The organism is Prevotella jejuni (genome assembly GCF_900187995.1).
Classification (GTDB): domain Bacteria; phylum Bacteroidota; class Bacteroidia; order Bacteroidales; family Bacteroidaceae; genus Prevotella; species Prevotella jejuni.
Genome location: NZ_FZNZ01000012.1, coordinates 1 through 57,671, shown reverse-complemented (window position 1 = coordinate 57,671; position 57,671 = coordinate 1). Strand labels below are relative to the sequence as shown.

Genomic DNA, 57,671 nt, shown 5'->3' with positions numbered 1-57,671 from the left:
TCTTTGAAAATATTATCTTGCTTAAAACAAGACGAATCTGATCCAAAGATATAGCCATTATAAACACAACAAAGATTAAAAACGAGGTTCTCATAACAAAGCTTGTCGTTGTCTCACAACTGTACCACTGAGCAATCCACTTACCATAATAAGGACGTAAGATAAGTTCGTTTCCATGCAATAAATAAATTGCTAAACATGAGAAAGCAATTCGATTTATGATAGAACTTTTAAATTTAATTTTGCTAAATAATAAAACTAAAACAATAGATTCTAATATAACAAGCGGATTTGTATAAGTAAACAAACGCCCTTCTATTGGGATTCCTAAATATGTAACCGTATACGCTAAAAAGGTTAGAAGAAAAACAATACTTGAAAATAATAGCAATAGATTTCCTTTTGAGAGGGAACAAATTCTAAAATATCTTCCTACATTAATAGTATCGCCATATTTTTTTAAATATCTACCTAAAAGATAAAGACAAATAAAAGAAAAAGCAGAGTATCCACCTGCTATCCATGCTGCTCCATCAATACTGAACCATCCATAAATAGTTTGGAAAATATAAAGTAGTATCAAAATATCACGATAATACTTTTGATCCACTTTTTCCACAAAGACATTTAAAATAGGCGATAAAAAATAAAGACCCAAATAAGCTTTGATAAACCAATAGTCACTACCATTTAGCATTAAGACCGTTGTTAAGCTCTGCAAATTCATATACTTACTAGGTTCAATAAAAACAAGTACTCCCCAAATTACAATTGCAAAGAAAAAAACTTGAAACAAAAGTATACTTAGTCTTTGCAGTCTTAAATTTATACCGAACCATCCGGAAATAAGAATAAAGACATTAACACAAATTATAGAAATTGCATCTGTAAAATAGAAACTTATTGCTTTAAAAGGTTCAGCTATAACAAAAGCAGTCGTAGGGCGAGGTAGACATATAAGTACATGAACTATTAGAACCAAAATCATCGCAACAATTCTAAGCAATTCAAAGTTTGAATATCTCTCCTTTATTTTGTCCATAAATTATATTACAAATTTGGTAAAAAACGAAAAGCCTTACGACAAAATTTATCATTATCGTATTCATGATTGTATTCATAATTTTCCCAACTATAATCTCCAACTCTAACACCATTTGTAAAGAATGTTTTATAAGGATATAAATTAAGATAAACCTGCCATCCTGTATAAATTCGTATATAAAGAAATAGACTCAGCCCTATAAGAAAAATAGGAATCTTATTCTGTATATTTGTTTTATAAGTACAAATAGATGTTATCGTTGCGATTATACCGATCATATAATACCAACTCAAACGACCACCATTCTCAGAACGTACAAAAAGTAATAAAATACCACAGAAAACAAGTGCCATATTCAACAAAACAACATGTTGCTTATCATTAGGAATATTTTTGTAGTTCTTCAATATAAGATATAAAAAGAAGAATGCTTCTAAAATATATGCAACTCTTAAGCCTCCACTTGCATTATACTCTGCATGCCGTTCAACAATAGAACTACTCTCGTATACTTCAAAAAGTGAGTTAGGTAAAGGAGATAGTCCTAACAATAGTAAAAACAGCATAACTCCTACTATTAATTTTGGTGAGAATTTTTTTAATGGTATAAAATACAGAGGAAAGAAAATAATAGCAGAATTATGCATAGAGAATCCTATAAGAAAGACTACCAAGAATTTCCAAAACTTACGTTCAACAACATACTGAATACTTAACCATACAATTGTTGCAGCAAGCACTTGTCTCAAATAGGTAAATGTAAAGAAAAACCATAAGCCCATAAATAAGACTACGGCCAATGGATAATTCTCCGTATACTTTCTTAGAGATATAAATAAGCATGTATAAATAATCAATGTGACTATTAAGATAAAAATGTATCGATTTTCAGTAAAAAAAGATATTAATACATTTAGAAAAGTATAACCAACCTCACTACTATAAGAATAATAATAAAGTGAATCTGAGTAATCTCCTTTTATAGTTGTTACATCAGCAATATTATCAAAAATTTCCCCATAAATATATCTGTCATAACCGCCAAACATATCTGAAAAGCCCACGAAAAGAGATAAGCCTAAAAGAAACAGGAACAAAAATGAACTATGTTGATTCCTTCCTGGGTTAGTAGATAGGAAGAAAAAAACTGGTATAAAGAAAATTAGAAGATACAACCACATAAATTATTTTTTTATTTATAATTCCCAAAAAGATTTCTTGCTATAGCCATTGTATTATGCTCTAACAGGACTTTCTCTTGCCCTTTTTTAGCAATACTCTCATAAAGAGATATATTTGCTTTTATTACATAAAGAGATTGAATGAATTCAATACCATTAGAAACCATAACACACGAATCTCCATTCTTTACAGATATATTTTCTAATGCGTATGGTGTACCGATGATTAACAAACCATTTGCTATCCCGTCTAATACCTTACCTTTCGTACCAGTACCTACATCTATAGCATTAACTTGTATATCGTGATTTTGTAATTCTGCTATATAATCTGGTGCAAAAGAAATGTGCTGAGACTGAAATCCTACTTTATGAAGTTTTTCATTCCACTTCTCCCATCCTTTTCCTAAAAAAGTTATTTCGAAATAAGAAGATAAACCATTACGATTTTTCTCAAGTTCTGATAAAAAATCGTCACTTCCATGCTGACAATAAAAATCGTATCTACCTGTAAATAATAATTTTATCTTTGGTTGATGAAACTTTATAGTCTTTTCGCTATTATAGGCATATAAAGGATGGCGCATAAATAAAGAATTAGCTTGACCGTTCATCAATTTAAAAAAATCCGCATCCTCCTTACCAACAAAATGATATATTACATCTTTCTCACAGAAAAGCCTCTCTAAACTCTTGTACTGCCAGTATGCAAATGCATACTTCAATATCTGCAATAACCTCATAGTTGCCCAAGGCTGCCGAAGCATCCTATAATAATAAAGAGATTCACAATCAGGCATAGTTACTATACATTTTGAACCTTCAAAATATTTAGAATGATTAGCTAACTCTTCACCATAAATCCAAATAACATCAGAGTGTGTACTTTTAATAGCATCAATATGTTTTTGGGGTAAACTACAATAACTATACAGTGGATATTTCAAAAAAACTCGAAGAAAGACTAAATGTAACATCATCATCAATTTTAACCACTTGGGTTTATCCAACAGATGAATTGTTATATTCAATTCTTTTTCTACTTGCTCAATCTGGTTTGTATCTAATTCATTAATATTATAGCTATAAACATCAACAGACGCAGAAAAAGACTTCTTTACTGAAGATATCAAATGATAAGGTAAAGCACTCGCTGCACGACAATTATTAAATGTAGGAGTGGATAAGGATATTAAAGTTAATCTCATAAAAATACAATTAGTTATTAAGCCCTAAACGATATCTAATGAAATTCTTTACCATAATCATGAAAGCACAAAGCTTTAATATTTTTTTTGTGCGAATATGTACCATTAGCCATTGTTGAAGATTTAGCTTATATTGATATCTTTTTATATCACTCTTAAGCTGGACAAGATAAGGATGTTTCCATTCAACAATAAATTCTGGATTATTAAATGCAATACCAACAAGGCCATTCAATCTACTCCACAAAATCTCTGACATATAACAAGAGATTACATCAGAAGGAATAGATATAGCCCTTATCTTATCAAAAATCTCCTCATGTTCTAAAGAAGCTTTTTTTGTATGGGATACACTAGCTGTATTACGCCGGAAATTATACACCTTTTTAAAACATATATGTGGTGCACGGGTAATCTTGAACATTAAACGAATATTCATTATCATATCTTCTTCTCCGTCTATTTCCCGAGGAAAATCAAAAATATCATCTGTCAATAATGAACGACGATACAATTTCGCCCAAGGTGATGGCGGGAGAAGTTTTGCAGTAATCATATTGCGACGACAATCATCAAGTGATAATTCTCTTTGATAATTAGGCGTATCAGGAAAGCCTATTACAATATCTGTATTCTCTGTAAGACGATATAAATTTTCTAATGCATCCTGAGGTAAAGAATCATCATTATCACAGAAATTAATCCATGTGCCATTAGCTTCACGAACTCCACGTCTTCGAGTAGCGTTTATACCTTCATTTTGTTTATGTATAACCCGTACCCTTTGGTCTTTCTTTGCGTAATCATCGCATATATGGGCAGAGCCATCTTTACTGCCATCATCAACTAATATTAACTCAAAGTCTGTAAAACTTTGATTAAGAATACTATCTATACACTCATGGAGATAACGCTCCCCATTATATACCGGAACAATAATAGATATTTGTGGATTCATTCTTTATTATATTTGTTCCATTCACAATTCCAAACTTTGTTTCTTAAATCTGAATGGTCTTTGTAAGAAATAATTCTTGCAGGATTACCTGCAACTGTTGCATTATTTGGAATATCTTTTACAACAACAGCTCCAGCCCCTATAGTAACATTGTCCCCAATATGAACATTCTCAATAATACAAACGTTAGGCCCAATATAGACATTGTTGCCAATTATTGCAGCATTGAGATTTTTAGAACCTATATTTAATCCTTTATTTATATAACAATTATCACCTATAACTGCCGAAGCATTGATTGTAATAGCAAAAGGGTGTGAAAGATATAAGCCATATCCTATTTGAGTAGAATAAATTACCTCACATCCATATCTTATTTTATTTTTATAATGCTTCCAACGCCCGATTATTCCCAATATTCCTTTTGCATTTGCCATTCTGAACCAGAAACTATATGTAAAGCCAGGTACACGTCCAAAGAGCGCAAATAATAATATCCTAAGATGGAAAAATTTCCCTTCACCTTTATTTCTTAAAATTCCTGTCCAACGATAATAATCACTTTCTATATATAGCCAAACTCTTTGTCTCATCTGGAAATTAAATTATAAGCGTAAATTCTTACTTTATCAATAACGATAAACACCATAAATAATAAAACAAGTCCCAAAATTATCATAGGATAAAAAATGTATATAGGTACCGACGAATAGAAAAGTCCTATAGAATTATAAAATATTGCTTTTGCATCAAATTGTTGATGTAAAATATATACAGCAAATGCAGAAGATGCACAGTAATTTATAAACTTGCTTTTTAAATTAAACTTCGTAAATGCTAAAAAGAAAAATACAGAGGAAACAAGAGTTGTAGGCGAAATATAATTCCCACATTTTTGAGATATCAATTCTGGACTATTGGATACATTTTTCATTACTACTATAAGAAGGAATGAAGTAAAAGCACTTATAAAATAAATACCAATATCTTTTTTCCAAGAGTACGTAGACCATTTAGGAGTATATATTTTAATATAACGACCTAATAAGTATAACCCTATAAAAGCCAAAGTGTGAAAACCTTTATAAAAAACAATATCAACCTTTAATGTACAATATACATATAACGCAAATATATAGTATGACATGAGAAAAGTAGACATCTCCTTTTTTGTAGAATTTTCAACAAAAATATTCAAAATTGGAGCAAATATATACAAGAGAATATATGCCCAAACAAACCAATACATACTAAATATTCCAAATGTACAATGCCAAATATCCTTTATATTAAAAGTAGCATATCCTATAATGCATAAGATACCATAAATTAATAATGAAAGGAAAAATATTTGAAAGAAAAGTTTAATAACCCCTTTCATCTTGAAAGTTATACCGAAGTACCCTGAGATTAGAATAAAGATATCCACACAAATAATTGATAAGCTACTAAAAGTAGCAAGCATGATATCATCAATGCTATTCTCCGCAATATTATTTTTCTGTGAAATTGCATCTGTTACATGAAAGAACATAACAAGAAACATGGATACGAGCCTAAGCAATTCAATGTTTGATAGTCGGTTATTGTTCTGCATAACTGTTATAGAGAATTAAATATTTGTTTAAAATTTCGATATTGCTTTTGAGGAGAATAAATTTCTCTATATTTATAAGCTATATCATCTAACTTTTTCTTTGATGGAGGATTATTTATAACATAGCATATTTGCTTACTAAGTTCCCCAGCATCTTGCGCAGGTTCATAATAAAATAATAAATCCTTTGTAGTATCTAATAATGCTTCACACTTCGAAGATATGACAGGACATCCACACATAGCAGCTTCAATAGGAGTATATCCAAATCCTTCTTTTAAAGATGTTGTTACGAAAAGAGAAGCATCTTGATAAAGTTTTACAAGTTCTGCATTAGAAATATTTTCCAGATGAACAACTCTATGTAATAACCCTTTTTGTTCTAAAAATGGTATGACTTCATTAGTCCAATACTCTGTTGTTTTTCCTACAATTATAATATTCTGCTTTATTTTATCTTTTATCAGATAGAAAGCATTCAAAAAAGTCATTATATTTTTATAGGGTAGTAGCGTATTTACAAATAAAATATAGTTTTTATAAGAGTCTTTCCAATTCTCATTTTTTTTAGCTGATATTTCAACACTATTGTAGATAACTTGGAGCTTATCTAAATTTGTTCTTGGGAAAAATTTTAAAATATCATCCCGTGTAAATTTAGAAATTGATATTATTTTATCAGAGTTAGACAAGAGCTGATGGTAATATATCCAATTTATAATAAAACCAATAGAAAACCTTGTCCTATTATTAATGGACTTCATATCATGTATCACTGTAACCTTTTTTAAGGTTGTTTTTATGGAACTGAATGTTACTAAATCATTTGGTATAAAAAGTATTTGACACCCACTGCATTCTACTGTTCTTTTATATAAACGACAACGTTGAATAAACCTAATAATTCTATTCGAAGACATTTTAGATGTATACGGATTGTATACAATATATTCGAACATAGAATACCTTTGTCTCATATATTCAAAAACTTCATCTAAAACTAAAATATTATATCTACCATATTCCTCTTCTTCTATTGAATCAAGATATCTGAAAATATAAATCGGCAGGCTCTTATATATGTCATTCAAGCGAATAATCGTTGCATCAATTAGTATTCTTTCCATAATTAATTCTAAAGTTGTTATATTTGCAACATTGCCTTTATCAGTATTTCATTATTAAAGATAGGTAATAACAGAGAAGATTTCCATGACAAAGTCCCCCCCTTAATAGGATATATCTTTTTTTCTTTTATCATTTCAAAAATATCCCTTTTAGTATTTTTTGATAATGAATATGGATTGCCAATAAGTAATTTAAGTAGTCCTATTACCATAGAATTGGAACGTTGTATATAATTATTTCTTAAGAATGGAGATTTTAATAACGATGCAACTTGTTTAGTACTATTAGCTATGTAAACTAAACTCTCTATTTTCTTTAATACTTTCTTATAGTCTTTACTTTTGGTTGCAGATGTTACATTATCAAAATAATAGTAACTTATAATATCAGTAAAAATAACACGCTTTGCCAAAGGGTATACTCTCATATTAAATTCAGAATCTTGGCTAATAATTCCGTTTGTAAACCTAATATTATGCTGATTTAAGAAATCTAAAGAAAAAATAGAGGAACATACAGACCAGAAATTAACACCTTTCACTATAGCATCCTCACCTGTCATAACTTTCAATTTAGGCAAATTTTGTTCACTACCCAATTTGTCTCCTACAGGGGTCTGAACAATTAGCTTAAATGAACATATATCTATTAGATTTTTTTCAGCAATTTCCAAAACATTCTTAAGAGTATAAGGAATCAAAAAATCATCACTATCAATAAAAGATACGAATTTCCCATTAGCATTATTTAATGCAATATTTCTAGCCACAGAAGATCCTTGATTTTCTTGTGTAAAGAGTTTTATATTTTTATGTTCATTTGCTATTTTTTGAGCAATGGTAAAACTATTATCCGTAGAGCCATCATTAACCATAATAACTTCAAAATCCTCCTCATATATATCTTGCATATACAGTGTCTGAATGCAACGTTCTAAATATGCTTCTGCATTATAAACAGGAATTATAAAAGACAACTTTATCACGTTAGAATCTATTTTTTATTTAACAAATATTAATAGTTGATTATTATAATCTCGCATCTATTATATCAGGAGAGAGCATTCCTTTTACATCATAAATAACCCCATTCTCATTCAATTTCTTTCTCCAGTTTGTATCAGCAAACTGTTTATGAGATACGGCGAGAATAATTGCATCATATTTCTTATCTTTTGGTAAGACCTCAACAGCTTCAATTCCATATTCCTTCTTCACCCTATCAACATTAGCCCATGGGTCGTAAACAGTAATATTTGAGGTATATTCTGATAGTGTAGAATAGATGTCTACAACTTTCGTATTACGAATATCTGGACAATTTTCTTTAAAGGTGATTCCAAGTATTAAGATATTAGAATCTTTGACGAGTGCACCCTTCTTATTCATCATTTTGATAGTCTGATTTGCAACGTAATCTCCCATACCATCATTCAATCTACGTGCAGCAGACATAATACGTGGCAAAACTCCATAGACCTGTGCCTTTTGAATGAGATAATAAGGGTCTACACTGATACAATGACCACCAACTAAACCTGGATTCAACTTAATGAAATTCCACTTTGAAGCAGCAGCGTCTATCACATCTCTTGTGTCGATACCCATTGCATTAAAGATCTTAGCTAACTCATTCATAAACGCAATATTAACGTCACGTTGAGAGTTTTCAATAATCTTTGAAGCTTCAGCTACTTTTATAGAAGGTGCTTTATGTGTTCCGTTAATAAGAACTGCATTATACACATTATCTACCAAAGCTGCAATTTCAGGAGTAGAACCCGATGTTACCTTTTTAATTTTCTCTACAGTATGCTCCTTATCGCCTGGGTTTATACGCTCAGGAGAATAACCAGCAAAGAAGTCTTTGTTAAATGTTAAGCCAGAAACTTTCTCGACAACTGGTAAACATTCTTCTTCAGTTACACCAGGATACACTGTTGACTCATAAACAACAATATCGCCCTTAGAAATAACTTTACCTACAGTTTCGCTTGCACCCCAGAGAGGCTTCAAGTCTGGACGATTATTTACGTCAACAGGCGTTGGTACAGCTACAACATAAAAATTACAGTCTTTAATATCCTCCAGATTAGTTGTACAGACAAATCCATTTTTCAAAGCAGACTGTAATAACTCATCTGATACTTCTAATGTAGCATCATGACCTGCCATTAACGCATCTACTCGACTCTGATTCATATCAAAACCAACAGTCTTAAACTTGGTTGAGAATAATCTTGCCAAAGGCAAACCAACATAACCTAAGCCAATAACAGCTATTTTAATCTTTTCTATCATATTTTTATTTTTTAATTTAATGCATTATCCAAATATTCTTTAGAATATTGAACCTCCTTTTCTAATTTGTCATTAACGCTAAGAAAATCAATATTATCAAAAGCTGGTTCTTCGTCTGGCTCTAAAAAACGATTATTAAGTCCTAGCTTATTTAGTAAAGATAACAATCGTAAATCGGCATTAGTATTTTGTTTTAAGCAGTAAAACTGTTTATTATACATAAGCGAGAATGCTAAACCATGAAAGGATGTTGTAACTACAAAAGAGGCATTCTTAAAATACCCTATAAACTCACATGGAGACGCCGTTTGAATTCGACCTTTTCTAGGCATCATAGGGTGTGATACTATCTCTATAACTTCTAAATCTAATTTTCTAGCAATTTTAGCAGTAAACGCATTTAATTTGTCCCACTGACCGATTTGATATAAAAGGAGATATTTCTTTTCTTTAGGAGAAATTGCTATTTTGTCAAATATATCTTTCCCTGCCAAAAGAGTTGGATCAACAACCGTAAATACTTTTTTGTTAATTATAGGCTGCAATAAATTTGCTAGAGAACTTTCTCTTACACTAACTTGCTTTAACTTAGGAAGCGCATTCGAAAAAAACTCTTTTTGTTCTTCCGTTAAACTATCAAATCTACTGCTTGCAGCATAAGAAATAATGTCACACTTAGCATTTCCACCAAAATAAACTTTATCAAAATTTCCACCTGTTAAACCAGGATTCCAAATCTGATCACTCCCTAATACCAATGCTTGAAAAGCAGAATAATCATCATCTTTATCATACGGACACAAATCCAAATATTTATTCATAAAATGCTCAAAACCATACCATCGTTTAATTCTTGTCGGTTTAACAATAATCTCTGTAAAAAAACGAATAATACATTTATATGGATTTTTTGACAACCAATTTCTTGGATTAAACTTACGATATGAATTAATTTTATATGGTGGTCTATAATTAATTATATTCACAGAGTTACCTGATGATTTTAGAACTTCTTTTAGGCCAAAAGCTTGTAAAACTGCTCCATAATTATGTGCACATTGAAAAGTAATAATTCCTATTTTCATAATTATTGTTTAAACATTGAAAAAATCTTTGCAATGAAGATTTTTGTTTTATAAATAAATCCCATATCTCCATATTTATAAGCTACATATTTAAATCCTTTTTTATTATAGTCTTTTAGAAAAACATTACGCTTAATATTTGGCTCTACGCTTTTCCTTAAAACATTTTGCATACACTCTTCGGTATTACTTGGTATTATTTCTAAAGAACCTGATACTTCCTCAAATATTTCTTTTCCTATTGACGAGTTAATTAAAACCAAAGAAATTCCTTTATTATCCCTAAATTCTTGATGTGATGTTTTCTCCCAATGCCAGAAATCTCCTAATGAAATATCCCCTACACGTTTTAAATTTGTATAGGGACAATTAAAACAACTCTCTCTTTGGATGTAATGCGAAAAATAGAGATAAAGGTAAGACTCTGTTATAATCCTCTTTTTATTTTTAAAGGTATATGTTTCTATTCCACCTTTCCAGCCTAAGAGCTTATTTCTCATATTTACATTTTGTAAAGAGGAAGAATACTTAATTTCAAGATAATGTAAATAATCCTCCCACACCTTTGGAGCCCCAACGCCATGGCACAATATATCAATAGTTATCAATTTCCCTCTTTTAAGTCTTTCTGTTTGCTTCCTTAAGTTTTCAACTTGGCAAGGTACTCCTGAAAATAAAACAAGCTTATCATTTTTTAATTCATTAATTACATCTAAAAATATACCATCCAAGTTACTCTGTACATATTTAGAGCCCTTTATAGAATTTAACGCCTCTTTCTTTGTTATTTTACAATGACTAATTTTATAGTTTTCAGAATAAGCAACACCATAAACAACACCACCTCTTGCAAGTATTGCTTCTGCAATTGCAGAAAACACACCACCACTTTGACTTTCTCTTAATTTCTTTTCATCTTTAAATCGAGCAGCATATACAAGTGGTTCCTCAAAATCATTAAAACCTTTATAGGACTTTACAAATTGACAATCCTTAAAACATTTACCACAATTTGTACATAGATCATTATTTATTACTGGATATTTGAACCCCAACGCATCTGGGCCCATTTTTACAGCACCAAAAGGACATGAAATTACACATGCTGTACAACCACAACATTCTTTTAATGTCTTATTATCAACTCGTAACATTATCTATCAAATCTATTATCTTATTTAAATTTTCAAAATGTTTTTCTTTAGAATGATATTCTAAATATTTTTTCCTATTATATAGTTTTTCTGCATTCGACAATGTTCGTTCTATTCCCTTTTTTGTTAAATCTTTTTCAATAGTAAAAATTAGAAATCCTAGACGTTTTAAATATTTATATGCGATAGAATCTTCATATAAAAAAACTTTGCAGCCCAACCAAATAGAAGTGTATATACTCCCCATAGCCTGCTGCCGAATATGTCCCATAACAACAACACTACATTCTTGTACGATTTTTGTGTACTCAGAATAAGACAAGAAATCTGTTATAGCTACAAAGTTTGATCCAAAGAACTTTTCACCATATTTCTCTACATTATTTATATAAAATTGGGGACCACTATAACTTAAGAATGAATATACTTTTGTGTTATCTAAATTAAGCTTTGAAATAGACTTATATAAATCTATATGATTATTTGTTGGATTTGCGGAGTTACCGACCTGAATAGCATTACCTCCACAGTAAGGTTGGTTAATATCATCATATGAGACATCATCTATAGAGAAATAATTAAAAACAACCTCTTTAGCTTTGAAATAATGATTTTTCTTCATTAGCATATATTCATCAGGAATAATACCTGAAAAATAATCAATTCTACTTATAGCACGCTTTATTTTTTTATATTTACACAAAGTATCAAATTTTCCATGCAAAATTCTTAACTGATTGAGAAAAGTATCTCTCGAATATCTTTTTGTTAAAGGTTTATAAAGCTTTAATGGAATAAAAGGATTGTGCGAAGGATAAGAATATATATCATATCCCCATGCAAACCAGAAAATCTTTATACTATTGTTTATATAAGGTAAAGTATCCACCAAATTCAATCCATGAAGCATAATAGCATTTATTGAATTTTGGTTGAGATAATCTAAGAACTCAGATTCATGCAATACATCAATACTTGAAACAATTTCTTTTAGATTTTTGAAAGTATATTGTCTATCCTGTGTAATAAAAACGTATTTACAAATCAAATCTGTTCTACTTAAGGAGTTGAATACCTCATATGTACTATTAATAAATTTATTATCTTTTATGACATGTACTAATCTAATCATTTTCTTAAGGAATTAATAATTATTTTTTTTAGTTCTAGAAATTCTACATTTTTTGTTAATTGAAAATAACAATACGAGAGACTAAAAAATAAAACACTTTGCAATATTATTACTAGACCTAACGATATTGATAGTAATGATATACAATAAACAAAAGCAGCAATGAATAACGAAATTACTATGAAAGGAATTATATCTCGAAATTGCTCTTCAAAGGAGTAATTTATAAGTTTTTTAGATTCGTGGGCATTCACGGCAAAGCACAAAAAACTACTTATTACACCACCCCAAAGCATAACTTTAATACCAAAGAAGATACCAATTACAATAGGGAAAATGCCGATGATTTTTTTTATTATTTCAATCTTAAGAAATAAATCAGAACGCCCCATAACTGTCAGCACATTTAGATTTATGGCATGTGCTGGATAAAGTAAAGCCCCTAAACTTATAATCTGAAGATAATCCGCAGCTTGCATCCATTTCTCACCAATAAGAACAACAATTAGTGGTTTTGCCATTGCAGCTAATGCCATACTTCCTAAACAAGATACCAACATCGACATCTTAATAATTTTTTGATATCCATATTTCAGACGCTCTGCGTCATTTTGTATTTTACTTAACGTTGGAAAACTAACACGTTGTACCACTTGCGTTAAAGTATTTGAAAAGAGTCCTGAATAGCTTTGTCCCCGCTGATATTGTCCTAAGTCTGCTGCTGAGTAGAATTTCCCAATAACAATCTGATATAAATTATTATATATTGTATTTAAGAGACTTGATATAAGCATCTTACTACCAAAGCCCCATAAATAGTGAAAACTGGTCTTACTAAAAATAATCTTTATTTTCCATCGACAAAAATAGTTAAATAATATGATTGCTATAAGATATGAAATAAGATTCTGAACAATAAGTGCCCAAACACCATAACCCATTATAGCCATATATATTCCAACACAACCACTTATTATTGCTCTAGAAATAGATATTTTAGTTATTACTTTAAAGTTAATCTCACGTGTAAAGATTATATTTGGAATGGTAAGTAACCCACTAAATAAAATAGGGATACTTGTGACACGTAAAATACTAGTAAGTTGTGATTCTTTATAAAAGATGGCAACATAAGGTGCTGAAAAAAAAAGTAATATGTATATAAATAAACCCATACTACTGCTAAACCAAAATGCAGTAAGTTTATCTTCTTCTGTTAAGTCTGATTTGCGTACCATAGCTTGACCAAAACCGCTATCTGTAAAGACTGTAGCTATTGCTGTAAAAATAGTAACCATACCTATTAATCCATACTCTGATGGTTCAAGCAAACGGGCTAAAACAATTCCCACAATAAAACTAATACCTAAGGATCCCACTTGATCCACAAAGGTCCACTTGACACCATTTATAGCTTTCTCCTTCAAAGAGCTCTCTTCTGTTGATATCTTATCTTTACACATACTTTGGCATAATCAAAATATAAAAATCAAATAATAATGCAAGGTTATTATTCCCATACTATACGTATTTAATGATACTTTCCATATCATCTCTCCCATATCTTTGATCAATAGGTAGAGGTATTAATTCTTTAACAAGTTGACATTCTATAGAATCAGATGTAGCCCACTTCATAACATTCGGCCAATATGTTGCTATATAAACTTTATTTTTTATTAGTAGTTCTCTTAGTTGTCTATTTATACCCCACATAGGATAAATCATTGGAACAGCAAGACTATCTAAATTGATTTCGACAATGTTTTTTTCTTTCAATGCATCATTGAGTAATAAAAAATTCTTCCTCCGTTTTTCTACGATTTTTTTATAGTCAATTGATTTCAGTATATTCTCACTGATTTTTGACATTTTTCTTATCCCTGAAGAATCTAATAAGTTTTCACTTATATGATACTCTTCAAACGCTTTTTCAGCTGATATATCAAGCCGATTAAGCAGATATAACATCCTCGAAGATGAATAGTCTTGCGGAATATCAAAATCAGCCTCTTTATCAGTATAAAGATAAGCCCCATCGGCAACGCCAAAGAACTTTCTACAAGTATAAAAAGTGTCAATTTCTGGAAGCGGTCGACTAAAAAAGGCCTGTGTATTATCTATTATGATGTTAGGGGCATACCTATCAGTAACTATTTTTACATACTCATCCATTAAACCAAAATAGTTACAATATAAAATAACTTCATCTTTTTTAGGATGTAATACTTCCGCTATATGAAAATATTTATCTATGTGATAAAATTGATAGTCTAACCCTAATTTATTAATTGGTTGTAAGACAGCATCACACATATAATATGGTAAATATACTTTCGTGTACTTTTTTACTCTTAAGACATACTCTAAACAATAACGTCCAGTATTTAATCTTATAGCATCACGATGATATTCTCCATATTCATTATATGGCAACTCTAACGAGAAATATCCACCAATAGCTTTTTGTCTCATAATACAATAATTTTGATCCACCTTTCCTGATTAGACAAGCAATATGTCATTTCCTCATTAGTATTAAATCTTAAAACTAATGTTCCTATTGTTGTATTAGCTCCCGTAAAACCTTGCACTTTATCTCCTGCTTTTACCCAGATATCTTTCTCTATAAGAAAACGTTCTTCTACCGTTTTATCTATCTCTATACTCTGAAAAACACCGTCTCTTTCAGAATGTAAGATGATTTCTGCCCAATATCCATCATACTCTGGCTGATGGATTTCGTCTATAGAATCACCAACAGCAGCACGAACACAGTTATCTATGAGGTCTTGACCTGAGATATACTTCATCATCTCTGATAGTCTGTTGCCTCCACCTCGAGGAGCAAGCTCCATTATATATGGCTTGCCATTCTTACATAGACGTGTTTCAATATTATAAACTCCTGTTTTAACATTAAGCAATGACATCAAACGCTGTAATTCACTCATCAATTCTTCTTGTGCCCATTGCGGAATCGTTGATGGCCAAGTATAAGCAGCTGGAGTATAAGGATTAAGTGCTTTAGTATCAAATAATTGATCATCGAACGAACAGAACACCAACTTACCATCTATGCTAAACCCATCACAATCAGAAGAATTACCTTCTTTCTCTAAGAAATCTTCTATAATGAAATTCCCATTATGACTTTCACTCAGAGCATAATCAATAGCTGAGGAGAGTTGCCCTAGTTCATCGACACGCGTAACCCCTTTGCTTCCTGCAGAATCAACTGGTTTGACAATAATAGGCCAGTTATAATATGCTATATCAGCAAGAGCTTCTTCTTTTGAGGAATAACCCTTTGCATTGGGTACATTGAAATCATTATCTTTTAAGAACTGACGAAATCGTGACTTATCCTGTAAGATACAAGCAGAATCATAAGAACATTGAAAGCTAAGTCCCATCTTTTCAGCTACATACGCAGCTGTTACTACACCAGGGTCTACACCAAAAGATAATATTCCATCTATATTAAGTTCCTGTGCTAATTGCAAAACCGCATCTTTGTCAAGAATACTGACATTATGAAACTCATCCGAGTATTGATGAGCAATATTTTCAGGAACATAATCCACGGTAATGACATAGTAACCATGACGATGTGCTGCTTCTATAACAGGTAGGAGATAACGAATACCTCCGAGAAGCATCAGTTTTTTTTGTTTGTTCATTATGCTTGTAAGGCTTGATTATACTCTGCAATAAAATCGTTTAAAACATATAAGCTTCCTTGATTCCGATAAAGTTTATCAGTAAGAAGCGCATGATAAGTCTTTGACAATAGAACTAATTCCATTGCGTCCCCATAAGTACAACGTTTCTTATTAATTAAATAAGACATCATTGTATTTAGATGAAGGATTATTAAACTGTCATTATCAACTCTTTGTTTCATACTTTAAAAGTTTCAATGCCATATCTGTTTTGAAGCAATACTGAATAGAAGAGAACTTTCTTAAAGATAATTTTTTTGCCAAGTTTTCCCACTCTTCATTTGTTTTATTTCCATGCTCTAATTCTTGAAATAACACTTCAATACCATTATCAGCTATTGGTCCAATTACTAAATCATATCTATTACTTTTACATTTTCCTCTCCGATTGTTATAAATAAACTTTGCCCATTCTTTATCCGCTTTATTGAAACGTTTAATTCGCAACTTACATGTATTTATGTCAGATAGAACGATATCGAAAATCAAAACATGATGATTAGGTGAAAACTTTTTCCAATCTTTTGCCAATTTTATTTCTGAAGATAGATAAAACCCCTTCCCAAAATCAGTCATTGGTTTACACATAACGATATTAGGGATTTCGAATTCTTCAGAGGTGCCATGGTATAGTTTCATAAGCAAGGCTTTAAAGCTCTATATATACTCTTTGCAATATAATCTATTCCACGCTCTCTTCGCACTCTATATGAATTTTCTAAAAGAGAAGAAAGATCATGTTCTTTAATTAGTTTAATAGTCTTATCTAATGGTAACCGTAACAATTTTGCAACACATAAAACAACCTTTGTCATATATTCTATACGTTCCTCTCTCATACCACTTTTCGCAGTTGAAGCAGAAAAAGCTGTCAAACTTCCTTGCTCTGTATATAGAATATCATTTATTTTTTCCATCCCTTAGCTTTTTGAAATTACCATTATAATTTTATCTATTTCCGCCTCAGTTAGTGCATGATGCATAGGTAGACATATAACTGTGTCAGCCATCATGTGTGCATTAGGCAGATTTTCAGGGCGAGAGCTCTCCAAACCACGATATGTAGAAAACTCACTGATAAGTGGATAGAAATATCGACGTCCCCATACACCTTGGTCTTTCATCTTCATATAAAGCTCATCACGTGTCATGCCATACTTCTCTGCATCAACAAAAATTGGGAAGTAACTGTAGTTATGACGAACACCAGGCATATCATCCCAAAAAGAAATACCATCAACATTCCGTAGAGCCTCTCGATAAGCTACTGCCACCTTCTGTCTCGCTGCAATAGCAGCATCAACTTGCTTTAGGTTTAATAAGCCATAAGCTGAACGAATCTCATCCATCTTGCTATTGATACCAGGACCAACCACCTCAACTTCATTAGCAAAACCAAAGTTCTTCAAATAATCTATGCGTTGCTTGGTCTTTTCATCATGCATCACCATTGCACCACCTTCAATTGTATTAAATACCTTTGTGGCGTGAAAACTCAGTGTACTCATATCACCAGCATTCAACAAACTTTCCCCATTCACTTCAACACCAAAGGCATGTGCTGCATCATATATCACTTTCAAACCATATTTATCTGCTATTGATTGAATAGCTTCTGTATCGCATGGTTTACCATACACATGAACAGGAAGGATAGCTGTTGTACGTGGTGTTATTGCTGCCTCTATCCTTTGGGGATCTATATTGCCTGTAGATGGATCAATATCAACAAATACAGGCTTGATACCATTCCACCATAGGCCATGAGTTGTTGCAACAAAACTATAAGGTGTCGTTATAACTTCACCTGTTATACGCAAAGCTTGGAGAGCTGTTAGCAACGGTAAAGTTCCATTTGTGAACAAGCTAACGTATGGGACTTTTAGATATTCAGCTAAAGCAGCTTCTAATTTCTGATGAAACTGTCCATTATTTGTTATCCACTTACTCTCCCAGATTTCTTTAAGAGATTCTGTAAACTCATCAAGATTTGGTAACAATGGTGATGTTACTGTTATAATATCTTTATTCATAGTTCTACAATCTATATATATAAAAGGCAAATTGTAATAGCTATATTATAATCTTAAAATACTTTTATTTTAGATAATTCAATTTCTATATAGTTAAAACCGTTTGAAGCCAAGTCTACAAATTAGGACTTTTTCTGCATTAATAATAAGCACCTGTATTTTAACTATAAGAAAGTTGTCTAAAGATAAATCCGAGATTTGCGGACATATTGTCCGAGACCTCCGGACAACATGTCCGGAGTATCCGGAATAATTGTCCGGGGATGTCGGAAAGACTGTCCGGAGCTGCCGGACAAAACTATAAGAGCATTATTACCATGCTTAAATGAATAGAACATTAAATTAAAACAGAGTCAATACCTACTCATAAAAGACTATTGACTTGAATGTTCTTTCGTATTTAGGCTCGTTGTAGCCATACTCCATAAATAACGCTTTCACATCGTCTGCCATCGACTGCGTATAAAGATAACCTCTTTCTGCATTGCCATAACGATAGAAATTACTTCGTCCTCGGAAATATGAATAGACTTCATTGCGAAGAGAGGGTAAGTCCTTGCGTCTTACCTCATCAAAGAAATGAGTGAAACCAGCATAACAAGTGACAAGTCTCTTTGCATGAAACATTCTGCAACAACCATTGATAAGGTTTTCGGGCATAAGTGCCGAGGGAAAGATTGCATCTCCCCATGTATTGGAAGCTGGTTGTAACTTGAAATATAAATGGTGAAGACAATCTTCTCTCACTGCACAATTCTCAAGGAAGCAAGCTTCATAACGCTTTGGGAAAGTGTCTAAGCTCAGCAATTCGTTTGTTTCCATTGGTTATTCATAATATTAAGATACTCTTAGATTAGATAAGGAAAAGAGAACAAAACAAAGAAGACGTAGATACCGATTAAAGCTGAAAAAAGAAATATCATCTCCTCCCTACAAACAATGAATAGCTTGCAGGCTGACAACTATCACGGTTCCTCCACATAAGAACGAATGGGCAAAAACAAATAGACGTGGTACAGTAACAATCGTTAGTTAAACAACAAAAACTGTGCTGGTCAATTCAGTAGATGCTTCGTTCGCAGAATCATTCTGTTAATAGTTCTAATTTCCTTTATTATGGGTACAAAATTAAATAAAAAAAATGAGAAAAGAAAGAATATTAATAGAATATTTGTTAGTATGCGATATAAAACACCCTCATCTCCCAACCCCTTTCGAACTAACAAGCAATGGAGAGACAGAATGAGTATACTTCACATAGACAGAATGACATAGAGACATATTCTTTAAGGGCATATTGTAAGCGGAGACAGAATGACATAGAGACATATTCTTCAAGGACATATTGTAAGCGGAGACAGAATGACATAGAAACATATTCTTTAAGGGCATATTGTAAGCGGAGACAGAATGACATAGAGACATATTCTTTAAGGGCATATTGTAAGCGAAGACAGAATGACATAGAGACATATTCTTTAAGGGCATATTGTAAGCGGAGACAGAATGACATAGAGACATATTCTTCAAGGACATATTGTAAGCGGGGACAGAATGACATAGAGACATATTCTTCAAGGACATATTGTAAGCGGAGACAGAATGACATAGAGACATATTCTTCAAGGACATATTGTAAGCGGAGACAGAATGACATAGAGACATATTCTTCAAGGACATATTGTAAGCACAGACAGAATGACATAAAGACATATTCTTCAAGGACATATTGTAAGCGGAGACAGAATGACTCTAAGTCTGCAGTAAGAAACTTAAACAGGGTATAATTCCCCTTTAGGAAGCATAATGACGTACTTAATTCTCGACCACAAACTCAAGATTTAGTATGTCATTAAGAAATATGTCTTTATGTCATTCTGTCTAAACATGCATTCTGTATCTTTATATGTATGAAAAAGCCACAAGATATCAATGGTTTGAAGAAAATTCACTATCTTTGCAACAGAATCAGTTATCCTAAAAAATGAAAAAGATTATATTGATTGCTGCCATCCTTTTAGGGGCATTGACGAACGGACAGGCTCAGGTAATAAACAAGAACGCCGCAAAACGTATTGGAGAAGTTATTAAAGAAGGCTATCAAGACGTTAAAGGAGCTATTGTTCAAGATACCAAACCAACTGGTGAGCATACGGTATGGGATTTATACGCAGCCCCAAAAGTTGGATTAAACTTATCAAACCTCATAGGTGTTGATAACAATTTTAAGTTGGGGGCTGTTGCTGGTGCATACGTTGAAGTCTTCGTGGCTAAAAACCTTGCAATAGACGTTGAAATGCAATATAGCCACCAAGGAGGCTCAGGTATCTATCGTAATATCAACGCCACAGACGACTATGGGAACCCTATTATACAAAAATATGGTCCATACAATATCAATTTGCATTATATCAACACTAACTATATAGTACGTTGGTATCCTTGGGCAGATTTACCATGGAGTTTTACTACTGGAGTACACACTGGATATGTTATCAGTGCACATGCTAAAGAGAAAAATGGAAAAAATATCAATCTGAAGGATCACATATATAAAGGTGACGTAGCTATCCCTATTGGCATCAGCTATGAATGGAAACAGTGGCAGGTAGAGGCACGTTACAACCTATACTTCAGAAAGTTAGCAAGAGATACTGAAGCAAAGGATTTATTAAAGAACGCTCGAAACAGCATGTTAGAAGTAACACTTGGCTACAGGATACAGGTGCTCTGATACCGTCTGAAGACAAGTGAGAAAACTCCTTTTCATACCTTTTTTACTACTCTCTGCAGTTGCTTCTGCAGAGGAGTGTGATTCTATTGCTATATCCAAAACTGGTATAGAGGTGCGTTATACGCCAGCCCAAACTTTATGTATAGACAAGGAACCACGTATCTGGACTAAGACGAAAGAGACGCATGCCATAGCTGCACAAGTAAATATCACACCAACAGAAAATGATTTTGCACGTGATTATAACTACCCAACCTTCTCTGTTGGTCTGCGCTATAACCTTAACCATGGGACTACTATGCATAAAGATACCCCATGGGGAGAGGCACAGCCAGTAGATTATACCAGTAAATTAGGGAACTTCCTAACCCTCTATGGTACGTTTAACCGTCCACTTTATCGTAGTGAACACTGGCAGTGGGGCTATTACTTAGGCACTGGCGTAGGCTATACTTCGCTAAAATATAACCAAAAGAACAATATTGACAACGAATATATTGGTTCACACCTTAATATCTTCTTCACAGCAGGACTGTACGGACAATATAAGGTAGCAAGGGAATGGAGCATAAAAGCTGGATTAGACTTTGCACACCATAGCAATGGGGCTATGGCACGACCCAACAAAGGTGCAAACTATTTAGGTCCATTCCTTGGTATTGTATACGAACCAGAGAAGGAAACAACGAAAGTTGCAAAGGGTAACACACATCCTAAAGATCCCTTCCAAAAGTATTGGTTTACTGAATTCACCCTTGGAATAGGTGGTAAAACTTTACTTGAGGATTGGCAGCAGACACAATTTGAAACTCCACAAGGACATCCTGATTATCGTAGGGAGCAGTTTGCTTTCTACGGAGCCTATTCTTTCCATACTCACCTACTCTATCGTTATGCACGTCGCTGGGCATCTGGCGTAGGCTTTGGTCTTTTCTATGGAGATTATATTAGTAGGGTTGCACAACATGATAAGGAACATGGATACACTGGAGAGAAGCATAGTCCGTGGTCACTGAGCATTGAAGGTCGTCATGAGATCTTTTATGGTAACATGTCTGTTCGTGTCAGCTTAGGCTATTACCTCTACCGACACATGGGTTATAAATCACGCAATGGATTGGAAAGACCTTATCATGAACAAGTTGGTGTGTTTTATGGTTTCCCTAAGCTAAAGAATCTTACTTTAGGCTTCAGCGTTAATGCACATGCAACGAAGGCAGACTTCACAGAACTACAAATAACAATGCCTGTGAGACTATAAAACAAGACAGAATGACAAGAGTTTAGACAGAATGACATAAAGACATATTTCTTTAATGACATATTTTTATGAAGCCAGAATGACATAAAAACATATCACTTTTATGACATATTCAAAGGGAAGACAAAATGACATAAAAACATATTGCTTTAATGACATATTCTAAGGGAAGACAGAAAGACAAGAGTTTAGACAGAATGACATAAAGACATATTTCTTTAATGACATATTTTTATGAAGCCAGAATGACATAAAAACATATCACTTTTATGACATATTCAAAGGGAAGACAAAATGACATAAAAACATATTGCTTTAATGACATATTCTAAGGGAAGACAGAAAGACAAGAGTTTAGACAGAATGACATAAAGACATATTTCTTTAATGACATATTTTTATGAAGCCAGAATGACATAAAAACATATCACTTTTATGACATATTCAAAGGGAAGACAAAATGACATAAAAACATATTGCTTTAATGACATATTCTAAGGGAAGACAGAAAGACAAGAGTTTAGACAGAATGACATAAAGACGTATTACTTTAATGACATAATTTAAGGGAAGACAGAATGACATAAAGACGTATTACTTTAATGACATAATTTAAGGGAAGACAGAATGACATAAAAACATATCACTTTTATGACATATTCTAAGGGAAGACAGAATGAGACTGAATGCAATAGTTTAGACAGAATGACATAATGACGTATTACTTTAATGTCATATTTTAATATGGGACGTGTAGGCTGTGAGTTAAGATATCTTATGTAGCTCTGTCTGATAGCCTATACTTAACTCCTTTCCAAACAACAAAATATGTCATTAAAGCAATATGTCTTTATGTCATTCTGTCTAAAAACGATACTTCTCTATCTCTTTAAACCCATTTAAGAACGAGCGAACATCCATTCGTTTCTTACCTGTCAACTGAATATCAAGAAGCTCCAAGAGGTTATCAGACGTATTGACATAGAGACGGGTCTTTTCTACAACGAGTGTACCAGGGGTACCTACAGATGCACGGTCGGATTTAGCCGTCTTATAAACCTTCATAATCAAAGGCTTTACTCCATTGTCTTCAATAGAACAGAGTGTACTCCAAGTGCCTGGATAAGGGCTAAGCCCACGCACAAAATCATAAACTTTCTTAGCAGACTGGTTCCAATTGATTTCGCATGTCTCCTTGAATATCTTCGGTGCATGATGTAATTCAGCATCTTCACACACCTGAGGAGCACTTATGCCATCAAGAACTGCAGAGAAATCAACATTATCCAAACTATCTTCAGGCAATTTAGATGCAATGAGATCGATTGTTTCCATAGCAATCTTTGCACCTAAATACATCAAGCCATCATAGACATACTCAACATCAGCTGTATCAGGAATAGCAAATGGTTTTTGAAGGATAATGCGACCAGTATCTATGTCTTTATCAAGGAAGAAGGTCGTCACACCTGTCTCGGTCTCACCATTGATAACTGCCCAGTTGATAGGAGCAGCACCACGGTACTGCGGGAGCAAGGCTGCATGTACATTAAACGTACCCAGGCGAGGCATACTCCACACTATCTCTGGCAACATTCGAAAGGCTACAACCACCTGCATATCAGCTTTATAAGAACGCAACTCTTCTATAAAATCAGCATCCTTCATCTTTACAGGCTGCAAAACAGGCAAATTATGTTTAAGTGCATAGAGTTTCACCGGTGATGGCTGCAGCTGTTCTTGATGACGTCCAACAGGTTTATCAGGCTGTGTGACTACAGCTACAACATTATATCCATTCTCAACTAATGCTTTCAACGACTCCACAGCAAACTCTGGAGTACCCATGAAAACAATACGTATATTTTCTTTTTTCATTATCTTTGGGAATTTAACAAGAGGTGAGATAATAAGTAAGAGACGGCAGATACCTATTTATTCTGCACTAAAATCTGCTACAAACTGACGATACATACTATAAAGACGAGCTCGAGAGATATAGCCAACCAACTGGCTATCAATATTCACAACAGGTAAATACTGTGCACCCGTACGTTCAAAAGTCTTCATCACATCCTCCATTGGGTCGTTGACACCGAGCATTGCCGCTGGTGGCGACATCAATTGATTTACATGGAAACGGTGATAAAGTTCAGTACGGAAGATAATATGTCGTAGATTGTTAATATAAATCTCACCTAATAACTTACGAGACTCATCGAGCACAGGAATATAATCATTGCGACTTGAACTGATAGCATGAATAAGTTTTCCCATCTCCATATCAGGTCCGACAGATGTAAAGTCATGATCGATAATCTTATCCATACTCATCAAAGTGAGGATAGACTTATCTGTATGGTGTGTGAGAAGTTTACCTTGCTTTGCCAAACGAACAGCATATATACTATGATGTTCAAAGATATTTATCGTAAGATAAGAACTGATAGTCACGATAATCAATGGGATGAAGAGTTGATAACCGCCTGTTAGCTCGGCAATCAGGAAGATACCCGTCAAAGGTGCATGCATCACAGCCGACATCACAGCTGCCATACCATAGAGCGTAAAGTTCTTCTCTGGAATATAAACACCAAGTTGCTGCATATTCCAAAAACGAGCAAAGAAGAAACCACCAAAACCACCGATGAACAAAGAAGGCGCAAAGGTTCCACCACAACCGCCTGCACCATTTGTTGCACTGGTTGCAAAAACCTTCGTCATGACAACTAAGCCCACATAAAGCAGGAGGAAATTTGACTTCTCTGCAAACATAGAGCCACTCATGATTTGCATCCAGTCGGCTTCTGTCTTTCCTTCTATAAACAATCTCAAACTATCATAGCCTTCACCATAGAGAGAAGGAAAGAGGAAAATAAGTGGAGAAAGTACCAAGCCACCCACAAGCAGTTTCAGATAAGGCTTAGAAGAAAGTTTCCCATAACCATTCTCACACCATGACATCAATCGCATGAAGTAGAGTGATACAAAACCGCAAGCGATACCTAACAAGATAGTCGGTGGTACACGGTCAAGTCCCCAGATGTTATCCATTTGGAAATGAAACATTGACGAACCACCTGTGAAGAAATAGGAGAAACACGTTGCCGTCACTGATGCAATCAATATCGGCAAAAGAGAAGCCATAGTCAAATCGACCATCAACACTTCCAATGTAAATACCAATCCTGCTATTGGCGCCTTGAAAATACCTGATACAGCCGCCGTTGCGCCACAACCCACAAGAAGCATGAGTGTGCGATTATCTAAATTAAAGATACGTCCGAGGTTGCTACCAATAGCTGAACCCGTCAACACAATAGGTGCCTCTGCTCCTACCGAACCACCAAAACCAATCGTAATAGCAGAAGCAACGATAGACGACCAAGTATTATGAGCTTTCAAACGAGATTGTTTCGTAGAAATAGCATAGAGGACACGCGTAATACCATGTGAGATATTATCACGTACAACATACTTAACAAATAGACTTGTCAGCCAAATACCTACGATTGGATAGATGAGATAGAGCCAGTTAATCGTTGCAACATCGAAACCAGAGGTTACTAATTCCTCTATCAATTTGATGATAAAGTGAAGAATATATGCTGCCAATGAAGCAAGAAGACCAATAGCAAACGCCAGTACTAAGACTAACTCGCGATTGGAAACATGATTCTTTCGCCAATTATCAAGTCGAGAAATAATCTCCTGACTACCTGATACTTTCATCTATCTATTCAATTATTTCCTTATAACTTTTACTTCGCCATCAGCAGCCAATTTGATAATGCTGGATGGAGTATGTGGTTTGTGTTCCTGACGTCTTGACTCACAAACATAGTCAACACCATCAAGAATCTCCTGTGAGATATCACGATAATTCTGCGCAGCAGGTTCACCACTGACATTTGCCGAAGTACTTACAATAGCCTTCTGGAATCGATAGCATAACTCATGTGAGAAGGGCTCCTTTGTAATGCGAATACCTATAGAGCCATCTTCTGCTATCAGATTTGGGGCAAGATTAACAGCACCATCAAGAATCAATGTTGTTGGTTTCTCAACAGCTTCTATCAACTGCCAAGCAACATCAGGAACGTTGCGAACATAACGCTGAAGTCGGTTATCAGAATCAACTAAGCAAATAAGAGCCTTCGAATCGTCTCTGCGTTTCAAGGCATATACCTTTGCTACAGCTTCCGCATTGGTAGCATCACAACCTATACCCCACACTGTATCAGTTGGGTAAAGAATGATACCACCCTTTCTCATCACTTCAATCGCTTTCTTGATGTCGTCTTCCTGTTTCATCTTCTGTCCTTTTTATTTCTTTCTAAGTATTATAAGTATTCGCAAAGTTAGATTAAAAAAACGAGAACACAAAACAAAAACTATAAAAAGAAAGTCTACAAAGAGTGATTAATGTTCGGAGGAACCCCTAAAAGCAGACTCTTCTATAAACTTACTTGTGGTAGAACAAATCCTTACTACCAATAAGTTGTCCTTTATCTTGCTCTTCTTTATAACATAGCTATACCCTTACTAAAGATATATCACACGAAAACAAGGATATGGATAACAAACAAAAAAAAGACAAACATCCTCGTAAGTCAGTTCTACCTATTAATATAGAAAGACTGACAAGGGTGTTTGTCCCTACATTATGTACATTTCGTTTCACACTCTATTAAGCGGATAGCCATACGCACCACCTAATAGAAGCCGAAACTATATACCTTATATTATAATTCCCAACCAATAGCTGAAGCACCAAGAACGGCTGCTGCAGCATCGTCAAGCGAACTTACCAAGAACTTTGGTTTATCCTTGAAGATTTCCAAAGCATGCTCCTTATAAGAACGCATGATAGGTTCCATCAACAAATCACCAGCCTTAGTTAGACCACCAAAGAAGATGAAAGCCTCTGGAGAAGAGAAAGTTGCGAAGTCAGCACAAGCCTCACCTAACATATTACCAGTGAACTCGTAAACACGCTTAGCAAGTGCATCGCCACGACCAGCAGCAATAGAAACATCCAAAGATGTAATATCTTCTGGCTTCAACTCACGCAACAAAGAGTCCTCCTTGCTATTCTGCAAGAACTCACGAGCGGTACGAGCAACACCAGTTGCAGAGCAGTAAGTCTCTAAACAACCTGTACGACCACAACCACAAGTACGCCCCTTCTCTCCGCGAACCATAATCACGTGACCCAACTCACCAGCAAAGCCATCAGAACCATAGACCATCTGACCATTGATAACAATACCTGAACCTACGCCTGTACCGAGGGTAATCATGATGAAATCCTTCAAGCCACGTGCCACACCATACTGCATCTCACCGATAGCAGCAGCGTTCGCATCATTGGTAAGACCAACAGGAATACCCAACTTCTGTGAGAACATATCTCCCAATGGCACTACGCCATCGTGTCCCCATAAGAGGTTTGGTGCGAACTCAATCGTGCCACGATAGAAGTTACCATTAGGTGCACCAATACCCATAGCACGGAACTGACCTATTCCACCATATTTAGCAACGAGAGGGCGTATTGCCTCTACACCTGCCTCTACAAAATCGTCGACTGTCTTATAAGCCTGTGTTTTAATAGAATTGGTGGCAAGTACCTGACCACGCTGATCTACGACACCGAATACAGCATTCGTTCCTCCTAAGTCCAAGCCAATTACAAATGGCTTTTCCAATCCAGTTACAACTGGCTTCTGCTCTGTTACGTCCATGACATAATAAGTTTTTAGTTTGAATATACTATGGGCAAAGTTATGAAAAAAGTAGAATACCACAAAGTTTTGTTAGGTAAATTTGCTTATCTCGTATTATTTTTGCAATTTTGCACCCAAAATAACAAGCATGCAATTTCCTATTCAATTAGATATACTGGATTTCATCTTTAAGGGATTACTCATTGGTATTATAGCGTCAGCTCCCATGGGTCCAGTTGGAATATTATGTATACAACGCACTTTAAACAAGGGGCGTTGGTATGGTTTTATAACAGGTATCGGTGCTGCCATCAGTGATACAATCTATGCTTTGATTGTTGGATTAGGCATGAGCTTTATCATGGCTCCTTTAGAGAATCCAACCTACAAGTTGATCTTACAGATTTCAGGAAGCGTGTTACTGCTGCTTTTCGGTGTATATTGTTTCAAATCAGACCCGATGAAGAAAGCTCACCAAAGCGGAAAGGAGAAGGGTTCACTCTTCCACAATGGTGTTACAGCCTTTTTAGTAACGCTTTCTAATCCCTTGATTATCTTTCTTTTCATTGCATCATACGCACAGTTTGCATTCGTACAACCTAATCGTCCATTAGAGATGATTATTGGTTTTGCCTGTGTCCCAGCTGGTGCGTTGCTATGGTGGTATGGTTTGTCATGGCTGATAGACAAGATTAGAGGGAAGTTCGATGTCAATGGTATCCTTATTATAAATAAGGTGATAGGTGCTGTCGTCATCCTGTTCTCTATCATTATGCTTTTGGGAACAGTGTTTAATCTCTATCATTTACCAACTATTGACGGATTAATGGAGAAAGGATAATTATGTTTGTAGCGAAGGAATTAAGAAAAAAGAGCATAGCAGAATACCTGCTTTACATGTGGCAGATAGAAGATACTATCCGTGCATACGGCTGTTCATTGACACGAATCCGTAAAGAATATATCGACCAATTCCAATATACTGACGAGCAAAAAGAGGAAGAGGAAGACTGGTTTGGCGACCTTGTTCGTATGATGAACCAAGAGGGTTGCCGTGAAGGTGGACATCTGCAGATTAATAAGGTGCTCATGCAGGATTTGACAGAACTACACGCACAGTTACTGCAATCGTCTAAGTTCCCTTTCTATTCCGCTGAGTACTATCGTGTTCTGCCTTTCATTGTTGAACTAAGAGGTAAGACTAAGCGCACAGCAGACAAGATGGCTCGTACGAATGACGAACGCCTGAAGACCGTTGCAGCACAGTTAGGAAAGAGCGAGATAGAGACTTGTTTCGACCTCCTCTATGGTGTGATGATGCTTCGTCTGCAGAAGAAAGAAATTACACCAGAGACAACTCGTGCACTTAACGAGATAACAACCTTCATTGGTATGTTATCTGACTATTACATAAAAGATAAGACTGAAGGATTAGACTTCGGCGAAGAATAAAGGAGATAGCGTATGAATATTTTAGTTACAGGAGCTAACGGACAGCTTGGCAACGAGATACAGCTTGTTTCTAAGCAGAGTAAAGACCACTATATCTTCACTGATGTATGTGAAGGATATACTAAGTTGGATATTACTAATTTGGAGGATATCCGCAAGATGGTACATGACAATAAGGTTGAATGTATCATCAACTGCGCTGCATGGACCAATGTAGACAAAGCTGAGACTGCTGGCGAGATTGTTGAACTACTCAACGCCGTTGCCCCAGAGAACCTCGCAAAGGCTATGAAAGAGGTGGGTGGCTTGCTTGTTCATGTCAGTACTGACTATGTCTTCGGTGGCGACCCTTACAACACTCCTTGCAAAGAGGACATGAAGGGTACTCCTACTGGTGTTTATGGCCTTACAAAACTACATGGGGAAGAGAAGATTCAGGCGACTGGTGTCAACTATATTATTCTTCGTACAGCATGGCTTTACAGTGAGTTCGGCCATAACTTCGTGAAAACGATGATGAATCTCACTGCTACTAAACCACAGTTGAAGGTTGTATTCGACCAGTGTGGTACTCCTACCTACGCTGGCGACTTAGCAGATGCTATCTTCAATATCGTTGAGAACCACAAGTATGAGGGGAATAATGGCATCTATCATTTCTCTAACGAGGGTGTATGTAGCTGGTATGACTTCACCATTAAGATTGCAGAACTTGCAGGTAACACAGCATGTGACATCCTTCCTTGCCACAGCGACGAGTTCCCTTCTCCTGTTAAACGTCCTGCTTACTCGGTCCTCGACAAGACTAAGATAAAAGAGACCTTCGGCATAAAGATTCCATATTGGGTTGACTCTCTTAAGAAGTGCATGAAAGGCTTACAGGAACAAGACAAACAATAGGAGTGAAGAAATAAGTTGGATGAGATAATGTTAAGCCGTCATCTTCCTTGGAAACATAAAGGGGAAATAGTCGGCTTTGGCTTAACCAACTGTAGACAAGACTTTTACTCCCAAAGAACATAATACAGATGAATGAAATAGAACGCAGGCGAACGTTCGCCATTATCTCTCACCCAGATGCCGGTAAGACTACTTTGACTGAGAAGTTCCTTCTCTTTGGTGGTCAGATTCAGGTTGCTGGTGCGGTGAAGAGCAACAAGATACGTAAGACGGCTACGTCTGACTGGATGGATATCGAGAAGCAACGTGGTATCTCTGTATCGACCTCTGTGATGGAGTTCGACTACAAAGATTATAAAGTGAATATCCTCGATACGCCTGGTCACCAGGACTTTGCAGAAGATACTTATCGCACTCTGACAGCTGTTGACTCAGCTATCATCGTTGTCGACTCAGCCAAAGGTGTGGAGGCACAGACACGTAAGTTGATGGAGGTGTGCCGTATGCGTAACACACCTGTTATCATCTTTATCAATAAGATGGACCGTGAAGGTCGCGACCCGTTCGAGGTGTTAGACGAATTGGAGGAAGAACTCAAGATTAGTGTACGCCCGCTTTCATGGCCTATCGGTCAGGGTCAGCGTTTCAAGGGTGTGTATAACATCTACGAGCAGCAGCTGAACCTCTTCACACCGAACAAACAGCGTGTGACCGAAAAGGTTGAGGTAGACATCAACTCGAATGACTTGGACGAACAAGTAGGTGCTGAGTTTGCTGAACAGCTACGCAACGACCTCGAATTAGTAAATAGTGTTTATCCTGATTTCGACGTCGAGGCTTATCGTCGTGCGGAGGTTGCACCAGTGTTCTTCGGCTCTGCATTGAATAACTTTGGTGTACAAGAATTACTCGATTGCTTCGTTGAAATAGCCCCAAGTCCACGTCCTACTAACGCTGAAGAACGTGTTGTAGAACCTACTGAACCAAAGTTTACTGGCTTCATCTTTAAGATTACAGCCAATATCGACCCTAATCATCGCAGTTGTATTGCCTTCTGTAAGGTGTGTTCGGGTAAGTTCCAACGCAACCAACCTTACCTCCATGTGCGTAATGGGAAGACGATGCGCTTCTCCTCCCCTACTCAGTTTATGGCACAACGTAAGAGTACTGTAGAGGAGGCTTACCCAGGTGACATCGTTGGTCTGCCTGATAGTGGTGGTGTCTTTAAGATTGGTGACACACTAACTGAGGGAGAAAACATCCACTTCCGTGGTCTGCCAAGTTTCTCTCCAGAACTTTTCAAATATATTGAGAACGATGATCCAATGAAGTCTAAGCAGTTCCAAAAAGGTATCGAACAGCTGATGAATGAAGGTGTCGCACAGTCTTTCGTCAATCAATTCAACAACCGTCGTATCGTGGGAACCGTTGGACAGCTTCAGTTTGAGGTTATTCAGTATCGATTGGAGCATGAATACAATGCGAAATGTCGTTGGGAACCAGTACACCTCTACAAAGCTTGCTGGATTGAGGCTGATGATGAGGCAGAGTTAGAGAACTTTAAGAAGCGTAAATACCAGTATATGGCTAAGGATATTGAGGGGCGTGATGTCTTCCTCGCAGACTCTGGTTACGTGCTAAGTATGGCACAACAAGACTTTGAACATATCCGTTTCCACTTTACAAGTGAGTTCTAAACTTAGGACAAGATAAGATTAAAGCGCCAAAGAGTATGTCTATTCTTTGGCGTTTTTTATATGACAGAACAAGTAAAAGGGGTCCTTTGCTATTCGCTTATACTAAAGAGATTACGCTGCTGGACTGATTTTTACTTAGCAAACGCACCTGAGGTTTCTCTTTATGAGTAATCAATATCATCTTTGCATAGAAAAGGTAAAACCCTTTCCTAACCATTTACAGTTCCTACCCTACCATTATATTACATGGCATTTTAGGTAGAATACACCTACTCAACCAACTTTTCGAGTGATGCTTCAAACGCTCTTCTCACATTTAGAAGGTAACATTATCACCATAAAAAAACATTACACATCATCGAGTTTGTCTCCTTCAAAATAGGAATGATATATCTCACTAAAACAAGCTTATAACATCCAACACATCAGACTATTACGCACAGCCTCCAAGAAGACGCCCTTCTTGCCTCAAGAAGGGCGTCCTCTATAGCCCAGAAAGGCATGTTCTTGAATGAAGAAGGGCATCTTCTTCTCTCCCCCCTATCCTCTCTCCAAACAGTGATGATAGTGATTACCGAAATTAAGCAATCTTTTCTTCCTACACGTTTAGCGTCCTATCTCCTTTTATCAGCCACCTTATAGAAGCAAGCTCACCTTCTCCTCCCCGTTACAATCTACGAGGAGTCAGAGGTGAGGCTACCTTCATTGGGGTAACCTCACTAATTATGTCCCTCCTTTCGGTGAAGGGAAAGGAGAGAAAAAAGTACTCCTATTACTTTTGTAACCTCTATCAATCAATATATCGGAACTGCAAAATTGTTGGTATTCAACATGTACACTACATGTATCAAGCAGCAACACCACCTGTACAATCCCTTTATCTATCAATTAGAGATTAAGAGAAGTATTCATAGATGGTATCCTCCATATCGACAGATGTCAAGGTCGACTTTATACAGAAGATAATTACCCAACAGTACGATAGCCTATCTATTTCCTAACAAACTTCTTACCGTTCTGTATAACTACGCCTTTATAATCCTTACTTACACGCTGACCAGCAAGATTATAGATTGGTGTATTCTCATTAACCTCACTATTATGGATTTCCTTTATACCTGTAGGGGCACTCTTCAAAGTAACAGTTATCTTCTTAACACGTACCTGATGACCAGGAGTCTTAAACTCTACTGACTTTTCATCTCCTGCCCATGTTACATTAACTTTATCATCTGAAATTGTCAAACCAGTCATAGATGAATCAAAGCCATCACCTAAGTATATCTTCTTACCATACTTGATTTTATCACATATAAAAGCTACATTCACTATATTTGCACTTGATGAAGAAATCGTGGTTGTGGCATTCTTATACAGACGATAAGATTGACTTTCATTCAATTTACCAATAGTAAGAGTAATGGTTACTCCCTCTTTTTCAATTGTTAGTCCATCAGCAGTATCTTGACCAGCCTCAAAAGTCACAGTATTCTGAGCAAAAGATAAAGAACTAACAGCAGTTAATGCTGCTACAAAAGCAAAGCGTAAAATTCGATTCATAATAAATTAGTTTAATTAATATAAAGATTTAAATACAATGCAAATATAGATAATAATTATGATATATGCAATTATTAATCAAAGTATAGGTATTTATTTATCCACCTCGACATGTATAAGCAAAGTTTACATAAACACGTGTGTGCGCTTACAATGTTAAAAACATCTTTTTTTATTGGTAAAATTTGCTTTATTACATTATTTGCCCTATATTTGCGATGTGTTTTTCATTGATTTAGATATTCTGCTAAATCATGTTCGAGGTTGGTAGCTTCCTGCACCAACCTCTTTTTTATCATCTCAAATAAATCCTTAGCGAATGTTCCCCATATTCTGTATAGACGAAAAAAGTAGAAACGAAGTTTCCTGTCATATCTGTCATCACTTTCAAAGAGCTAAACAACTTATTTACAAGGCAATACGAGGAAATGTTAAAATGACAGCAACTAACATTAAAACTAAATTCGTATAAATTGATACTTTCCCTTCTCTATTTTAGTTCCTCATCCTTTCATAGCTTCTAACTCATATTTACTTCCACTTTTATTCGACTAATTAGATTAATTCGTAGTCTACTTCTTGTATCTTAGAAGAATTAGAGTCACCTGTAGCACAGACTCCTCTTCAATCAGAAAAATACTGATTTACTTGACAAGTAACAAATGATTACTTATCTTTGTACCAGTTTTTAAACCTAAGTCTATGAAACTGAATAAGCTATTCATCTTACTATTAGCCATAATCTACCTATCTGGTTGTGGCAAAACAATTCTACCCTCTGAGAATGAACAGGAAGAAGAAACAGAGAAAGAAACACCTTCTTCATCGCCTGTCGACGACGAGACAGTCTATAGTGTGGAAGAGTTCATCGAAGGAAACTTTGGAGACAAAGCTGTCTGGGTACAGGGTTATATCGTTGGCGCATGTAAACGAAGTATCAAACAAGCCGAATGGGAACCTCCATTCTCGTATAATACGGCTATCTTGCTGGCTGATAGCCCAGAAGAAACAGACCCTGATAAGGTTATATCCATTCAGATGGTTAACAAGCAAATGAAAGAAAACATTGCCTTAGATAGTAATCCACAAAACTATGGGAGGCAGATAGCATTCTTAGGTATTAAACAGAAATACTTAGGAATACCTGGTATAAAAAAGCATATATTGGCCATTGAATGGCTTGACGAATGACTTTTTTATATGAAACATTTGCTCTAAAAGAGAAAAATGATTATATTTGCAACACCAAATAATTGTAAAAGTTAGAAAAGCCTATCGACACACTTCTACTTCATAAGAAAGAGAATTAAAAATGAAGAAACTGAATGAGATGACCGACGAGCAGTTGGCATTGTCATACATTGAAGGAAGCAACGATGCGTTCGACCTGTTGCTGTCACGCAATCAGTCGAAACTCTTCTCGTATATTCTATTCGTTGTGCATGATAGGGATGCTGCTGATGACTTGTTTCAAGAGACTTTCGTAAAGATTATAACGAAGTTGCAACAGGGAAGATACTCACCAACTGGTAAGTTCTCTGCATGGATTATGCGTATCGCTCATAACGTTATCATGGATTGGTATCGTGCACAACGTGCTGACAAGGTGATTGATGCACCCAAAGACAACGACCTATCCAATGTTGGTGGTGACGATACTGTCATTGACAACATTGAGTGTCAGTTCATTAACAGCCAGACACTCTCTGACGTAAAGCGCATGATGAATCTTCTTCCTGCTACACAGCGTGAAGTTGTATTTATGCGTTTCTATCAAGAGATGTCGTTTAAGGAGATTGCTGAAACTACAGGTGTTAGCATTAATACCAGCCTTGGGCGGATGCGTTATGCCATCTTCAACCTAAGAAGAATGGTTCGCGAACACAAGGTGAACCTACAGTTAGCATAAAGATTTACACCTCTTTGAATTAATTATAAAATGGTCCTCGCTTGTTTCTCTACAATGTAGTTGAAACAAGCGAGGGTCGCTTTATACCTTATAATTATCTATGCAACTGCTTGAGAGAGTGGATTGTTGCTTTTGGGTCAGCTGCCTTAAAGACATAACTACCACTAACGAGAATGTCGACACCTGCCTCTACTAAACGAGGGGCAGTGTCAACTTGCACTCCGCCATCTACCTCTATCAAGGCTTGGCTACCTCCACGCTCTATCAGTTGACGAAGACGTTGAACCTTCTTAATACTGCTTTCAATGAATTTCTGTCCTCCGAAACCAGGATTAACACTCATGAGCTGAACAATATCTACATCGCCAATGATATCCTCAAGTACATTGACAGGTGTTGAAGGATTAAGGGTTACACCCGCCTTCATCCCTGCATCGTGAATAGCCTGTATCGTTCGATGTAAATGAACACATGCCTCATAGTGGACATTCATGATTGCAGCACCCGACTTGGCGGTCTGTTGAATATAATTCTCTGGATGAACAATCATCAAATGAACATCCATAGGCTTCTTACAAACCTTTCCGACAGCATCGAGTATAGGGAATCCAAAAGAGATATTAGGGACGAAGACACCATCCATAACATCCATGTGGAGCCAATCGGCCTCACTTTCGTTAATCATTTCAATCTCCTTATCCAAATGAAGGAAATTAGCAGAGAGTAGAGAAGGTGATACTATTGTTTCCATATAAGACTTAGTTCAAGCAAAAGGTTTGCATTTTTCCATTAACTTTAATTACCCGATAGGTATAAGCTATCTGTCGGATGAGGTTAAGCGTCTTCTCAGACGGCTTAAGTTCTTCTGAAGTAAATATTCTAACCATAGGCTGGAAATGTTTTATTGAGAGTTATTATATCTTCTAAACGATATAAATTAGATATTATTATATCTCTTTACAAGAATATTTCTTCTTTATATGTATTAATTCTATCAGAATACTCTTGCATTGCTCCTTTTTACCTATCTTTCCCTTAATGATACAAGCTTTTCTCCATCCCATAGGCTCATAATTCGATAATTTTATGTAAGTTTGTAGCCTAAAAGTATTTGAGAATTTTATATCTATATGATTATAAAGGTATGTGGCATGCGTGATGCCCGCAATATTCACGAGGTTTCTCAACTTGGCATAGACTGGATAGGATTGGATTTCATTCCTAACAGCGAACGTTATGTGAGTCAAATAGCATCATGTGCGGGGATAATTCCTGACTATAGTAGCCTTTCTGACCTGTCTTCAGACAAACTATCCCAACAGAAAAAAGGTCCTGTTCTTTGTGGAGTCTTTGCTGATGACATGCCACAAAATATTGTTACACGCGTTGTTAACTTCGATCTTGATGTTGTCCAACTTAATGGAGAAGAAAGTATGGTGATGATTGATAATCTTCGCCGTACCCTTGACCCAGACATTCATGCAGGAATAAAGATTATGAAGCGCATTGTCATTACAAAGCGTGAGGACATTGAGAAATACAAGGAATATGCAGAAGAGGTTGATTATTTCCTCTTTGACATCCAAGAGAATCTAAAGGATTGGAGCATTTTGGAAGCGTATGACGGGAAAGTTCCTTTCCTTGTAAGTGGGAATATTGGTGCTGAAGATATTGAGAATATCAAAACACTCTCCCACCCTCTGTTCTATGGTATCAGTGTAAACGAGAAATTTGAGAGCGCACCAGCAGTAAAGGACATTGCATTACTGAAGGACTTTCTTGAAAAGATAAAGTAAGGTTTATCGATTAAAAGGTTGAGACACGAATGAAAACAAATTGTGTTATCATTGACAACTACGATTCTTTTACCTACAATCTTGTTCATCTCATAAAGGAGTTGGGAGCTAATGTGACGGTAGTTCGCAACAACCAGTTTGCTCTTGAAGACTTGAATGCTTACGACCGTATCGTTTTGAGTCCTGGTCCTGGGGTCCCTTCTGAAGCTGGCCTACTATTGGATGTTATTCATCGGTATGCTGGCGTAAAACCTATCTTGGGCGTTTGCTTGGGCCATCAAGCTATTGGCGAAGTGTTCGGAGCAAAGTTGAAGAATTTGCCTGATGTCTTTCATGGTGTGACAACAGAAACAACACAAGTCATTGATACCCCTTTGTTTGACGGTCTTCCAAAACATTTTCTTGTGGGAAGATATCATAGCTGGGTCGTAGAAAGGACCAACTTTCCTGATTGCTTGGAGGTTATCGCCGAGAGCAAGGAGGGATTCATCATGGCATTACGCCATAAGACACATAATATATATGGTATACAGTTCCACCCAGAAAGTGTTTTAACACCTGATGGGAAGAAGATTATGGCGAATTGGTTACACATCTAACAAATAAAAAATCTTGTACTTTACTATGACAAAGGCGACAAGCTATACAGATGAAGTCATCGACGACGGAGCACCGTGGTATGCTGTGAAACTATTCACACTGAAACTTGAAGAGGTGAGAACCTATTTTACAAATCATAACTTGGAATGTTTCGTTCCAGAACAATATGTTGACATTGAGGGACGAGACGGTAAACCACACACTGTTCTTCGCCCTGTTGTTCGTAATCTTATCTTTGTTAAGAAACCTGGAGAAGACATTTCATTTCAGAAGATTGTACAAGAAGCCAACTATAAGATTAGCGTTGTAAAGAAAGCTAAGGATTCACAAGAGTATGCTCTTATCCCACACGACCAGATGTATGAGTTCCGTTTGATGTGTAATCCAGAGATAACGATGCGTAAGTTCCTCTCTTCAGACGAGGCACAAATGAAAGCTGGGGACGAGGTTCTTGTTAAGTTTGGACCATTAAAGGGAATGACTGGGCGATTAGTTCGCTCAAGTAAGAAGTATTATCTCTTAAAAGAAATCCCAGGTATAGGTGTAATGCTCAAAGTTTCTCGCTGGTGCTGTGTACCAATGGAGGAGAAATAAGTCCCCCTTACCTTCCCTCATAGGAAGCACCACCATGAAATCCAAACACATGTGAATAGTTATCTGTCTATCTATGAAAACAGAAAGAAAAAACTTGCCCCTTAACACCAACAATGGTGACAGGGGGCAAGAAACGAAAATTAAATTACCGATGTATCGTCATTGATATCACATCAATGCCTTCCCGCTGGAAACATAATTAAAACTAAATTAATCAATTCAGTATTATTAAAACCGAACTTTTTCTTTCTTGAATATTGGCCCTATTAGCCTTAAGCCCTATTAGTCCTATTAGCCTTATTGGCCCTATTAGTCCCATTAACCTTATTAGCCCAATATTATCCCTCACTCTTGTCCTGCTACCGGGCCTCCTCCTTCATTCTTTTTCTTGTCTTCCTTTTTCTTATCCGTGCCTGTTTCCTCCTTCTTTTTCGCTGTTTCGTAGGAGTTGTCACGCAAGGCAGCTTTCAACTCTACACCTGGTGTAAATGTTATTCGAGGTTTGATAGTCTCAGTCTTAAATGCTTTCTCGGTTAAAGCCCCTTCACTCGATAAAGTCAGACGCATCGTACCAAACTCGCCCAATTGCACACTAAAGCCATCACGTAGATAACTGGGAAGGCGGTCTATAAAGTTGAACAGTACATTCTCAATGTCACCACGTGTCAAAGACGAACGCCCTGCGATATCCTTTGCTATATCGTGCATCGTCTTCTTACCTGCATTTACTGGGTTTGCATACCATTTTCCTGGGTCGCCTTGCTTCCTCGGGTTTGTTCTCACTACTAATTTTACTTTCATAGTTTTTTGTTTATTAGAATTAAACTTATTATTATTATTAAAATGCCTCGTCCATCTTCCTTTAGATCTCTAGTACGCAGGCATTGTTTTTCATTATTAAATTACTCTATTTTTTGTGATTCCTTCCATCTCAAAAAATACTCCTTGTTTCGCAAAAAATCTTCCTTGTTTGCGATAAATTTTCTCCTTGTTCCCGATTTATTTCTTCCTTGTTCCCCGTAAATTTTCTCCAAGGAAGAAATTTTCGCGGAACAAGGAAGAATTTCATTAGCACCAAAAGTATTAGCTTTTCTCTTTTTCTTAATACTTAATACTTAATGAATGGTCTTACTTTACCTGTGACACTCTTAAATTCTGCTCTTAAATTACAACTAGTACTTCCTAGAGAAACTTGAACTTGAGGATAATATGTACCATTCCCTTTACACTCGGTATTCATCCAATAAGCATTATTAGTTGGAGGCGTCCCGCCTGCATCCGTAAAAGCCTTATTAAAGCGGGTCATGTTTATGCTCTTTAAAATATTTAGTGGTGCACCTGCAAAAAAGCTCGAAGGGTCACCTGTAGGAGCTGTATATTCTAACTCTCCCAAAACATTGCCCATGTTTAAGAATTCGACGACTGTTGGAATATACCATACTTTATCGACACCAATAACAGCACTAGAACTGCCGCCAAATCCTACCGTTTGATAATAGTCTCTAGCAAGTTCCCTTGCTGGGTTGGATGAAGATATATTACTATAGTTCATACCCCCATTATTGAATAAGTCGTCAAAACTTTGTACTGGAGAATAACTCTCTTGTGTACTTGAATAAGACCAAACAGGAGGAGTTCCTCCATCATCTGCATCTTTTAATGCTACTGCTAGGTGGGCATAAGGATCTATGACTACTCCAATAGGTGTTTTGCTAGGATTATCAGCTAAGAAACCTGCCGTTCCATCTTTAAACAAATACATATTCTTAGACATTCGGAGCTTTATCTTCACATTATATCTCTTATTTGCCTCAACCAGCTTATGCGTAGGGACAGTAATGCTTTTACCAACCAAACTTTGCCCATAAATCTCACCAAAAGTGAAAGTTAATTTAAAGTCTCCACAATCACTTGTCGGAAGATAATAACTTAAAGTCGCATTATTATAGATTCCAAGCTTACTTCCTACCCAAAAGATTCCATAACTATATGCCGTATTTCTTCCTTCTACATTTACAGATAAATCCTCTTTTCCCATAACCGGATAACTATAATTATCCATTGAAAAGTTATAAACCTCTTTCTCAGGAATTTTATTAGGTGCAGTTTCTATTGTGTATTTTAAACGCTCTGCAGGTTTCTCCGGCTTGTAATCCCCCCAGCCAACATACGAAATACCTGGCTGCATTACTGAATAGTATTCCCCCGTTATAGGACAATTCACAAAAGCAAGATTAAAAGTTACCATAGACCCAACATGCTTCATCTCAAAAGCTACATACTGCTTAGGGTCTTGATTGATAACAACGCCACGCTTTACAGCAAAGCGAGCTGTACTAGCATCTGCACGATTAACGCTATATTGTGTGCCATTAGCAGAAACCTTATCATTGAAGCAAACAAAGTCGTAAGTTCCATGAGGAAGAACGATATAGCCTTCATCACCAGTGTCAGGGGTAAAGGTTGAATTATTAAACGTACCCTTGAGCTGTCCCTTCAAAACTCCACCTTGGTAAGCCTGAATTGTATAGTGACTTGATCCATATATAGCACGTGTTGCAACTTTCGGTGCTACACTATGAGTAGTATCAGGCACTAGACTTACCTCTGCAGTCCAGCCGTCACCCAAATCCTGTACCTCTGTTTGTGGTTGGGCAGCTGCACGCGTACCAGTAGCACCCACTACTGTCTCGTAGTCTTTTTCAGCAATCGTAAATGAGACACGCTCCATGCCATTCTGTGGCGTTGCGCCGTCTGCTAAGTCTTCGCTATTACTACAGCTTGATAAGACAAAGCAAGTAACTAGACTAAATACAAGCGTAGAAAGCGATACCTTAAAAATATTTTTATTCATTGTTTTTTCTTTTAATTGTTATTACTCGCTAATTGCTAGAATTCAATTGTTCCACCATCAACTTCTCCACCATTTTCCCAGCCAGTCTCGTTAGTCTGTGGAGCATTGGGGTATACCGATGTACAAATAAAGTTTTCGAGTTCAAGTCCATGAACATTACATTCGGGACGTTCATATACCCTTTTTAATTTCTTTTTCTCCATTGTTTTATTAATTAAAATAGTTATTACTTTGTGCTTAATTTCTTCTTATTTCGTTTACGTAGGAACACAAAAAAAAGAACAAAGGAAACTCCAAAAAGTCCTTTGTTTACAGGGGTTGCACGGCGCGACTCGCGCGCGTATGCGAGAAGAAAAAAATGTGTAGTTTACGCCTGCTCTACTAGAGAGAGAGAGAGAGAGAGAGAGAGAGTATACAAATATTTGGAACTACCAAATATTTTGCAGTATTTCTTTCATCTTTTTTACTCTCAGTACTTAATGATTCAGCTACAGGCACGACAGAAACAACTCCTTTATTGTAAAAGGCGCTGTTCGTTGTGGTTTTAATATTTATTATCTGAATCATTATCGTTATTCTCTGTTTCGGCTGCAAAAGTAATAAAAGATATTAAAACGGCAAAGAAAACTTCAGAAAAATTATAGAATAAACTAAAATTATTAAATTAACAGGAGAATAGATAGACGTCGTTTAGTAGAAAGCATGTATATAGACATAAAGGCACAAAGACAAACAGAAGGCATAGAGGAAAAGAGATTTTAGGTCTCTTTTTATCACTTATGCCAGACTTAGAAGATACAAAAAAACACTCATATAGCACAGCTGATAGATTCACCAGTTTGCTATATGAGCGTTAAACGTATTGTTATAAAAGACTTACTTAGCTTTCACTTCTTCAGCAACAGCCTTTACAGCTTTTTTAGCAGAAACTTTCTTGACAGGTTTCTTTGCTGCAGTCTTTGATGTAGTAGCCTTCTTCGCTGACGATTTCTTCTCTAACTGCGCACGGAGTTTATCACCTTCAACTTCCAATTTGTCAACCTTTGCTTGAAGATTACTAATATCATTAGTTCTCATTTCAATCTCATCGCCTTGGTTGCGGATAGTGGTAAGCAAGCTATTCAACTCCTCATTATCAATATCAGCAGGATAAAGTGTATTAACACGATTCAAGAAGTCACCAAGAATATTCATATAATTGGTGAAGGCATCAAATGGACTATCATAGATACCACGATCCATTCCAACACGTGAAGGTTTGGTTGACATAAAGCGGAAGTTGTCACTTGCCTGCAAATAGTCCCAGTCTTGATTGATACGTGGGTCGTTAGCAATACGTACACGATCAGCAATACTATACAACTTGTTGAAAGCTTCACGCTGCATTGGATTACCCAACCAAGTGCTGACATCACGCTCTTCGTCCATCCAGCTCAATGTGTCTGGTACATAGAGGTTGTCAACACTCTTCAACTTCATACAAATCTCTGTTGGAGTTGAGAAAGTAATGCCACGCTGTTTAGCGCAAGCTGGCAATGCTTTAAAGAACTCAAGGATATTACTTGACAATGGCTGCTCGATACCAAGTGCTGAAAGGTTCATAAAGATACCGATTACCTGCTCCTCCTCTGGGAGTGCTGCAATCTGTGCCATATATGTATCAGCAAACAAAGGGTAACCATCCCAATCTGAATTGTTGAAACGCAATGAGATATCATCACTCAATTTTACATCACGCAACAAAAGTTTCAGGTTAGGAGCAAGCGCACAATTATATACATAATGTGGACTCTTCCATCCCAAGACGTGTTTTGCACCCTCTGTCAACATTCCCTTGAAGCCCATCTGAGAAGCTATCAAGCCAATGTCGTCACTATAGATAAGCGAGGAGTTACGCAATACCTTTGGTGTTTGCCCAAAATATTCCTTAATCTTTTTAGCCTGACGCTTTACTTCAGACTTAAAGCTTTCCTCGTTAGCCAATGATGCCAAACCATGAGAATAAGGCTCTGCAAGAAATTCTACACAGCCAGTATTGTTTAGTTCCTGCAGCTTATCAAGTACCTGTGGGGCATGCATCTCAAGTTGTTCAATACCTACACCCGAAAGTGAAAAAGCTACCTTAAATGCTTTACCATTGTCTTTAATCATCTGCAACAGCGTGTCCAAAGCTGGCATATAGCTTCTCTCGGCGATTTCTGATACCGAACGCTCGTTCTCGAAATCGTCATAATAATAATGGTCGGTACCAATATCAAAGAAGCGGTAGCGTTTCAGGTGAACTACCTGATGTATCTCGAAATATAAACAGATTGTTTTCATTATCTTTTTGTTTTAGTTTTAAAAAGGTTATTAGTACTCTCATGGCTTTTACTGCCAACCCAAGGTTCGAAGGTAAAGTTCACGAATCCACGCACCAACCTTCTCCCATGTTATCTGGTCAACCTCTCGTTTACCCTCTTGAGAGAGGTAATCGAAGAAGCTCTCATTGTGACAAATAGAGTAGATTGCATCGGCAAGCGCATGAATGTCCCAATAGTCTACCTTAATACAGTTGTTGAGAATTTCCGCACAACCGCTTTGTTTTGAGATGATACTTGGTGTACCGCACTGCATTGCTTCCAAAGGAGAGATTCCGAAAGGCTCACTTACTGATGGCATCACATAGACATCAGATGCCTTCAAGCACTCATAAACCTGACTTCCTCTCATAAAACCGGGGAAGTGGAAACGATCGGCAATACCTCGTTCAGCGGCAAGATAAATCATCTGATCCATCATATCGCCTGAACCTGCCATACAGAAACGAACATTACGTGTACGATGAAGTACCATATTGGCAGCCTCAACAAAGTATTCTGGTCCTTTCTGCATCGTCAAACGACCAAGGAATGTTACAACCTTCTCCTTACCCTTATGGTCTGGACGTGGCATATCTGCAATATCCTTTGCTAATGGATAAACGGCATTATGAACCGTAAACACTTTACGTGGATCCTGATGATACTGATTTATTACCGTCTGGCGTGTAAGTTCTGACACACACATAATGCAATCAGCATTGTCCATACCATCCTTTTCTATACCATATACGGTTGGATTAACATTACCACGTGAGCGGTCGAAATCGGTTGCATGCACATGAATACACAATGGTTTACCAGACACACGCTTAGCATGAATACCAGCAGGATATGTCAACCAGTCGTGTGCATGGATAATATCGAAATCGTATGTACGTGCAACTACACCAGCAATAATCGAATAATTATTAATCTCTTCATGTAGATTAGCAGGATAACCTCCCGCAAAATCCATTGCACCAAGGTCGTTGACGTTCATATAATTGAAATCGGCATAGATGTGCTCACGCAACTTGAAGTAAAGTTCTGGCGACATAATATTACCAAGACGTTCCTTCACATAATCATAGCCAAGTTCACGATAAGCGATTGGCACATGATTCATTGCCACAATCTCAGCGTATGTATGGTCTTCATCACCAAAAGGATGTGGCAAGCAGAGGATAGTCTCAACATCGCCCTGCGCATGCAGACCTTCTGAAATACCAAAGTTAGCAGTTGCTAAACCGCCATATACATGAGGAGGATACTCCCATCCAAACATTAAAACTTTCATATTAGTCCCTCCTCTTAAAACTTAAACTTCTCAAGTAATTCTAACGTACGAAGCACTTCGGCTACGTTCATGGCAAAGGAGATTGCTCCACGCCCATTAAACGGTGGATTGCCATCGAAGAGCTCAGGTAGTGTACTGAGACAATGGTTAATCATCTCGTCTTCATAACCTACCAACTGGCGTTCTACAAAGCTCAGACGTGTCTGCTTGTAAAGCTTCAAGCAGGCTTCAAGATAAAAGCCACCCAACCACGGCCAAGCTGTCCCTTGGTGATAGGCAAGGTCACGCTGACTCTGTGGACCCGTGTACATCGGATTGTATCCACCACTCTTTGGAGAAAGCGAACGCAATCCCTTTGGCGTAAGCAACTCTCGTGTACATACATCTAACACTCCCCTTTTCTGCTTCTGGTCAAGTGGAGAATAGTCAAGTGCCACAGCGAACACCATATTAGGGCGTACACTCCAGTCTATCATCTTACCATCAACATAATCATAAAGGTAGCCATATTCATTGAGGAATGTCTCAACGAATGAAGCCTTACATTTCTCAGCAAGTGCCTCTAACTCTATTGCACGCTCTTCATTGCCACATTCCCTCTCCATAGAGGCCGTAAAACGCAGCGTGTTATACCAAAGAGCATTAAACTCAACGATATATCCAGAGCGAGGAACAACCGGCTGACCATTGTTCATGGAGTTCATCCATGTTATCGCTTCTCCTTTCGCATCTGCATAAAGCAATCCATTCTCGTCTAAAGTGAGGTTAGGGTGCTTACTTGCAAGAAGATAATCAACAATATCACGTATCAAATCCATGTATAGTTCTCTACAACGCACCTTGCCAGCTTCCTTAGCATACTGTTGTATTGCCCATACACACCAGAGCGGAACATCAGGTTTATCCATCTCGTATATCTCCACGCTGACTGGTTTATCCTCCATAAACTCACGTAAACCCTTTGCTGCCGTCTGCATCACGAGTTCGAAGTAATCTTGTTCTTCGATACTCAAGGTCAGTCCTGGCAAAGCAATGAACTGGTCGCGAGCACGACACTTAAACCATGGATAACCAGCAAGGATATAACGTTCATCTTTCTTCGAACGGTTATGGAACTGATGGGCAGCATTGACAAGGCAATGGAAGAAATTATCACGTGGACTACGAGACTCCACCTCCTTATCAAACAGACTCTTCAACGTTGATGGGTGACACTCTGCTGTAGATGCTGCAAAGACAATACTCTCGCCTTTGCTGATATTCATCTCAAAGTAGCCAGGAACATAAAGGTCCTCATTAGAAGCGTAACCACGCTCCTGCTCCTTCGGATATTCCAATCCACGATACCAGTAAGGTTCAAAGTGAAACTCATTCTTCTTAGAGAACTGCATATAAAGCGATGGATAACCAGCATACATACAAGTGCTGATTCCATTGTCGACAACCTCATACGAGCGGTTGGCAGCACCATTCTCATGGGTAAACTGGCGCACACTGCGGAACGCAAGGAATGGACGGAACTGCAAGGTAGTCTTTGAATGTGCCTCTAACAAGGTGTAACGAATTAAGATACGGTCTTCATAGTGCTGAAAGACAACCTCTTTCTTTAATAAGACACCACCTACTCTATAAAGCGTAGTAGGCACAGTATCACAGTCGAACTCACGGATATACTTATGCCCTTGCGGACTAAAGTTATTGCCCTGATACTTATGCAAACCCAAATTGAAAGCGGCACCATGCTGAATGACGGTAGGGTCGAGAGAACTAAGAAGTACATGGTTTTCATCGTCCAATTCAGGAACTGGTACTACAAGCAGGCCATGGTACTTGCGTGTGTTACAATCAACAATCGTCGAACAAGAGTAGGCACCAGAGCGATTTGTTCGCAATAACTCTCTGGGAAGCGAATCTTGAAGATTGGTCATCAGAGCTTTTTCAAATTTTAAGTAGCTCATGTCTTTTAAGGTTTATTGTTTGGTTTTTAATTGTCCTTTGGTAGAAGTCTTTACAGACTTTGCCGTTCGGCACTCCAAAGATACAAATATTTTTCATAATGACACCATAAAGTAAGATAATATTTTCAATTATTAATGTTCGATAAAATCTTCCTCTTGTTTGCTGCCCATTATTCTCTCTGGAAATATTAGTTGTTTCCTATGTTTTGGAGTGATTAAACTTTACGGTATTTGAAGAATAAAACTACGCAAATAACAAGTTTTTTTTATTTTCATTTTGCTGTCATTTTAACATTTCCATAGAACTCATTGACAACTAACCTGTTAGCCTCTTACTAAGTATGACAGGAATGACAGCAAAATTATTTTTGCTATCAACCAGTTCTTCTGGGCTTGAATGGATTTAGACTAATTAGACCATCTCCTATCGCATTGACAAATACCATCACGCTCCAACAAGTAAACCTTATTCGCTTGGGGTATTGTATAAGATTTTAAATAACAAAAGACTGCATGAGTCACAATAGTAGATTGTAGAATAATCACTACTTAACTGCATCAACGCCACACCCCTGTGTCATATTGGCAAACCATCCACACCTGTTGTACAGAAGCCTCCCACTCACTCATTCCTCTTTTCAAGTGATGTGATAAACATGGTTCTTCAGATTTTTGGAATGATAATGATTCGCCTAAACTTAGGTCTCTAACAAAATGTCACACAGAGAAATGGAGAATACGGAGGGGTATCAAAACACATCATCGGTAGTCACGGAGGCACCGTCGGTGCGTGGAGCGACGGAGATAGGTTGCCTGTTTTTTCAGAGATTCTATACCCAGAGCATTTATTTCAAAAGTTATCAGAAATCTATACACTACACCTCCGTTGCTCTTTGTGCCATCGGCACCTCCGTGTTATTGCATTTACCTCTGTCCTCTCCGTAACTCTGTGTGCCTTATGATATAAGAGTTTTAGTTTATCACTCCATATTTCAGCAGAACAATAAACATTCCAATCCACACATCAGAAGAGCCATTAGAACAGTGAAATATATTTACAACACAATCAATCAAGCTCCCTCTACAAAGCAGTCGAACATTTCTTAAAACAAAGTTTATAACCTGCAACAAACCAGCACATTACAAGCTGAATTATAGAGTATGCCTTTCTTGCATCAAGAAAAGGCTCTTCTACGTGCAAGAAGGGCGTGTTCTTGAACGTAGAAGGGTGTTTTCTGTTCTCTTGCTCGGCCCCTTTCCAAATAGAGAGGAGCACAATTACTGAAATATTCTTACAATTTCTTCCAATATGCTCAGTATTCTTTCTCCCTCTATCAGTATTCTTATAGAGCCTTCTCAGCGATTATCTCTCACGGAATATCGCAGGTAATTCGTCACAGACAGAGCCGCCCTACGGGAGAAACAATCTGTAGTACGAAAGCCCTCAACAACCCAGTAGCCCCTCAAAAGACTAATCTGGAATGAGGAAATTGATAACTTCTTTTTCTACGCCAATCGTGAATGTGCCGACAGGAGTACCATTTAAGAGTCGTCCGTCAACACTTACTGGTGTGTGTTCCGATAACTGTACGCTCAACTCCTGCGTACGATAAGGTAAGACATTACGATGATTTAGTATCTTATCCCTCAACAAAAGATACATACCCTCTATTGCTTGCCACATCTTTGGTTGCGATACAATGGAGACATCGAGCAACCCATTATAAGGAACAGCATTCGGTGTCTGTCCATATCCTTGAGCGTTTCCTATACAGACCGTCATCAGTCGTTGCTTGATAGTATCTGTATTAATCTTTAACGACATCAAATAGTCAATCCGTTGGAAGAGAAGTAGGATACAAGAAAGGATGAAGGAGATTGTACGCGACACAAAGAGATGGCGCATACGACGACGCATACTCATGATATTAGCCACCATACCTATGTTCACACAGTTGAGGAAATATCGACGACAACGCTCATTCTTCTTATTCTCATAGCGAATACAGCCAATATCCACTCGTCTTACACGCTTCTGCTTGAGCCACTTAATCGTCTGCTCCACGTGTGACTCGTCAAAACCCCAGAAGTGGGCAAAGTCATTCAACACGCCATTCGGGATAACACCCAACGTGATCTTATCCCGCTCTTCTGGCTCTAACAGCATGAGATAGTTGACCGCATCATTCAATGCTGAGTCTCCACCATAGATGATAATAGTTTTGTAGCCATTACTAACCAGCATACGCACCAACCGATCTACGCTTCGTGGGTTCTCACTCTGCACCATATCAAACTCTATACCATGCGATAGTAGACAGCGTTCTGTATGTTCCCAGCGTTTTTCTGGGCTACTAAGCAATCCGTTTTTAGGGCAATAAATAATCCCCCATCTTCCTTCCTCTACCATAACTTTATAATTTCTTCTACTTTATCTTCCATCTTTTGCGCAGCATTGACCCAATGGATTGTAAATCCACGACGCTCCATACCACGAAACCACGTCATCTGTCGTTTAGCAAACTGATGTATGGCTATCTCTAACTGTCGGAACATTTCGTCGTAAGACAGCCTCCCTATGAGATATTCTGTCACATACTTATATTCCAAACCATAATAGATAAGGTCATCAGCAGGTATGCCCTGCTTTAGTAATCCTTCTATCTCTTCAACCATTCCCTCTTTAAGACGAGCTTTCAGACGGGTGGTTATCTTCTTTCTTCGTGCCTCACGGTCGATGTCTACACCTATTATTAATGAGTCTATTGGCGGACATTGTCGTTCCTCCGTTGGCTTAGTTAGATTATAGGTCTCTATCTCAATCGCACGAATAGCCCGCTGACAAGAGTCTACATCCGTCTTGTTGTGCATGACAGAATGATTTTTTTCCTTCAACTCAACTAACATCGTGGTCAGTTCCTCAAGTGTCTTGTCTTCTAACGCTTTACGGAGTTCAGGGTTCTGCGGCACCGGTGACAGGCTATACCCCTTCAGTACTGCTTCAATATAAAGGCCAGTACCACCGCAGAGAATGGGCAGCACTCCCTTACTCCGTATATCCTCATAACTATCAAGGAAATCCTGCTGATAGCGAAAGAGATTATACTTCGTTCCTGGTTCACATATATCTATAAGGTGATAAGGTATTGCCTGTCCTGCAACCGTGTAATCAGCCAAGTCTTTACCCGTGCCGATATCCATGCCACGATAGACCTGACGACTGTCAGCACTGATAATTTCAGCATTGAGCCGAGCTGCTAAATGTGCAGCAAGGTCGGTCTTTCCCGATGCTGTAGGTCCAAGAATGGTTATCATACGCTTGTCGGAAGCAGTGCCAACAACAGTACTCTCACCTGTAAACTCGTTCTTCATGTCACAAAGATAACAAAAAAATCCCTGCCAGCAAGCTGACAGGGACTATTATTTTATCCGTCAACCACTCTCTACGCAAGAGAGGATTGCAGATGACCTTTCGGTTGGTATTACTTCAACTCAGCGAAGTACTTGATTGTACGAACCATCTGAGAAGTGTAAGAGTTCTCATTGTCGTACCAAGAAACAACCTGAACCTGATAGCAGTCATCGCTGATCTTGCTTACCATAGTCTGAGTTGCATCGAACAAAGAACCGAAACGCATACCGATGATATCAGAAGAAACGATCTGATCCTCAGTATAACCAAAGCTCTCGTTTGAAGCAGCCTTCATAGCAGCGTTGATACCCTCAACAGTAACATCCTTGCCCTTAACAACAGCAACGAGGATAGTTGTAGAACCTGTTGGAGTTGGAACGCGCTGTGCAGAACCGATCAACTTACCGTTCAACTCAGGTATTACAAGACCGATAGCCTTAGCAGCACCAGTTGAGTTAGGAACGATGTTGCAAGCACCTGCACGTGAACGACGGAGGTCACCCTTGCGCTGTGGACCGTCAAGAATCATCTGGTCGCCAGTGTAAGCGTGGATTGTTGACATGATACCAGACTGGATTGGAGCGTATGCGTTCAATGCAGCAGCCATAGGAGCCAAGCAGTTTGTTGTACAAGAAGCTGCAGAAATAACTGTATCCTCAGCCTTCAAAGTCTTGTGGTTTGTGTTGAAAACAACTGTTGGGAGGTCGTTACCTGCAGGAGCAGAGATAACTACCTTCTTAGCACCAGCCTGGAGGTGAGCAGAAGCCTTCTCCTTAGATGTATAGAAACCTGTACACTCGAGAACTACGTCTACGTTGTTAGCAGCCCATGGGCAGTTAGCAGCGTCCTTCTCAGCAGAGATCTTGATCTCTTTACCATCTACGATGATAGAATCCTCAGTAGCCTCTACAGTGTGCTTACCCTCACCGAACTTACCAGCAAAGCCACCCTGAGCAGTATCATACTTCAACAGATGAGCAAGCATCTTAGGACTTGTCAAGTCGTTAATTGCAACAACCTCATAACCTTCAGCCTCGAACATCTGACGGAATGCGAGACGACCAATACGGCCAAAGCCGTTAATAGCTACATTTACCATTTTACTTTAATTTATTTATAAAAGTGTATAAAAACTAAATTCTTTTACCTTTCGATTGAAACATTTTATCTGTTACGATTGCAAAGATACAATTTTTTTTTTATTTTTGCAGTCGCTTAGCGTATTAAATATTATAAAAAATAACTCGTTTCGCACACATAGGCAATTCTATGCAATACATTAAACCAAGATTGCAAAGTCTATATAACAAAAGAAAGGGTATTAGTATTAGCACGCAAGACAAACAATTAAATTAACAACAACATTTATTATGAGCAAACTTATTCAAGAATTCAAGGAATTCGCAGTAAAGGGTAACGCAGTTGATATGGCTGTCGGTGTAATTATCGGTGGTGCATTCGGCAAGATTGTTTCATCTATTGTAGACGACATCATCATGCCTCCTATCGGATGGCTTATCGGTGGCGTTAATTTCTCAGACTTAAAATGGACGCTGCCTGCAGTAGAGATCCCTGGTGTGACTGCTCCTGCACCAGCTACCATCAACTATGGTAATTTCTTACAGACATTACTTAATTTCTTCATCATTGCTTTCTGTGTGTTCTTAATGGTTAAGGCTATCAACAAGCTTTCTAAGAAGAAAGAGGAGGAACCAGCTGCTCCTGCACCAGACCCAGAGCCAACTAACGAGGAGAAACTGCTCTCTGAGATTCGTGACTTGCTGAAGAACAAGTAAGCAACTATCTGATAAACAGATATAATCAGTCCGAAGATTCAATACGAGTCTTCGGACTTTTTTTTTTGGCCCTAACGCTTATCTCTACTCCTTGATATCGTCGAAAGACTTCATTCCTACCTCGTTTTCTTCCTTATATTGGCCTTCTATAATAGCCTAAACAGCTTGCAAAAGAGTATAACTTTCACTCGCCATTCAACTAACCAAACGTTCTCTCCGAATTATTTTCATGATAAGAAATGTTTCTTTTCACGACAAACAATATTTTTCTTCATGAAAAGAAATTCGCTGTCAAGGGTATGCTATATCATTTTCCAGTAATCTCAACATCAGTTTACAGACTGATTACCAACGTAATAAACGATAAAATCCACCTTTCTAAACATCATTCTCTTTGCTCGTTCATACCCTTATATAATGTAGTATAAAAAGAAATAGGGACGCAACTGCGCCCCTATCCTTTTATTTTAATTATTTTCTATCTTACTCCCACTCGATTGTTGAAGGTGGTTTTGAGGAGATATCGTAACATACGCGGTTAACTCCTTTCACCTTGCGAATGATTTCATTAGACACATCTGCCATGAAATCGTAAGGGAGGTGGGCCCAGTCTGCTGTCATTGCGTCCATTGACGTAACAGCACGGAGCGCAACAGGATGCTCGTAAGTACGCTCATCACCCATCACTCCCACGGAACGAATGGTAGAGAGCAACACTGTACCAGCCTGCCAAACATGGTCGTAAAGACTTGTACCATCTGGCATAGTATAGTTGTGCATCTTCTCGATATAGATGTCATCAGCATCTTGAAGGATACGCACCTTATCCCGTGTGATGTCACCTAAGATACGAACAGCAAGACCAGGACCTGGGAATGGATGACGCTTGATAAGACGTTCTGGCATTCCAAGCTCATAACCTACACGGCGAACCTCGTCCTTAAAGAGCCAGCGGAGCGGCTCACAAAGCTGAAGATGCATCTCCTCTGGAAGTCCACCTACATTATGATGACTCTTGATTACCATACCTGTAATGCTAAGACTCTCAATACGGTCTGGGTAGATAGTACCCTGTGCGAGCCACTTAGCATCAGTAATCTTCTTTGCCTCAGCATTAAATACCTCAACGAAGTCACGACCAATAATCTTACGCTTCTGCTCTGGGTCGGTAACACCAGCTAAATCCTTAAAGAACTGTTCTGATGCATCAACGCCGATAACGTTCAGTCCGAGTCCCTTATAGGCTTCCATCACCTTTGTAAACTCGTTCTTACGGAGCATACCGTGGTCTACGAAGATACAAGTAAGGTTCTTGCCGATAGCCTTATTGAGCAATACTGCACAAACAGAAGAGTCAACACCACCAGAAAGACCAAGGATAACACGGTCATTACCCACCTGCTCTCGAATCTCCTGAACAGCACTCTCTACGAATGAAGCTGCACTCCACTCCTGCTTGCTACCACAGATATTCACAACGAAGTTCTTCAACAGCTGCTTACCCTGCAATGAGTGGTAAACCTCTGGATGGAACTGTACTGCCCATACTGGCTGTGTCTTTGATGCAAAGGCAGCATACTTAACGTCGCCTGTAGAAGCTATAATGTCGTAATCCTCTGGGATTGCAGTAATCGTATCACCGTGACTCATCCATACTTGCGAGCCTTTCTCAAAGCCTGCAAAAAGGCGGTTGTTAAGGTCGATATGCTCTAAGTTGGCACGACCATACTCACGTGTACCAGTCTGTTCAACCTTACCTCCATTTGAATGAGAGATGTACTGTGCCCCATAACAGATGCCAAGGACAGGTATCTTACCGATAAATTGACTGAGATCTACCTTAAACGCCTCTGGATCATGTACGGAGTAAGGTGAACCAGAAAGGATAACACCAATCACAGAGGGGTCGTCCTTCGGGAACTTGTTGTAAGGAAGGATCTCGCAGAAGGTATCCAACTCACGTACACGACGACCTATAAGCTGGGTCGTTTGTGAGCCGAAATCCAAAATGATAATCTTCTGTTGCATGTAAATGAATGTATTAAAAAAATATCAGTTCTCCGTCTTGGAGCTTCGATACTCTGAATTTACTATAAAGTCTTCAGCAGCTTGTAAACTGTTGAGTTTGCCTACATCAAGCAGATGGAGGTCGGTCTTCAACTCTCCACGGATATCCAGTCTGTCACAGTTGTTAAGGTAGAACTCCATAATTGGGAACTTATCCTCATCAACAGCCTCAACAGCTTGTACCGCAGAAGGTGCTAACACGTGAATACCAGAGAAGGCACAGAGGTAGCAACTATGCTGAAAATAAGAACTTTCAGCCTCTGTCGGTGATACAAAATGTAGCTGACGTATCTCGTCATGAGGTGATTTTACCTCGCCTGTAGCCACATTCGTCCATCCTACTAAGCGCATATTGCTATCGAATATCAAGTAACGTTGCGTCACACGACGGCTTACCAGTAGTAAGGCATCGGCCTTTATCTCCAAAGCATGGCGATAGAAAGCCGCTAAATCCACATTACTTAATATATCAACATTGTGTATCAACACTGGTAATTGCCGATTAAAAAGCGAAGCAGCTCGCTTGATACCACCACCGGTGTCAAGGAGCTGCTCTGTTTCATCAGACACATAGATATCCACACCATAGTGGTGTGCATCCAAATAGTCTGTTATCAGGTTTGCAAAATGATGTACATTGACAACCATACGACTGCATCCAGCACCTATTAATCTCCTGATTACATGCTCAAGCAGTGGCGCACCTCCCACCCTTACCAACGCTTTTGGCATTGTGTCAGTAAGCGGTTTCAAACGGGTACCGAGTCCGGCTGCAAAAATCATTGCCTGCATTTGCTTTTCTTTTTATGCCTACAAAATTAATGCTTTTATTTCAGTTAACAAAGGAATGACGGACTTAAATCAAAAAGAAAGAGCTTTACGCTCATAACTATCACTTTATATAAGGTTGTATGCTACAAATGAAAAAAAGACCACAACAGTCTTATTCTTCCAGTTTCCATTGACATTTCTTCATATCTACACAGCCGTTTGGACGGAAAGTAATCCCTTCTGCCTCTAAAAGCCCACGCTGTTCTTCCCAGCAAGGAGCCGTACGTCCACTACTATTTACGACTCGATGACATGGCAAATGTTCGGTTTCAGATACGCCATGAAGCATCCTCCCCACCAAACGAGTATGTCGGGGACAGCCAACAAGCCACGCTATCTGCCCATAACTCAGTACGCAACCGCTCGGAATAGACGCCACAACCTCATAGACTTCTTTGCGAAACGCCTCTATATCTATAGCCATTCTCACTCCAAATTGTCCTAATGAAAAAGGAGCGAAAGGAATTAGTAGGGGTTAAGCCGATACCTTTCATATCCTTGCATTGCTGCCCTCCGAAAAGAAACAGTAATGGCTTAACCCCACTAAAACCTTCAACTCCTAAAAGATTGTCCCACAAGGAACTATTAAAACTTACTTATCAGCTATTGATTAGAGCTCAGCCTCCACAGCCTTCTGAACCTCCTTGAGGTCTACTGTAGGCTCGAAGCGTGCAACAACCTCGCCATTGCGGTTAATGAGGAACTTGGTGAAGTTCCACTGAATGTCGTTCTGCTTACGAGGCTCTGTGTTTACCTTGTTATAAAGGTCTTCCATTATAGCAGCCAATTTCTCCTCGTATGCGCCACCAGCATAGCCCTTCTCGCTCTTCAACCATGTGTAAAGAGGGAGCTCGTTAGCACCGTTCACATCACTCTTCTTGAACTGTGGGAAGTCAGTTCCAAACTTTGCTGTACAGAACTCGTGAATCTCCTCGTCTGTACCTGGAGCCTGATGGCCGAACTGGTCACATGGAATATCAAGAATCTCAAGACCCTTCTCTTTCAGACTGCGGTACATTGCCTCCAACTCCTCATACTGTGGAGTGAAGCCACAACCCGTAGCTGTGTTTACTATAAGGAGTACCTTACCCTTATATGTCTCAAGACTTACCTCATTACCCTTCTTGTCCTTCAAATTAAAATCATAAACTGTTGCCATAATTCTTTACTCTTTATTAAATTCTACAATTATATTTTTATACCGTATAAACTGTCGGCATCACATCCACTTGCAATGCTTTTACAGATTAATCGTCTTTACAATCTTTCTTATCTAAATCTTGCTAAACCATTATTCTTATTTGCAAAGATATAAAAAGAAACTTATATCGCAAGCGACTGCACGTTATTTTTAACATCATTTTGCACCTTCTACCCACTTACTAACCCTTATCAATCTTCTTCTACGGGTAGTATTATCCCGCTTCTCCCCTATCGGCCTTATTTACCCCATGAGTCTTATTAGCCCTATAAAGGCAACCTCACCTCCAGTCACTCTGCGCATGATGCAAAGAATAGAATGTGAGTTTATCTCTATAAGACTGCTGATAAAAGGGGATGAAATACTAAATATATAGGTAGAAAATGTAAAGATATTTCACTAACTATTCTCTCTTTCATCCGAGAAGAGGCCGAACTTAAGTCAAGAAGAGGCCTAACAACGATAAAGAATATGCCCCTCTTGCACATAGAAGACGCCCTTCTTGGGGCAAGAAGGGCGTCTTCTCTAACGCGATTTATAACATATTGATTTATTGCATATTACGAACTTATTTTTAAGGGATATCATACAACCACATAGAGCATACTTAGCCCGTCACGGTGTAATACTTTCTTACTCTTTTACAAACTCTTCTGTCCCCTATAACGAAAGGTTTTGAATGACACTCGTGAGGCAGAAAGAACCTTTTAAAGTTACTTACTAAAGTTTCCCACCCTAACAAATAGATAGAAAATAACAGTTTGTCGAATTTGCGACTCTCCGTACTGTCCTTTTCTCTATGTGACATTTCATCAGAGACTTAAGCTTAGGCGAGTCATTATTAGTCCAAATTTCTAAAGAACTCCAAAAATGGTATGGACTATACTAAACAACTATCAACACAGAACTACGAATTACACAAATTGCACGAAGACGGAGGGTACAGAAGGAAAAACACTTTTAATGTTCTCTGACATAATGACATAGAGTGACTGAAAGCTCTTACATAGACAGAATGACACAAACACAAAGGGTGGATAAGGGGCAGAATGAAGATGGCTTTGAATGTGTATAAGATATTAAACCTTTGTTATTTAGTGTTGTATCAATTGCTTTTATGAAATTATATGATTAC

52 protein-coding genes (1 of these 52 running past the window's edge) are annotated in these 57,671 nt (G+C 37.5%); 13 read left to right on the top strand and 39 right to left on the bottom strand.

Annotated features, from left to right (window positions below; translation table 11 throughout):
* From CHB62_RS06030 to CHB62_RS05935, 19 genes are all read right to left on the bottom strand, one after another.
* A protein-coding gene (locus CHB62_RS06030; protein ID WP_089366106.1) for an acyltransferase family protein crosses the window boundary here: on the bottom strand, positions 1-1,042 show its 5' portion. Its footprint begins 14 nt before the window's first position; only the first 1,042 of its 1,056 coding nucleotides appear in the window; it begins with the start codon at positions 1,040-1,042; the stop codon falls past the left edge of the window.
* Between the two features lie 8 nt (positions 1,043-1,050).
* The gene (locus CHB62_RS06025) at positions 1,051-2,226 is read right to left on the bottom strand and encodes an EpsG family protein (protein ID WP_089366105.1); all 1,176 of its coding nucleotides are present in this window, start codon (positions 2,224-2,226) and stop codon (positions 1,051-1,053) included.
* Between the two features lie 11 nt (positions 2,227-2,237).
* Positions 2,238-3,434, bottom strand: coding sequence for a glycosyltransferase family protein (locus CHB62_RS06020; protein WP_089366104.1), 1,197 nt, complete (start codon positions 3,432-3,434; stop codon positions 2,238-2,240).
* 10 nt (positions 3,435-3,444) lie between these two features.
* The gene (locus tag CHB62_RS06015) at positions 3,445-4,392 is read right to left on the bottom strand and encodes a glycosyltransferase family 2 protein (protein WP_089366103.1); all 948 of its coding nucleotides are present in this window, start codon (positions 4,390-4,392) and stop codon (positions 3,445-3,447) included.
* A complete protein-coding gene (locus tag CHB62_RS06010; RefSeq protein WP_089366102.1) occupies positions 4,389-4,985 on the bottom strand; it encodes a serine O-acetyltransferase in 597 nt (198 codons plus the stop codon). Before CHB62_RS06010 ends, CHB62_RS06015 begins: the two co-directional genes overlap by 4 nt.
* Positions 4,982-5,989, bottom strand: coding sequence for an acyltransferase (locus tag CHB62_RS06005; RefSeq protein WP_089366101.1), 1,008 nt, complete (start codon positions 5,987-5,989; stop codon positions 4,982-4,984). Before CHB62_RS06005 ends, CHB62_RS06010 begins: the two co-directional genes overlap by 4 nt.
* A 5-nt stretch (positions 5,990-5,994) precedes the next feature.
* Complete coding sequence (locus tag CHB62_RS06000) at positions 5,995-7,116, bottom strand: glycosyltransferase (protein ID WP_089366100.1); 1,122 nt, start codon at positions 7,114-7,116, stop codon at positions 5,995-5,997.
* 17 nt (positions 7,117-7,133) lie between these two features.
* Positions 7,134-8,102 (bottom strand): glycosyltransferase, encoded by a 969-nt coding sequence (locus CHB62_RS05995; protein WP_176414846.1) that lies wholly within the window; start codon positions 8,100-8,102, stop codon positions 7,134-7,136.
* Between the two features lie 43 nt (positions 8,103-8,145).
* A complete protein-coding gene (locus CHB62_RS05990; RefSeq protein ID WP_373272990.1) occupies positions 8,146-9,414 on the bottom strand; it encodes a nucleotide sugar dehydrogenase in 1,269 nt (422 codons plus the stop codon).
* Between the two features lie 14 nt (positions 9,415-9,428).
* On the bottom strand, positions 9,429-10,502 hold the full coding sequence (locus tag CHB62_RS05985) for a polysaccharide pyruvyl transferase family protein (RefSeq protein ID WP_089366097.1): 1,074 nt from the start codon (positions 10,500-10,502) through the stop codon (positions 9,429-9,431).
* A gap of 2 nt (positions 10,503-10,504) precedes the next feature.
* Positions 10,505-11,656 carry a Coenzyme F420 hydrogenase/dehydrogenase, beta subunit C-terminal domain gene (locus CHB62_RS05980; RefSeq protein WP_089366096.1) on the bottom strand — a complete coding sequence of 384 codons (1,152 nt, stop codon included), beginning with the start codon at positions 11,654-11,656 and terminating at the stop codon, positions 10,505-10,507.
* Entirely contained in the window at positions 11,643-12,788 is a 1,146-nt protein-coding gene (locus tag CHB62_RS05975; protein ID WP_089366095.1) for a TDP-N-acetylfucosamine:lipid II N-acetylfucosaminyltransferase family protein, read from the bottom strand. The genes CHB62_RS05980 and CHB62_RS05975 overlap by 14 nt, the downstream gene beginning before the upstream one ends.
* Entirely contained in the window at positions 12,785-14,251 is a 1,467-nt protein-coding gene (locus CHB62_RS05970) for a lipopolysaccharide biosynthesis protein (protein ID WP_089366094.1), read from the bottom strand. The genes CHB62_RS05975 and CHB62_RS05970 overlap by 4 nt, the downstream gene beginning before the upstream one ends.
* 58 nt (positions 14,252-14,309) lie before the next feature.
* Entirely contained in the window at positions 14,310-15,263 is a 954-nt protein-coding gene (locus CHB62_RS05965) for a hypothetical protein (protein WP_089366093.1), read from the bottom strand.
* The gene (locus CHB62_RS05960; RefSeq protein ID WP_089366092.1) at positions 15,260-16,471 is read right to left on the bottom strand and encodes an ATP-grasp domain-containing protein; all 1,212 of its coding nucleotides are present in this window, start codon (positions 16,469-16,471) and stop codon (positions 15,260-15,262) included. The genes CHB62_RS05965 and CHB62_RS05960 overlap by 4 nt, the downstream gene beginning before the upstream one ends.
* A gap of 207 nt (positions 16,472-16,678) precedes the next feature.
* The gene (locus CHB62_RS05950; protein WP_089366091.1) at positions 16,679-17,152 is read right to left on the bottom strand and encodes a DUF3990 domain-containing protein; all 474 of its coding nucleotides are present in this window, start codon (positions 17,150-17,152) and stop codon (positions 16,679-16,681) included.
* Complete coding sequence (locus tag CHB62_RS05945) at positions 17,149-17,430, bottom strand: hypothetical protein (RefSeq protein WP_089366090.1); 282 nt, start codon at positions 17,428-17,430, stop codon at positions 17,149-17,151. The genes CHB62_RS05950 and CHB62_RS05945 overlap by 4 nt, the downstream gene beginning before the upstream one ends.
* 3 nt (positions 17,431-17,433) lie before the next feature.
* Positions 17,434-18,546, bottom strand: coding sequence for a DegT/DnrJ/EryC1/StrS family aminotransferase (locus CHB62_RS05940; RefSeq protein ID WP_089366089.1), 1,113 nt, complete (start codon positions 18,544-18,546; stop codon positions 17,434-17,436).
* A gap of 360 nt (positions 18,547-18,906) precedes the next feature.
* Positions 18,907-19,368, bottom strand: coding sequence for a DUF6078 family protein (locus CHB62_RS05935; protein WP_089366088.1), 462 nt, complete (start codon positions 19,366-19,368; stop codon positions 18,907-18,909).
* Positions 19,369-19,775: 407 nt separating this feature from the next.
* Between CHB62_RS05935 and CHB62_RS15465 the strand changes: the two genes are divergently transcribed.
* The 3 genes from CHB62_RS15465 to CHB62_RS05920 all read left to right on the top strand — a co-directional run bounded on the left by CHB62_RS15465 (position 19,776) and on the right by CHB62_RS05920 (position 22,541).
* Complete coding sequence (locus CHB62_RS15465; RefSeq protein WP_089366087.1) at positions 19,776-20,333, top strand: hypothetical protein; 558 nt, start codon at positions 19,776-19,778, stop codon at positions 20,331-20,333.
* Positions 20,334-20,530: 197 nt separating this feature from the next.
* Positions 20,531-21,280 (top strand): outer membrane beta-barrel protein, encoded by a 750-nt coding sequence (locus CHB62_RS05925; protein ID WP_089366086.1) that lies wholly within the window; start codon positions 20,531-20,533, stop codon positions 21,278-21,280.
* A 16-nt stretch (positions 21,281-21,296) separates the two neighbouring features.
* Positions 21,297-22,541: an acyloxyacyl hydrolase gene (locus CHB62_RS05920; RefSeq protein WP_089366085.1), complete on the top strand. Its 1,245-nt coding sequence runs from the start codon at positions 21,297-21,299 to the stop codon at positions 22,539-22,541.
* Positions 22,542-23,405: 864 nt separating this feature from the next.
* Here CHB62_RS05920 and fmt read toward each other — a convergent pair.
* The 4 genes from fmt to CHB62_RS05900 form a co-directional block, all read right to left on the bottom strand.
* Positions 23,406-24,419: a methionyl-tRNA formyltransferase gene (fmt, locus tag CHB62_RS05915; protein WP_089366084.1), complete on the bottom strand. Its 1,014-nt coding sequence runs from the start codon at positions 24,417-24,419 to the stop codon at positions 23,406-23,408.
* Between the two features lie 57 nt (positions 24,420-24,476).
* Positions 24,477-26,273 carry a chloride channel protein gene (locus CHB62_RS05910; RefSeq protein WP_089366083.1) on the bottom strand — a complete coding sequence of 599 codons (1,797 nt, stop codon included), beginning with the start codon at positions 26,271-26,273 and terminating at the stop codon, positions 24,477-24,479.
* A gap of 12 nt (positions 26,274-26,285) precedes the next feature.
* Entirely contained in the window at positions 26,286-26,855 is a 570-nt protein-coding gene (locus CHB62_RS05905) for an L-threonylcarbamoyladenylate synthase (protein ID WP_004361264.1), read from the bottom strand.
* 431 nt (positions 26,856-27,286) lie between these two features.
* Entirely contained in the window at positions 27,287-28,288 is a 1,002-nt protein-coding gene (locus CHB62_RS05900; protein WP_089366082.1) for an ROK family protein, read from the bottom strand.
* A 130-nt stretch (positions 28,289-28,418) separates the two neighbouring features.
* Here CHB62_RS05900 and CHB62_RS05895 point away from each other — a divergent pair, with 130 nt between their 5' ends.
* The 4 genes from CHB62_RS05895 (at position 28,419) to CHB62_RS05880 (ending at position 32,319) form a co-directional block, all read left to right on the top strand.
* Positions 28,419-29,111 carry a LysE family translocator gene (locus CHB62_RS05895; RefSeq protein ID WP_009011857.1) on the top strand — a complete coding sequence of 231 codons (693 nt, stop codon included), beginning with the start codon at positions 28,419-28,421 and terminating at the stop codon, positions 29,109-29,111.
* A gap of 2 nt (positions 29,112-29,113) precedes the next feature.
* On the top strand, positions 29,114-29,722 hold the full coding sequence (locus tag CHB62_RS05890; protein WP_089366081.1) for a DUF4924 family protein: 609 nt from the start codon (positions 29,114-29,116) through the stop codon (positions 29,720-29,722).
* Between the two features lie 12 nt (positions 29,723-29,734).
* Positions 29,735-30,622, top strand: a complete 888-nt coding sequence (gene rfbD / locus CHB62_RS05885; RefSeq protein ID WP_089366080.1) for a dTDP-4-dehydrorhamnose reductase — start codon at positions 29,735-29,737, stop codon at positions 30,620-30,622.
* 128 nt (positions 30,623-30,750) lie between these two features.
* Positions 30,751-32,319 (top strand): peptide chain release factor 3, encoded by a 1,569-nt coding sequence (locus CHB62_RS05880; RefSeq protein ID WP_089366079.1) that lies wholly within the window; start codon positions 30,751-30,753, stop codon positions 32,317-32,319.
* A gap of 990 nt (positions 32,320-33,309) precedes the next feature.
* On the opposite strand, the gene CHB62_RS05875 is transcribed toward CHB62_RS05880, so the two are convergent.
* On the bottom strand, positions 33,310-33,879 hold the full coding sequence (locus CHB62_RS05875) for a hypothetical protein (protein ID WP_089366078.1): 570 nt from the start codon (positions 33,877-33,879) through the stop codon (positions 33,310-33,312).
* 702 nt (positions 33,880-34,581) lie between these two features.
* On the opposite strand from CHB62_RS05875, the gene CHB62_RS05870 reads away from it, so the two are divergent.
* On the top strand, positions 34,582-35,070 hold the full coding sequence (locus tag CHB62_RS05870) for a DUF6359 domain-containing protein (protein WP_089366077.1): 489 nt from the start codon (positions 34,582-34,584) through the stop codon (positions 35,068-35,070).
* A 121-nt stretch (positions 35,071-35,191) separates the two neighbouring features.
* The gene (locus CHB62_RS05865; RefSeq protein WP_009011851.1) at positions 35,192-35,788 is read left to right on the top strand and encodes a sigma-70 family RNA polymerase sigma factor; all 597 of its coding nucleotides are present in this window, start codon (positions 35,192-35,194) and stop codon (positions 35,786-35,788) included.
* Positions 35,789-35,882: 94 nt separating this feature from the next.
* Here CHB62_RS05865 and rpe read toward each other — a convergent pair whose 3' ends face one another.
* Positions 35,883-36,539 (bottom strand): ribulose-phosphate 3-epimerase, encoded by a 657-nt coding sequence (rpe, locus tag CHB62_RS05860; RefSeq protein ID WP_089366076.1) that lies wholly within the window; start codon positions 36,537-36,539, stop codon positions 35,883-35,885.
* A 379-nt stretch (positions 36,540-36,918) separates the two neighbouring features.
* Between rpe and CHB62_RS05855 the strand changes: the two genes are divergently transcribed.
* The 3 genes from CHB62_RS05855 to CHB62_RS05845 are packed head-to-tail and all read left to right on the top strand — an operon-like array spanning position 36,919 to position 38,778.
* A complete protein-coding gene (locus CHB62_RS05855; protein WP_089366075.1) occupies positions 36,919-37,584 on the top strand; it encodes a phosphoribosylanthranilate isomerase in 666 nt (221 codons plus the stop codon).
* A gap of 29 nt (positions 37,585-37,613) precedes the next feature.
* On the top strand, positions 37,614-38,183 hold the full coding sequence (locus CHB62_RS05850) for an anthranilate synthase component II (protein ID WP_089366074.1): 570 nt from the start codon (positions 37,614-37,616) through the stop codon (positions 38,181-38,183).
* Between the two features lie 25 nt (positions 38,184-38,208).
* On the top strand, positions 38,209-38,778 hold the full coding sequence (locus CHB62_RS05845) for a UpxY family transcription antiterminator (protein ID WP_089366073.1): 570 nt from the start codon (positions 38,209-38,211) through the stop codon (positions 38,776-38,778).
* 345 nt (positions 38,779-39,123) lie between these two features.
* Here the strand turns inward: CHB62_RS05845 and CHB62_RS05840 are convergent, their stop codons facing one another.
* The 10 genes from CHB62_RS05840 to gap all read right to left on the bottom strand — a co-directional run bounded on the left by CHB62_RS05840 (position 39,124) and on the right by gap (position 51,740).
* Entirely contained in the window at positions 39,124-39,579 is a 456-nt protein-coding gene (locus CHB62_RS05840) for an HU family DNA-binding protein (protein WP_089366072.1), read from the bottom strand.
* Between the two features lie 307 nt (positions 39,580-39,886).
* Positions 39,887-41,632 (bottom strand): hypothetical protein, encoded by a 1,746-nt coding sequence (locus tag CHB62_RS05835; RefSeq protein ID WP_089366071.1) that lies wholly within the window; start codon positions 41,630-41,632, stop codon positions 39,887-39,889.
* Between the two features lie 35 nt (positions 41,633-41,667).
* Complete coding sequence (locus CHB62_RS05830) at positions 41,668-41,835, bottom strand: fatty-acid--CoA ligase (protein ID WP_089366070.1); 168 nt, start codon at positions 41,833-41,835, stop codon at positions 41,668-41,670.
* A 178-nt stretch (positions 41,836-42,013) separates the two neighbouring features.
* Complete coding sequence (locus tag CHB62_RS05825) at positions 42,014-42,199, bottom strand: hypothetical protein (RefSeq protein ID WP_089366069.1); 186 nt, start codon at positions 42,197-42,199, stop codon at positions 42,014-42,016.
* A 309-nt stretch (positions 42,200-42,508) separates the two neighbouring features.
* Positions 42,509-43,954, bottom strand: a complete 1,446-nt coding sequence (locus CHB62_RS05820; RefSeq protein ID WP_089366068.1) for a glycoside hydrolase family 57 protein — start codon at positions 43,952-43,954, stop codon at positions 42,509-42,511.
* Between the two features lie 48 nt (positions 43,955-44,002).
* Positions 44,003-45,271, bottom strand: coding sequence for a glycosyltransferase family 4 protein (locus tag CHB62_RS05815; protein ID WP_089366067.1), 1,269 nt, complete (start codon positions 45,269-45,271; stop codon positions 44,003-44,005).
* Between the two features lie 14 nt (positions 45,272-45,285).
* On the bottom strand, positions 45,286-47,229 hold the full coding sequence (locus CHB62_RS05810) for a glycogen debranching enzyme N-terminal domain-containing protein (protein ID WP_089366066.1): 1,944 nt from the start codon (positions 47,227-47,229) through the stop codon (positions 45,286-45,288).
* A 1,471-nt stretch (positions 47,230-48,700) separates the two neighbouring features.
* Positions 48,701-49,639: a diacylglycerol/lipid kinase family protein gene (locus CHB62_RS05800; protein WP_089366064.1), complete on the bottom strand. Its 939-nt coding sequence runs from the start codon at positions 49,637-49,639 to the stop codon at positions 48,701-48,703.
* A complete protein-coding gene (gene miaA, locus CHB62_RS05795) occupies positions 49,633-50,601 on the bottom strand; it encodes a tRNA (adenosine(37)-N6)-dimethylallyltransferase MiaA (protein ID WP_089366063.1) in 969 nt (322 codons plus the stop codon). The genes CHB62_RS05800 and miaA overlap by 7 nt, the downstream gene beginning before the upstream one ends.
* A gap of 110 nt (positions 50,602-50,711) precedes the next feature.
* Positions 50,712-51,740: a type I glyceraldehyde-3-phosphate dehydrogenase gene (gap, locus tag CHB62_RS05790; protein ID WP_089366062.1), complete on the bottom strand. Its 1,029-nt coding sequence runs from the start codon at positions 51,738-51,740 to the stop codon at positions 50,712-50,714.
* A 271-nt stretch (positions 51,741-52,011) separates the two neighbouring features.
* Here gap and mscL point away from each other — a divergent pair, with 271 nt between their 5' ends.
* Complete coding sequence (gene mscL / locus CHB62_RS05785; protein WP_009011833.1) at positions 52,012-52,437, top strand: large-conductance mechanosensitive channel protein MscL; 426 nt, start codon at positions 52,012-52,014, stop codon at positions 52,435-52,437.
* Positions 52,438-52,920: 483 nt separating this feature from the next.
* Here the strand turns inward: mscL and guaA are convergent, their stop codons facing one another.
* From guaA to CHB62_RS05765, 4 genes are all read right to left on the bottom strand, one after another.
* Complete coding sequence (gene guaA / locus CHB62_RS05780; protein ID WP_089366061.1) at positions 52,921-54,465, bottom strand: glutamine-hydrolyzing GMP synthase; 1,545 nt, start codon at positions 54,463-54,465, stop codon at positions 52,921-52,923.
* Between the two features lie 24 nt (positions 54,466-54,489).
* Complete coding sequence (locus CHB62_RS05775; RefSeq protein WP_089366060.1) at positions 54,490-55,296, bottom strand: sugar phosphate nucleotidyltransferase; 807 nt, start codon at positions 55,294-55,296, stop codon at positions 54,490-54,492.
* 151 nt (positions 55,297-55,447) lie between these two features.
* Positions 55,448-55,759 (bottom strand): MGMT family protein, encoded by a 312-nt coding sequence (locus CHB62_RS05770; RefSeq protein WP_089366059.1) that lies wholly within the window; start codon positions 55,757-55,759, stop codon positions 55,448-55,450.
* 186 nt (positions 55,760-55,945) lie between these two features.
* Complete coding sequence (locus CHB62_RS05765) at positions 55,946-56,494, bottom strand: glutathione peroxidase (RefSeq protein ID WP_089366058.1); 549 nt, start codon at positions 56,492-56,494, stop codon at positions 55,946-55,948.
* Positions 56,495-57,671 lie beyond the last annotated feature (1,177 nt).

Bases quoted from the DNA above. Each gene is read 5' to 3' on its own strand.
- CHB62_RS05985 (WP_089366097.1), bottom strand. From the start codon at position 10,502: ATGAAAATAGGAATTATTACTTTTCAATGTGCACATAATTATGGAGCA.
- CHB62_RS05970 (WP_089366094.1), bottom strand. From the start codon at position 14,251: ATGTGTAAAGATAAGATATCAACAGAAGAGAGCTCTTTGAAGGAGAAA.
- CHB62_RS05850 (WP_089366074.1), top strand. From the start codon at position 37,614: ATGAAAACAAATTGTGTTATCATTGACAACTACGATTCTTTTACCTAC.
- CHB62_RS05820 (WP_089366068.1), bottom strand. From the start codon at position 43,954: ATGAAAACAATCTGTTTATATTTCGAGATACATCAGGTAGTTCACCTG.
- CHB62_RS05845 (WP_089366073.1), top strand. From the start codon at position 38,209: ATGACAAAGGCGACAAGCTATACAGATGAAGTCATCGACGACGGAGCA.
- CHB62_RS15465 (WP_089366087.1), top strand. From the start codon at position 19,776: ATGGAGAGACAGAATGAGTATACTTCACATAGACAGAATGACATAGAG.
- CHB62_RS05900 (WP_089366082.1), bottom strand. From the start codon at position 28,288: ATGGACGTAACAGAGCAGAAGCCAGTTGTAACTGGATTGGAAAAGCCA.
- CHB62_RS05940 (WP_089366089.1), bottom strand. From the start codon at position 18,546: ATGAATAAAGATATTATAACAGTAACATCACCATTGTTACCAAATCTT.
- miaA (WP_089366063.1), bottom strand. From the start codon at position 50,601: ATGAAGAACGAGTTTACAGGTGAGAGTACTGTTGTTGGCACTGCTTCC.
- CHB62_RS05980 (WP_089366096.1), bottom strand. From the start codon at position 11,656: ATGTTACGAGTTGATAATAAGACATTAAAAGAATGTTGTGGTTGTACA.
- CHB62_RS05800 (WP_089366064.1), bottom strand. From the start codon at position 49,639: ATGGTAGAGGAAGGAAGATGGGGGATTATTTATTGCCCTAAAAACGGA.
- CHB62_RS05935 (WP_089366088.1), bottom strand. From the start codon at position 19,368: ATGGAAACAAACGAATTGCTGAGCTTAGACACTTTCCCAAAGCGTTAT.
- CHB62_RS06000 (WP_089366100.1), bottom strand. From the start codon at position 7,116: ATGGAAAGAATACTAATTGATGCAACGATTATTCGCTTGAATGACATA.
- CHB62_RS05765 (WP_089366058.1), bottom strand. From the start codon at position 56,494: ATGGCAACAGTTTATGATTTTAATTTGAAGGACAAGAAGGGTAATGAG.
- CHB62_RS05855 (WP_089366075.1), top strand. From the start codon at position 36,919: ATGATTATAAAGGTATGTGGCATGCGTGATGCCCGCAATATTCACGAG.
- guaA (WP_089366061.1), bottom strand. From the start codon at position 54,465: ATGCAACAGAAGATTATCATTTTGGATTTCGGCTCACAAACGACCCAG.
- CHB62_RS05835 (WP_089366071.1), bottom strand. From the start codon at position 41,632: ATGAATAAAAATATTTTTAAGGTATCGCTTTCTACGCTTGTATTTAGT.
- rfbD (WP_089366080.1), top strand. From the start codon at position 29,735: ATGAATATTTTAGTTACAGGAGCTAACGGACAGCTTGGCAACGAGATA.
- CHB62_RS05890 (WP_089366081.1), top strand. From the start codon at position 29,114: ATGTTTGTAGCGAAGGAATTAAGAAAAAAGAGCATAGCAGAATACCTG.
- CHB62_RS05925 (WP_089366086.1), top strand. From the start codon at position 20,531: ATGAAAAAGATTATATTGATTGCTGCCATCCTTTTAGGGGCATTGACG.
- CHB62_RS05810 (WP_089366066.1), bottom strand. From the start codon at position 47,229: ATGAGCTACTTAAAATTTGAAAAAGCTCTGATGACCAATCTTCAAGAT.
- CHB62_RS05815 (WP_089366067.1), bottom strand. From the start codon at position 45,271: ATGAAAGTTTTAATGTTTGGATGGGAGTATCCTCCTCATGTATATGGC.
- CHB62_RS05895 (WP_009011857.1), top strand. From the start codon at position 28,419: ATGCAATTTCCTATTCAATTAGATATACTGGATTTCATCTTTAAGGGA.
- CHB62_RS06010 (WP_089366102.1), bottom strand. From the start codon at position 4,985: ATGAGACAAAGAGTTTGGCTATATATAGAAAGTGATTATTATCGTTGG.
- CHB62_RS05825 (WP_089366069.1), bottom strand. From the start codon at position 42,199: ATGATTCAGATAATAAATATTAAAACCACAACGAACAGCGCCTTTTAC.
- gap (WP_089366062.1), bottom strand. From the start codon at position 51,740: ATGGTAAATGTAGCTATTAACGGCTTTGGCCGTATTGGTCGTCTCGCA.
- CHB62_RS05875 (WP_089366078.1), bottom strand. From the start codon at position 33,879: ATGAATCGAATTTTACGCTTTGCTTTTGTAGCAGCATTAACTGCTGTT.
- CHB62_RS05960 (WP_089366092.1), bottom strand. From the start codon at position 16,471: ATGAACAAACAAAAAAAACTGATGCTTCTCGGAGGTATTCGTTATCTC.
- CHB62_RS05870 (WP_089366077.1), top strand. From the start codon at position 34,582: ATGAAACTGAATAAGCTATTCATCTTACTATTAGCCATAATCTACCTA.
- CHB62_RS05945 (WP_089366090.1), bottom strand. From the start codon at position 17,430: ATGGAAAAAATAAATGATATTCTATATACAGAGCAAGGAAGTTTGACA.
- CHB62_RS05770 (WP_089366059.1), bottom strand. From the start codon at position 55,759: ATGGCTATAGATATAGAGGCGTTTCGCAAAGAAGTCTATGAGGTTGTG.
- CHB62_RS06025 (WP_089366105.1), bottom strand. From the start codon at position 2,226: ATGTGGTTGTATCTTCTAATTTTCTTTATACCAGTTTTTTTCTTCCTA.
- CHB62_RS05950 (WP_089366091.1), bottom strand. From the start codon at position 17,152: ATGAAACTATACCATGGCACCTCTGAAGAATTCGAAATCCCTAATATC.
- fmt (WP_089366084.1), bottom strand. From the start codon at position 24,419: ATGAAAAAAGAAAATATACGTATTGTTTTCATGGGTACTCCAGAGTTT.
- CHB62_RS05910 (WP_089366083.1), bottom strand. From the start codon at position 26,273: ATGAAAGTATCAGGTAGTCAGGAGATTATTTCTCGACTTGATAATTGG.
- CHB62_RS05965 (WP_089366093.1), bottom strand. From the start codon at position 15,263: ATGAGACAAAAAGCTATTGGTGGATATTTCTCGTTAGAGTTGCCATAT.
- CHB62_RS05905 (WP_004361264.1), bottom strand. From the start codon at position 26,855: ATGAAACAGGAAGACGACATCAAGAAAGCGATTGAAGTGATGAGAAAG.
- CHB62_RS06005 (WP_089366101.1), bottom strand. From the start codon at position 5,989: ATGCAGAACAATAACCGACTATCAAACATTGAATTGCTTAGGCTCGTA.
- CHB62_RS05880 (WP_089366079.1), top strand. From the start codon at position 30,751: ATGAATGAAATAGAACGCAGGCGAACGTTCGCCATTATCTCTCACCCA.
- CHB62_RS05830 (WP_089366070.1), bottom strand. From the start codon at position 41,835: ATGGAGAAAAAGAAATTAAAAAGGGTATATGAACGTCCCGAATGTAAT.
- CHB62_RS06015 (WP_089366103.1), bottom strand. From the start codon at position 4,392: ATGAATCCACAAATATCTATTATTGTTCCGGTATATAATGGGGAGCGT.
- CHB62_RS05840 (WP_089366072.1), bottom strand. From the start codon at position 39,579: ATGAAAGTAAAATTAGTAGTGAGAACAAACCCGAGGAAGCAAGGCGAC.
- CHB62_RS05775 (WP_089366060.1), bottom strand. From the start codon at position 55,296: ATGCAGGCAATGATTTTTGCAGCCGGACTCGGTACCCGTTTGAAACCG.
- rpe (WP_089366076.1), bottom strand. From the start codon at position 36,539: ATGGAAACAATAGTATCACCTTCTCTACTCTCTGCTAATTTCCTTCAT.
- mscL (WP_009011833.1), top strand. From the start codon at position 52,012: ATGAGCAAACTTATTCAAGAATTCAAGGAATTCGCAGTAAAGGGTAAC.
- CHB62_RS05975 (WP_089366095.1), bottom strand. From the start codon at position 12,788: ATGATTAGATTAGTACATGTCATAAAAGATAATAAATTTATTAATAGT.
- CHB62_RS06020 (WP_089366104.1), bottom strand. From the start codon at position 3,434: ATGAGATTAACTTTAATATCCTTATCCACTCCTACATTTAATAATTGT.
- CHB62_RS05865 (WP_009011851.1), top strand. From the start codon at position 35,192: ATGAAGAAACTGAATGAGATGACCGACGAGCAGTTGGCATTGTCATAC.